The sequence below is a fragment of the Hymenobacter citatus genome (assembly GCF_014333615.1).
In the GTDB taxonomy this organism is placed as follows: Bacteria; Bacteroidota; Bacteroidia; order Cytophagales; family Hymenobacteraceae; genus Hymenobacter; species Hymenobacter citatus.
On record NZ_JACSCY010000022.1, the window covers coordinates 1 to 57,304 of the forward strand.

The window sequence follows — 57,304 nt, forward strand, 5'->3', positions numbered from 1 at the left end:
CAAAGGTCCATAAAACAGAGGGCCCGCTGCATATATGCAGCGGGCCCTCTGTTTTATGGACCTTTGCAGTCTCAAGCGTAGTTATGCAATAGCAACACGCTTAAAGTCAGTTACAGTCATGCCTTTGTTGGTCTTGTCGAGTAACTGAGCGATAGTAACGGAGTTGTCTTTCACGAACTCCTGGTTGAGCAGAGTATTCTCCTTATAAAACTTATTGAGCTTGCCTTGGGCAATTTTTTCCAGCATAGCTTCAGGCTTACCTTCAGCACGAGCTTGCTCCTTGCCAATCTCAATTTCGCGCTCTACAGTAGCCGAGTCTACACCGTCTTTGTCGACAGCAACAGGCTTCATGGCTACAATTTGCATCGCTACATCGCGGCCTACTTCGTTGGTGTTAGCGTCACCTACGTTCTTAAGGCCTACTAGTACACCCTTTTTGTTATCAGAGTGGATGTAAGAAGCAACTTTCTCAGCCGTCAGCGTTTCGTAGGCTACTACATCTAGCTTCTCGCCAATCTTGCCCATCAGGTCGGTGATGTGCTCTTGCAGCGAGCGACCATCTTCCTGCTTAGCAGCCAGCAGATCTTCTTTAGTACCAGCGTCCGACTTCACAGCTGAGTCCAGCACTTGTTGCGCCAGCTTACGGAAGTCTTCTACCTTAGCTACCGGCTCGGTTTCGCAAGCCAAAGCTACCAACTTACCAGTGGTGCCGTCTTCGCTTACGCTTACCAGTACTACGCCTTCAGCGGTAGCATTCTCGGCACGCTTATCAGCAATTTTCTGACCCTGCTTGCGCAAAATGTCGCGGGCGGCTTCAAAATCGCCGTCTGCTTCGGTCAGTGCTTTCTTGCAATCCATCATGCCCGCGCCGGTCATAGCGCGCAGCTTGTTCACGTCTTGGGCGGTAATTGCTGCCATTCTTCGTGTATGTTTAGGAGTTGGGTGATACTATTGTAAATGAATTGCACTCTATATGCGTGTTCTGAGCAGGTAGTGCAAAAGTCTTGCAAAGCCCCCCGAGTCTGCCATATCGGCACATGCCCTGGGTTGCCTACCTAAAAGAAAGAGGGAACACCGGAGCCGAGTGCTTCGCATGTTCCCTCTCACTCAATCAATGGGCTTGAGCCTATTCGTCGGCAGCTTGTTTTTCCTGGATGCCTTCGTCTTCCGACTGCTTCCGGTCAGACTCTTCTTTGTCTACCTTCCGCTCCGACAAGCCATCTTCGATAGCTTTGCCAATCACACCGATAATCAGCGATACCGATTTCGAGGCGTCATCGTTAGCCGGAATCGGGAAGTCTACCAGCTCGGGGTTGGAGTTGGTGTCCACGATAGCGAATACCGGAATGTTCAGCTTTTGGGCTTCCTTCACGGCAATGTGCTCGCGCTTCACGTCTACTACGAACAGCGCAGCGGGTAGGCGGCTCAGGTCGGCGATGCCGCCCAGTACACGCTCCAGCTTCTCACGCTCGCGTGACATCATCAGCTTCTCGCGCTTAGCAAGTGCTGCGTAGGCCGTGTTTTCCTTCACCATCTTGTCGATGGTGCTCATTTTCTTCAGCGACTTGCGTACGGTAGCGAAGTTGGTGAGCATACCACCCAGCCAACGGTCGGTTACGTACGGCATTTTGAGGCGCTTGGCCTCTTCCGTTACGATTTCCTGCGCTTGCTTTTTGGTAGCTACGAACAACACTTTCCGGCCCGATTTAGCAATCTGACGGATAGCAGCCGCAGCCTGATCCAGCGAAACGAGGGTCTTGTTCAGGTCGATGATATGGATGCCGTTCTTCTCCATGAAGATGTACGGCGCCATTTTCGGATCCCACTTGCGCGTAAGGTGACCAAAGTGGGCACCTGCATCAAGCAGTTCTTTATATGTGGTGGTCTGAGCCATGATAAGGATTCCTCTGGAAGATTAGCGTTTCGAGAACTGGAACGAACGACGAGCTTTGCGCTTACCGAATTTCTTGCGTTCCACCATGCGCGGGTCGCGGGTCAAGAAGCCTTCTTTCTTCAACGCCGGACGAACCTCTGCGTTGTCGCCTACGAGGGCTTTCGAGATGGCCAGACGGATAGCCTCAGCCTGAGCCGAGATGCCGCCGCCGCGCACGTTTACCTTGATGTCGTACTGACCGACTTGCTCGATCGTCGCCAAAGGCTGGTTCACGATGTTTTCCAGGAGCTCGTTACCGAAGTACGATTTCATGTCCCGGCCATTGATAGTGATATTCCCTTGCCCGGCTTGCATGTAGATGCGCGCCACCGAGGTTTTTCTTCTACCAGAGGTGTTGGAAATTTCCATTAATAGAATACGATTAGAGAAAAAGGAAAGCCTTGTATGGCTTACAGGTGCTTAAGATCAACAGCTTTGGGCTGCTGGGCTGCGTGAGGATGCTCGGCGCCGGCATACACGAACAGGTTGCGGAATTGCTCCGAACCCAAACGGTTGCCTTGCAGCATGCCTTTCACAGCGTGCTCGATTACGCGAGTCGAGTCTTTGGCTTTCTTGTCGCGCAGGTTGATGCGTTTCTGGCCGCCGGGGTAGCCCGAGTGCGTGAGGTAGATTTTGTCGGTCAGCTTCTTGCCCGTAACGCGCAGCTTGTCAGCGTTAACAACAATAACGTTGTCGCCGCAGTCCGAGTTGGGCGTGAACGAGGGCTTGTGCTTGCCGCGCAGGATGTTGGCAACTTGGCTGGCCAAACGGCCCAGCGTAGCGTCACCAGCATCAATCACGACCCAGCCCTTATTGGCGTTGGCTTTGTTGACGGAAATCGTCTTGAAGCTCAGATGATCCATTGATGAGTTGAGTAAACGTTTGAAAATGGGGCATGAACCGAATACGGTTCGGGAAAAACGGACACAAAGTTACCGTTTTTCGGGCAGGAAGCAAACGATGCTATAAAGTTTTGTGTGTGAAAGCCATAGCGTTGCATCCAAGGCCACTTTTTAGGAAGTGCGCTTAAGCTGCTAGTGGCTACTGATACTGCCGTAGTGTATCCACCAGCACCCGGAAATCTTTGGGGTAGGAAGCCTCAATGGTGACTGGCTCACCGTCCATTTTAGCAAAGGTGAGCTGGCGGGCATGCAGGGCAAAGCGCTTGATAAAGGGCTGCTCTTCCTCACCTTCCTTCACATTGAACTTGCGCTTTAGTGAGGACAGGTAGAATTCTTCGCCGCCGTACAGTCTGTCGGCCACAATGGGAGCCTGCAAAAACATTAGGTGCAGGCGAATCTGGTGCATGCGGCCGGTAACGGGTACGCACTGCACCAGTGTGTGACGGGCAAAGGCTTCGAGGGTAGTAAAATAGGTTTCGGCAGGCTTACCCTTGAATGCCAGGCGCGCTTTGCCTTTCGAGGTAGTTTCGATTTTGCGGTCTACCAACAGATTGTCGAAGTGGTGCGCGCCCCAGGCTACGGCGTGGTAGAGCTTGTTTACCTCCCGATTTTCAAATTGCATGGAGAGGTGACGGTAGGCCGCCGGGTTTTTGGCCAGCGCTAGCGCGCCCGATGTTTCTTTATCTAGACGGTGGCAGGCCTGTACATCGTCGGCGTACTCGCGGGCCATGCGCAGGATATTATTGGCGCCACCAAAACGCTCGTCGAGGGTAGCTAAGAACGGCGGCTTGTTGATGACGATGTAGTCCTCGTCTTCAAACAGAATCAGGTCTTGAAAATCAATATGCTTCATTACACTACGAAGGTAGCGGGAAGCGCGCATATCCTGTTAGTCTACCCCTGCTCCGACGGTTGTGCGGCGCGCCTCAACTTAGGCTTTGGTAGCTTAAACTCGAAAGTGGTGCCTTGGCCTGGCTCACTGTGCAAGCGCAACGCCGACTTATGGCCTTCAACAATATGCTTGCTAATAGCCAGCCCCAGGCCCGTACCGCCCGAGTTGCGCGAACGACTTTTCTCGATGCGGTAGAATCGTTCGAACACCCGGTGATGGTGTTGCTTGGCAATGCCTTCTCCATCGTTGTGCACGGCAATGCGTACTGCTTTCGTGGTTTCGGCAAGGTGCACAGCTACGTGACCATTCTCCTGTCCGTATTTGATGCCGTTGTCGATGAGGTTGATCAGCACTTGACGAATGCGGTTGCGGTCGGCCAGTACTAATAGCTCTGCGTCGGTAAGGGTAGGAGGAATTAACTCCAGCGTTACGCCCCGTTGGGCGGCCGTTAGCTCCAGCTGCTCAAAGATATCGAGCACCAACTGCACTACGTTGAAGCGCTGGCGGCGCATCTGCACCACGCCTTTCTCCAACTGCGAAATCGTGACAAGGTCCTGTACTAAATCGTTGAGAGCATCGAGGCTGCTGGCTGCTTTGGCCAGAAACTTTCGCTGGGTCACTTCGTCTATATCCTCGTCGTCTAAGATGGTGTGCACGAAGCCCTGAGCCGCAAAAATGGGCGTTTTCAACTCGTGCGATACGTCGGCCAGAAACTCGCGGCGCAGCACTTGCAGGCGTTTCAGCTCGTCTATTTCCTGCTGCTTGCGGGCTGCCATCTGCAAAATCTCGTCGCGGAGGCGCTTGAGGGGTTCGGGGCGAAACAGAAATTTGTTGGAGAGCTTGCGCAACTCCTTGCGCTTAATCATTTCCAACCCGGAGTAAATCGTGTTGATTTCCCGAAAAATGAGGGCTTCAAAGGATAAGTAAACCAGCAGAAAACACGCCGCCACCGTAATGCCCGCTGTCAAGAATGCATCCTGAAACTCTAGCTGTGGCGCATAAACGGCCAAAGCCGTAAGCACGCCAGCTACGAGCAGAGAAATGAGGATGGCAATAGTGCGCGAGGACAAATGAATTCTCAAGGGAAAAAGAAAAGGGAGCTATGGGGTGAAAACGAGGCATGCTGAACGCTGCGTTAGCGAGTAAAGCGGCTCTAGGTCAAGATAATAATTCCTGTAATTTGAATTACTACCAATAGAGATGCTTTGGCTCCGCTACGCTGCGCTCAGCATGAAATTCTAAAAACTGGGCTAGGATAGGGCTAGTCGGCGTTGAACTTGTAGCCTACCCCTTTGATGGTTTGGATGTGGTGGTCGCCTACCTTCTCGCGCACTTTGCGCACGTGCACGTCTACGGTGCGAGCCAGCACAAACACATCGTTGCCCCAGATATTCTGAAGCAGCTCGTCGCGGTTGAACACTTTATGGGGCGAAGCAGCCAGAAAAGCCAGTAGCTCGAATTCCTTCTTGGGCAGGATGATTTTACGGCCATCTTGGTACACGGCAAAGCCTGTGCGGTCAATAGTCAGGCCATTGATTTCGATGGTGGCGCTGGCCTGCTGCGGGTCTTGGTCGCGGCGCACGAAGGCAGCCAGACGGCTCATGAGAGCACGTGGTTTGATGGGCTTATTGATGAAATCATCGGCGCCGGCCTCAAACGCAGCTACTTCCGAAAACTCCTCGGCGCGGGCCGTCAGGAAAATAATATAAGCGTCCTTGAAGCGCGGTTGCTCGCGTAGCTGGCGGCATGCGGCGATGCCATCTAAGTGCGGCATCATTACGTCGAGCAGGATGATATCGGGACCAAAATCGGTGGCGATTTCCAGCGCTTGGCGGCCATCGGCGGCCGAGGCCACTTCGTACCCCTCTTTGCGAAGGTTGTACTCCAGTAGCTCAACAATGTCTGGGTCGTCATCGACAACGAGAATGCGATAGGCGTTGGAAGCAGAAGTAGCGTGCACAGGGCGAGGCGGTTTGGGGTAGAATAGAACGCGGGCCGACAGGCCAACGCGGCGGTGGGAGGTAGGAGGAGAAAGGACGTTTTTGCGGGCTGGCAGTGTCTTAACCGTTGATGCCAAGGGAGGGGAGCATTAAAAGTGAAACGGACTCGACGGGCCGTTTGCGCCGCCGAACTACAAAAAAAGCGGCCCCAACGGAGTCGCTTTTCCTTACAATCAATTAGAGGCTACCAAGTTCAATCGATTTTTAAGACCTTGATATTTATACATATCCACTTTCACGGAGCCAACAAACATTTCGGCCTGGATCAGGACCGGGATTTTGTTGCGGTCATCAGAGAGGTACACCGAAATGGCGTTTTCGCCACGAAAGAGCTTGTTGCTGGGCATCTTGGGCACTAGCCGAAGTGCACGCACAGTGCCAGCTTTGGTTTCCACCGTTTCGCGCCCTTTGTAGATAACGTCCATGCTAAACACTTCGTCGTCGAAAAAGCCCTGTACCCGGATAACCTCACCGGGTCGGTGCTGGTCAAAATTAATAGTTCGCAGGAAATAAACCCCGCTCACAATATCCTGTACATTGCTTGGTACCTTAAAGGTACCGCGTTTTACATCATTCTTATCTTTTTTATACGACTCGACAGAGGCCACGGCACGGGTGTGGTCGAAGTCCACGGTTTCGCGTTTGCGGTAGTGGTTTTCTTCAATGTTGCGGAAAAAACGCTGTGGCCGGATGGTAGCCGTATCAATGTAGGAGCGCCAGGTGTCCCGGATGCGCAGAAAAAAATCGAAGGAGCCCAGCGTACGGCCCGTAACGGTAGCCTGGTAACACGGCCGGTTGTTCACGCGGTGAATATTATCGGCTACCTCAATGGTGGCTTCGGCAGCATTAATCAGACCATAGTGTACCTTATAACTGAGCACTTCACCACTGGTGAAGCTGCTATTGGATACGGTACGGGTAGCCTCCGTTAGTTGAAAAGCAGAAAGGCCCAAACCAGCGAAAAGCAGCAGACAAACGTAGTAAAACCATCGACGGGACATACGGAACGGCGGGGTTGTTTTCAGCTGGTACGTATTCAAAAGCGGTGCCAGCAAAGCTACATAACATACGAACGCGCCGCTAGCTTAGTGCGCGAGTACTTAATAGGTGCAATAGGAAAACGCAGCGGAATACGAAAAAGCCCCATAACCACTGGTTATGGGGCTTTGTGCTCTAAATGAGGTTGGGAGTAACGCCTACTCGGCCAGCACTTCGTCGTCCTCGTCTACCGTGCGGTCTTCGGGGATGGCAGCTAGAGCGGCTTCGGGCTCACCCTTCACCATCTGACGGATCTTGGCTTCGATTTCGTTGGCCAGCTCCTCGTTGTCGTGCAGGATGGTTTTCACGCCTTCGCGGCCCTGACCGAGCCGGTCGCCGTTGTAGGAGAACCACGAGCCCGACTTGGCAATAATGCCCATATCTACGCCCAGGTCCAGAATCTCACCGATTTTGGAGATACCTTCGCCATAGATAATATCGAATTCAATCACCTTGAAGGGTGGTGCTACCTTGTTTTTCACCACTTTTACCTTGGTGCGGTTGCCGGTGATGTTGTCCTTGTCCTCCTTGATCTGGCCAATACGACGAATATCGAGGCGCACAGAAGCATAGAATTTCAGGGCGTTACCACCAGTGGTGGTTTCGGGGTTACCGAACATTACGCCGATTTTCTCGCGCAGCTGGTTGATAAAAATGCAGCAGCAGCCGGTTTTGTTGATGGTACCGGTGAGCTTACGCAAAGCCTGCGACATCAGACGCGCGTGCAGACCCATTTTTGAGTCGCCCATGTCGCCTTCCAGTTCGCCTTTCGGCACCAGGGCAGCTACGGAGTCAATTACGCAAATGTCGATGGCACCGGAGGAAATCAGCTGATCGGCAATTTCCAGGGCTTGCTCGCCATTGTCGGGCTGGGCGATGAGCAGGTTTTCGGTGTCGATACCCAGCTTCTCGGCGTAGCTCTTATCAAAGGCGTGCTCAGCGTCGATAAAGGCCGCGATGCCGCCTTTCTTCTGTGCCTCCGCAATGCAGTGCATAGTGAGGGTAGTCTTACCCGACGATTCAGGGCCGTAAATCTCGACAATACGACCTTTGGGCAAGCCGCCAATACCGAGGGCAATATCCAGGCCTAGGGAGCCGGTGCTGATGGCCGGAATGTCGACAACTTTGTTGTCGCTGAGCTTCATCACGGTGCCTTTGCCGAACGACTTGTCCAGCTTTTCCATCGTGAGTTGCAGGGCCTTTCTTTTTTCAACGGCCGGATCGGCGACGACTTTCTCTGTGGTTGCAGCCATGTGAGGGTAGGTTATAAAAAGTACTTACGTTTGGTGAAAATTACGCTTTTTCTGGCTGCCCGTCAAGCTCAGACCTGCCCGGCAAAATCCGTGGCAGCGCTCATCTGGGGCAGCTTTTTCTAACACCCGACCCTGGCTTTTCGTGCCACCGCGCCGATAAATATATGAGAAATTATTTACTAAATATATTAGCCGTTGGCGGTCTGCTAGTTAGCACGCATACAGCGCAGGCACAGCTAGACAATCGGGCATTCACAAATACTGAACCAGGCAAAAAAGACGAGTTTACTTTCAATCAGCAGGCTCCTTCTAGCAGAGAAGAAAACACCACCGGCGACCTGCGCCTGTCTGTGAGGTCCTTTACGTTTTTTAAAGACAATGAGTATTTCAACCGCATTATCGAGGGATATACGCTATTCGGCACGCAATTGAACCCGCAGTTGGTGTACTATCCCACGGCCAACCTGCGACTAGAGGGCGGCGTGTTTTTGTGGAAAGATTTCGGCAACGCCCGCATGCGGCAGGTGCGCCCTACTTTTCGGGCTACGTACACCAAGGGCAATAGTGAATTCATCTTTGGAAATATCCGGCCGCATTTGAACCACGGCTACATTGAGCCGCTGTTCAATTTTGAGCGTGTAATCCTAAAACCGTTGGAGGAAGGATTGCAGTATCGCTATGTTTCTGATAGGGTAGGGCTGGACGTGTGGGTAGACTGGCAGCGACAGCAGTATCGGTACAGCAATTACCAAGAAGAAATTGCGGGTGGCCTCAGCGGTTCCATGCGCCTCACCGGCGCCAATAGTCCTGTGACAGTGTCCCTACCCATCCAGTTTACCGCCACCCACCGGGGCGGGCAGATCGACACCATCGATCTGCCGTTGCAGACGCTGTTCAACGGAGCTACTGGCTTGGAGGCGCGCTACCCTCTGCCTACCCATCCTGGCACGGCATTTCGGGTGCAGGCCTACGGTACAGGCTACTATGATAAGTCGTTTGCATACCAACTGCCCTACCGGCGCGGCAGCGGCCTCTACCTCAACGCTACCGCCGAGACACGCTACCTCAACGTGATGCTGAGCTACTGGCAGGGCCAGCGGTTTCTATCGCCGCTAGGCGGCGATTTGTACCAGTCGGCCTCCCGCTCGGTGGGTAACCCAATGTACACGGAGCCGCACCGTCGCCTTCTGATTTTACGCCTCATGCGGGATTTTTCGCTGGGCGAAGCGGCGGCTATTACCGTGCGGGTAGAGCCGGTGCATGATTTTCAGGAGAAAAAAACAGACTTCGCGGCAGGTGTTTACCTGAACTTCCGGCAGGAATGGCTGCTGGGCAATATCAGCCGCCGCGTGCGGGTAGGAAAGTAGAGAGGCTACCTGGTGGAAACCTGCGACAAGCTGTAGTATAAAATCTCTCCTTCCGCATCCTGCCTGCGCAAGGGCCACAACCGCGTGCGTGCGGGTACCTGCTGAAACCCGACTGCTTCGGCCACGGCGCAGCTACGCGGGTTGTTAGCCCGGCAGCGAATCGAAAACTTCGCTACCTGAAGCGCCTCAAGACCAAACTGCACGGCGGCCGATAAGGCTTCGCGAGCATAGCCGTGGCCCTCGGCCGACCGGGCAAGGTAGTAACCAATTTCGGCGGTACGGGTGCGGCCCTGTTGCGGGCGCAAGCTAATGTCGCCGAGGTAGGTAGCGGTAGCCGTGTGCCAGATGCCCAGCACATAGAGCCGGTCGGAGCGCCAGTCGGTCAGGAATGTGGCGAGTACCCGGGCCGCGTCGGTGAGGGTAGTAGTAGCCGCTACGCGGGCCGGAAAGGCCGGCCGCAAGCGGTTGCGCTCCTGGTCGAGCAGTGCAAAAAAGGCCGTTTCGTCGGCAGGAGCGTAGGGGCGCAGCGTGAGGCGCGCAGTGGTGAGGGTAGCAAGAGGAGGTGCAACAAACAGCGTGGCGGCAGGCATACAGTAGGGTAGAACGCTGATGAGCTTACGTGCAACCGGACAGCTTTGATGACAAAATGTTTTGCCAGAGCAAACTAACCCCGCGTGCAGCAAGTCGTTTTAGAAAGAGAAACGCACTACATATACACTTGCTGGCAGTACTACCCGCCAGCTTTATTTTACGGAAATGACAGGAAGACTTGCAGGCAAAGTAGCCATCATAACGGGCGGAGGTGCCGGTATTGGTGAAGCCATAGCCAAAAAATTTGCGAAAGAAGGCGCCGCGCTGGTCGTAGCGGGCTTTGCCGAAGACCCCGTGCGCGAGGTAGTCGAGGAAATTATCCGTACCGGTGGCCGCGCCATTGCCTTCAATGGCGACTTATCGCACCCTCAGACGGCGGAAGCCTGCGTGCAAGCCGCACTGGCAGAATACCAGGAACTGCATATTCTGGTGAACAATGCCGGAGCATTTCCGGCTACGTCTACCATCGATAAGTATCCGACGGATGCCTTTGAGTACATGATCAAAAATAACATTTACTCAAACTTCATGATGACCCGCGCGGCTATTCCTCATCTACAGAAAACGCGGGGTAATATCGTGTCGGCAGGTTCGGAAGCGGGGCACATGGGTGAGCCGCAGAATACGCCCTACGGCGGTACCAAGGGGTTTATACATGCTTTCCAAAAGGGCGTAGCCGTAGAGCAGGCCAAGTTTGGGGTGCGCTCTAATATTGTAGGTCCCGGCCCCATCGATACCGCCTGGACGCATAAGGAAACCGGCCCGATGGATTCTAAAATGGAAAAGCTCACTGTGCAGGGCGTGCCATTGGGCCGGCGCGGTACCACCGAGGAGGTAGCCAATGTGTATGCTTTCCTGGCATCTGATGAGGCCAGCTACGTTACCGGTGCTATTTATTACGTAGATGGTGGCGTTACCATCTCCAAAGGGCCCCACGGCGACGAAGTCCCCAGCGATATAGCAAAGGAACCCATTGGCGTCCTACCCATTGAGCACGCTAAGGATGGCAATACCAGTATGCGCCCGCAAGATGCAGGTAGTATGAACCTATAGTTGCAGATTAGTGGAATTTCCCTGATTCTTTACTTGAAAACAAAAGCCTCTGCACATGCAGAGGCTTTTGCTTTTAGAAGCCATTTGGCTTGCTACGAAATCCTTGGAAGTCGTGCTAATTCGCAATTTTATATTGCGCCGGGCTACCCAGGGCTTGCTGTGTGCGCATGATGTTTACTTGACGGGCGGCTTCATTGAAGTATTCCAGCCGGCGAATCAGCATTTCTTTGAGCAATACACGGCCTTCGGGCGTGGCCATGTAGGCTTTTTTGTCTTCCAGAAGACGGCGCATCGTGGCTTCCGTTTGGTCTTCGTGCTGCATATACTGCTGCTGAAACTCGGCTAAGCGGCCTACCCCATCGGTGGTGAGGCGGTACTGCGTGCCGCCCTGGTTCAGGACTTCGCACAGCACATATACTTCCAGCGGAAGCGAGGTAGCCAGCGCCGTGGTGCGCAAATCGAGGCCTGCGGCCAAAGCATCCAGAATAATGTTGACGTTGCGCTCGAACTGCTGGTAGTACGCAGAAACCTCCATGGTAGAAGTGTTGAATGGTAAGTGTTGGCTGTTGAGAGTTGGCCCATAGTCAGAGCCTGCCTGACCATTGATGCTTAAGCTTCAACAATGCTACAGAATTTCCTTGATGATTTGCTCGATGCTGATGCCTTCAGCCTCAGCCTTGAAGTTGCGCACCAAACGGTGACGCAAGATGGGTAGGGCCACCGTCTTCACATCCTCAATGTCAGGCGAGTATTTCCCGTTGAGTAAGGCGTTGCATTTAGCGCCCACAATCAGGTGCTGCGAGGCCCGCGGCCCGGCGCCCCACTCCAGCAGTTGATTTACGCGAGCGGCGGCGCGACTGGTATTTGGGCGGGTTTTGTGCACCAGACTCACCGCATATTCCACCACGTTATCAGCCACGGGCACACGGCGCACGAGCTGCTGGTAGGCCTGAATTTCGCTGGCGTGCAGCACTTTGCTTACCACGGCTTTCCGGTCGCTGGTGGTGTTTTTCACTACCTGCAACTCCTCCTCGTAGCTGGGGTAGCCCAGCTCAATGTTGAACATGAAACGGTCGAGCTGGGCTTCGGGTAGGGGGTAGGTACCCTCCTGCTCAATGGGGTTCTGGGTAGCCAGCACGAAGAACGGGCGGTCCAAAGCATAGCGCTTGCCGGCCACCGTTACGGCATACTCCTGCATACTCTCCAAAAGCGCCGCCTGGGTTTTGGGCGGTGTCCGGTTGATTTCGTCAGCCAGCACAATATTGGCGAAAATCGGTCCCTGCACGAAGTGGAAGTCCCGCTGCTGATTCATCGTTTCAGAGCCCACAATGTCAGACGGCATCAGGTCAGGCGTGAACTGGATGCGGTTGAACGACAGGTCCAACGACTCGGCAATGGTATGGATGAGCAACGTTTTGGCGAGGCCCGGCACGCCCACCAAGAGGCAATGGCCCTGGGCAAACACAGCAGTCAGCACCAACCGCACCACCTCGTCCTGCCCAATAATTACCTTACCGATTTCCTGCCGCAGCTTGTGGTATGATTGCGCCAGCGCATCGGCGGCTTCTTTATCGGAGGCGAAAGGCATAGGTTGATTTTGCTGATGAGTTGATTTTGCTGATGAGTTGATTTGCTAATTGTTAATTATGAATGGGTTGGATGAATTACATATGTATTATATCAACCGTCAGCTTATTCATAATCAGCACATCAGCAAATCAACTCATCAGCACATTACTATAACGTTCTTTGTAGCAATCTGCACTCGTCGTATTGCGGGTCCACGTCGACGAAAACAGTGGTGCGGTTTTTCTCGAACCACTCGTCCAGCGCCTTGTTTTTCTTCTCATTAAGAGCTGCCTGCGCAATTTTCTGGTAGTCGTCGCGGAGGTTGGCTTGGTGAGGTGGCGTATTCGACTTCAACCAGATCAGGCGCATGGCATCCTTGCCATCCTCGGTGCGGTAGGGTAGGGGCTGCGAGATGCTACCTACCTTCATCGTATCAATAGTAAAGAAGATGGCAGGGTCAATCTTATCCAAGGGAATATAGGTGCTGGCATTCTGCTGGTTCTGAATCAGGCCGCCGCTAGTGCTAGTGGCTTTATCGTCTGATTCGTCTTTGGCAGCTTTGGCAAAAGTAAGACTGTCGGCCAGAATGCGGGTGCGTAGTTTGCTTAACTGCACCGCCGCCACGCTCACGTCTTTCGAGCCGGTTTCGGGCTTTAGCAGGATGTGGCGCGTGCTGTAACTGTCGCCCTTGCGCTCAATCAACTGAATAAGGTGAAAGCCAAACTGCGACTCCACCACCGGCGACAACTGCCCCGGCTCCATGCGCAAAGCGGCTGCTTCATACTCCGGCACCAGCTCCTTACGCTTGAAAAAGCCCAGATAACCTCCTTGCACTGCCGAGCCAGGATCCTGCGAATACTGCTTGGCCAACTCCTCGAAACTCTCGCCGCCCTGAATACGAGCGCGCAAATCGTTAAGCTTGGCCATGGCCTCCTGCTTGGCCTTGTCGTTCACCTGCGCCAGCTTCACGATCTGCCCTACCTCTACCTCCGTAGAAAAATAGGGTAGGCTGTCTTTGGGAATGCGGTTGAAATACTGCTTCACCTCGCGCGGTGTCACGGTTACTTTGCCTGCAATCTGCTCCTGCATTTTCTGCTGCGTCAGCTGGTCCTTCACCTGCTGGCGCAAATCGTCTTTCAATGCTTTCAGAGGCTTGTTGTAGTACTCTTCCAGCTTTTTCTCCGAGCCGATTTGTTGCACGAAGTAGGCCATGCGGCGGTTCAGTTCGCCGTTTACCTGGTTTTCTTCTACCACCACTGAGTCGGTTTCGGCCTTGGCCAACATCAGCTTATTCATCACAAGCTGTTGTAGAATTTTGCAGCGTAAGTCAAGGGGTAGGGCTTTTCCTTCAGCGCGGGCTTCCTCCTGTGCATACACCAAATCCAGATCCGATTTCAGAATAATCTGGTTGTCTACTTTCACAATAATGCCATCCACCACTGTGCGACCCACCGGCCGGCCTATGCCCAATTGAGCCGAAGCAGAGGTGACAAGGCCCGTCAGCAAACCGAGGCTAAGCAGCGCCACGCGCATCGGCAAACGAAAAAAATAAGTCATGCAGCAAGAAAATAAGTCCGGTATCGGCACCTGCCGATTAGACAGCACTACCCAGCAACGCAAAAAGCAGCGCGTAAATTTCAACATAAATCACGGATTTTTCGGATGAAAACGGATTACACGGATTTTGTAGACGGAGCAGGGTAGCACCCCACATTACGTCAGCTGATTTGGGCTATCCTACTTGCTGCGGATACCGCAGAGCCCCTCGTTCGTTGCATGCGCTGACGCCAGAGTCAGCTACAAAATCCGTGTAATCCGTTTTCATCCGAAAAATCCGTGATTTATTTGGTCACCAGCTTATCAATTTCTGATTGGTTGAGCTGCACCGGATACTGTGCGCGCAACTGCTCAATCCATTGTTGCTCCAGGTAATTCTGGTAGTCGGAAGTGGCCTGGCCGCGGGCTTCGCTCAGCTTTTTGGGGCCGGCTGGTAGTTGTTCTTTGATGATAACGGAGTAGTAGCGGCCGTCCAGCTGCACGGGGTAGGTGCCGGGGCCACGCTGCGCTACCTGATCCACGGCTTTGCTGTCGCCCTGCTGGAACGTGCGCTGCTGGATTTTGACGGCCAGCGGGCTCTTTTCATTGAAGCGTTGCTCAATGGTAGCCAGGTCGCGGGTTGCGCCCTTTAAATAAACTGCGTTCGGGTCCAAGTTCTGGGCTTTCTTTCCTTCGACTTTCGTGCTGGTCAAAATTCGTTCAGCCGGAATGCCCTTCGCTTCTAATGAGCTTCTAACTTGTTGAATACGCTTTCTGGCAAGTGCACCTTCCGCAGAAGTTCGCAAACGGCCGTTTACCGATACAATAAGCGTGGTATCTGTGACCATCTGGTCTGCCAACGCCTCCAGAGTTGGTTGGCTGGCCGGTAGCAAAGTGGTCGTGCGCGGCTGAAATCCAATGGTAGCTGGAATACCTTTGGTAGTAGGCAGTAGGCTGAGTGCTACCCCACTACCACCATTCTTAGTGATGGGCTTCGAATTGTCTACCACCAGCGGCAGTACCTCCTGCAGCACCTCCGGCGAAGCGGCGTTGATAACCGTGGCCTGCACGCGTGGGGCCCACTGGTAGTCCTGCTGGTGTTCGGTGAAGAACTTTTGCAGCCCTACCGAGTCATCAATGGCCTTGGACCATACTTTCTCGTCCATTAGCTGAAACAGCAGGATGCCGTCGCGGTATTCTTTCACCAGCATGCGGTAGTCCTCGTACTTGCTTTCCAGGTTGTCGCGCTCGTAGTTGGTCAGGCTCTGGTCCACGTACTGGTCGTAGAGCACCTGCATGGCGTGCTGAGGCTCGTCGCCAGGGCGGGGGCGCTGGCTTTGCTCCACGTAGGCCAGGAAGTCGGTGGCGGGGTAGGCTTTGCCGTTGATGGTGAACAGGGTAGGGTTAGCCGCTGGCTTGCCTTTGCCTTTCGTTACGGGCATGGCCACGTTCTTGAAGCGGCCGTTCACCAAGGCTGTATCGGCCTTCGCAAACGTATACTCTTTCCCGGCTTTATTTTCCTCAAACTTGTTCTCGGCTTTCACACGCTTCAGGAAAGCGGCGTGGTTCAGCTCAGAGCGTGAGTCTTTGGCTACCTTGCTCTTGAGAGTAGGTTGCATGGCCTCAAACGAAGGCACCGGCATTTTCTCAATCAGCTTGATAACGTGCCAGCCGTAGGGCGTTTGCACGGGCCGCGACAAGTCGCCGGGCTTTTGCAGCTTGAACGCAGCCTCCTCGAAGCTTGGAATCATGCGGCCCGCGCCAAAGGCGGGAATCTCGCCACCATTAGGTGCCGAGCCGGCGTCTTCCGAAAACTGCGCTACCAGCTTGTCCCAGTTCTCGCCGCGCTGCAGGCGGCTATACAGCTCGTCGATTTTCTTTTTGGCGGTGGCCGAATCGGCAGCCGGCATGTTGGGCGTGGCCCTGATCATGAGGTGGGCTACCTTGATTTCGCCCTGCGCCATCCGGGTGTCGTTCACCTTGATGAGGTGGTAGCCAAAGCGCGTGCGCACCGGCTCCGATACCTGCCCTACCGGCGTTTTGTAGGCCGCCGACTCAAACGGGTACACCATCTGCATAGACGTGAAATAGCCCAGACGGCCACCGTTTTCGCGGGCCGAGGGGTCTTCCGAAGTCTGGCGGGCCACTGTTTCAAAGTCCTCGCCGCCGCTGGTTACACGCTGGCGCAGGGCCTGCGTTTTCTGGTAGGCAGCCAGCGTATCCTTGGGCGAGGCGTCAGGCGCTACCCTGATGAGGATGTGCGAAGCGTTGATCTCCTTGCTCAGGCGGTCGTAAGCCTCGCGCACGAGCTGGTCGGTCACGCTTTTCTCGGTGAGGTAGGGCTGAGCCAGCTGCTGCCGGTAGCCATCCAACTCGCGCTTGAAGGCTTGGGTGGTATCTAGGCCGCGCTGCTCGGCATCCAGCACCTTCAGCTTGAAGTTGGTGTAGAGCTTCAGATATTCATCCACGCCGGCACGGGTGCCAAAATCGGGGGCTGTGCTATTGTTTTTGCGGTATACATAGGCAAACTCCGAGGCGGGTACCGGGTGCGTTCCCAACGTTTCGACAACGGGTTGTTTGGTTGCCGACGTGGTTTTGGTAGACTGGCAGCCAGCCAGTAGTGCCAAGGCAGCGCCGGCGTACAGAATGCGTTTAGGCATAAAAGCAATAAATCTAAAACAGACACCCTACGCCATTGCGCAGGAAAGGACCGATGCAATTTTACGGATTTTTTCCCGCCCAGCCCGTGGAGGGCAGCACCCGCGGGCGCAAAACAAAAGGCACCCCGCGAAAGGTGCCTTCTTATGCTAAACTCAACCGTTTTTCTTCAGGAAACGCGCTTGTGCAGCCTGCAAACGTTGTATGTACCAGAGGTAGTGAACTCCACACTGTCCATAATCCGGTTGACTAGGGCCATGCCTACCCCGCCTTTTTTGCCTAAGCGCACGTGCTCGTTCATGTCTGGCTCACGGAACGTAGAAGGCCGGTAGGAAATCGGGCTACTATCCTCAATATCAATATCTACAGCGTGATTTACGAAGTTGATACTCAGGCACAACGAGCGGGACTCATCTTCCCCGTTGGCGTGAATAATAAGATTGGCAACTACCTCATCAACAGCCAGTATAATCTGGTTGAGCTGCAATTCCGACAGGTTGTAGGTAGCCAAATAGTCGTTCACGAAGTCGCGCACAACCTTCAGGTTTTCTCTACTACAACTAATGCGGATATCCTTTTTCATGAAAGCAGCGTCCGTCGACAAAACGAGTTAAATAGCAACGGCTTCTGCCTGAGTGGGTACAATCGTCATCAGCGAGTCGAGGCCTAGAATCTCAAATACGTTATGCACTTTTTCCTGCATGTTGTAGAAGATGAGCTTCACGTTGGCATCCTGCAGCCGTTGCAAGTGGGAGATGAAAACGCCCAGCCCCGCCGAAGAGATATAATTGAGTCGTTGGCAGTCGATTAATATTTTTTGATAGTCCAGAACTTCTGGTTTCGACAGCTCCGTATCCAGAATCACAGACGAGCTGGCGTCCAACTCCCCATCTAGGTTCAGGGTGAGCGATGTATCAGTGGCTTGTTGCGTTATTTTCATGCCTCGGCTCTACGTTAGGAGTGCGAATCAGGTTGAACGGCTTTGAATTTAATCACCAGCAACGTCTGATCGTCGTGCACGGGCTGACCATGGCTGAACTCTGCCAAGTCGCTCAAAATATGTTGTTTAATTTCCTCTGCTTCTAGGTAATATGTGCGCTCCAACACGCGCTGCAACCGCTCCTCGCCATATTCCTCCTGCTTCGCCCCACGTGCCTCCACTATACCATCGGTATATACTACCATTACGTCGCCGGGGTTGTAATCGTAGAATTGATTTTTGATGTGTTTCTCGTAGGAATCGTTACGAATAATACCCAGGCCCAAGCCCGCCGTACGGAAGTAGGAAACCTCCTCTTTAATGGAGTGATAGTAGAGCGTATGGCAGTGGCCAGCACGCGCGAATACAAAGCCACCGTGCTCGTAATCTATGATATAGAGGGAGGCAGTGATAAAGGATGACTTTTCCAGGCAGTGAATTAAGGCCGTATTGGCCTGCGACATAAAACGGCTTGGCACCGGGAATTTCTCCCGGTCGTTGCGGGCCAGGGGGTTTTCCTGCATTAGGGCGTGGAAAATGCCCTTCATCTGCGCCACGTGGAAAGCCGCCGTCACGCCCTTACCCGATACGTCGCCTACCAGAATGGCCAGGCGCCGGCCCGGCAGGTGCAAAAAGTCGTAGAAGTCGCCGCCTACCTCCTTGGCTGCCAGCGCAAAAGAGCTGATTTCAAACCAGTTATCAGTGGGAAGCGTCTTCGGAATCAGGCTATCCTGTACGGCGGAGGCAATTTTTAGCTCCTCCTGCACCCGCTCGTTTTCGATAGAGGCTTGCAACAATTGCAAGTTCTCGATGCTGAGAACGGTCTGACTTGTAAAGGTTTGCAGAATGCCCAGGTTCTCGCGGTCGAAGCCGTGGCGCTGGTCCTTCAGCATGTACAAGGAGCCGTAGCGCCGCTTGGTGGAGCGCAGCGGCATCACAATCATCGACGAAAACGGCAGCTTCAGACTCCGGAAACCGCTGCTATTATCCAAGTCGTTGTTGAGGTACTCGATGTGACCCAGATTGTAATCGGTGAGCAGGCTATGGATGGCCGCGCTCTGCTCAGGCTCGATATTGAAATACTGGCCCGAGTAGCCATCCACGGGAGCATCTAGGGTCAGCCAGGCCGCATCGGCCCCCACCGTCTGCACCGCCGAATCGAACAGCGTGCTGTAGATTTCCTTTTCGGTCTGGCCTTTCTGAATCAGCTGCGTCAGGCGCTGCAGGCTCAGGATTTCCTCGCGCTTCTGCTCAAACACGCCCGCCGTGGGCAGGTTGAAAAACGTGACCAGCAGCCCCACCAGCGAGTAGAAAGTAGCAAAGAACACGGTGAGCAACAAGAAGGCGTGCTGGGGCGCAGGAGCTACTAGCTTGGGGTCGTGCTCGATGCGTAGAAAATACACCACAAACACACCCATGCACAGCAATAAGCCCGATTGTAACAGCACCACCTCCCATTTTTGGCGGCGGTTGAGGTAGGCCACCCACTTCTGGTTGCCGCTGAGGTAGATGCCGAAAAGGGCTAGACCACCCATCACGGGGTAGGCGAGCAGGCCCGTAGGCGCCCAGTTCAGCAAACGAAACAGCAGCGTAGCCCCCAGCAGCAGCTCAAACCACAGCCACTCGCGCCGCAGGTGGGTAGGCGCCCGAAACAGCACCAACGACCGCCACGTGTAGTTGGTGCCGGCCAGAAAGATGATGAACAGCGCCAGGTTGATGGTATAGATGACCGCGAAGAAAACCCGGTCGTTGCTCGGCGCTTCCGCCTGAATAAAGCGCTCCAGCAAGTGTAGTCCCACGCACACGCTGGCCAACACACCCGGCCCCAGCAGTAGCCGCCGCAGTAAGCCCGTGAAATCGGTGCCGCGGAGTGGGTCGGGGAGGTTGCGCTGGTACAGGAATACACCCGCCGCAAAGCCTGCTTGGGCAACCAGAGCTACCCAGGCAGCGGGCTTACCCAACTGTTCGGCAAGGGTAGGGCTGGCCGCCGACAGCGTACAATACAGCAGCACCAACCAACTCAGAATCGTGAGAGGTAGGACGGCAGTTTGTAGCTTCTGGCGAAGGGACATACGAGAGTAGTACGAGGAGAAAAATCAGCGACCAGCCCGTGGTGTGCACAGGGCAGCGTGGCCGAAAGGACGGGCAAGATACGGAGCTGGCCGAAAACTGCTAACTACTCTCGCGACATTGACTAACATCGTTAGTGATTTGCAGACGCAAGTATAGAAGCTCTGTTTGAAAAGAGAAACTTCGACTGAGATGGGCGGCTGAGCACCGTTAGCAATGCGTTAGGCTCTTTTGAGAAGATAGTAAGAGTTCATTATGAGTGAGTTGTGTGCAGGGTAGGCACCCGGTATAGGGGGCTGATACAACCACCCAAAAGCCGAAGCCCGCCGGGCCATGCGGCACAGCGGGCTTCGGTAAGTGCCAGCGTAGTGCGTTAGCGGCTGCTGTAGTTAGGCGCTTCGCGCGTGATCTGCACGTCGTGGGGGTGCGACTCGCGCAGACCGGCACCCGTGATGCGCGTGAAGCGGGCCTGTTGCAGGGTAGCAATATCGGGAGCACCGCAGTAGCCCATGCCGGCCCGCAAGCCACCGGCCAGTTGGTAGAGCACCTCGGCGGCCAGGCCTTTGTAGGGCACGCGGCCTACAATGCCCTCGGGCACTAGCTTTTTCACGTCGGCCTCGGCATCCTGGAAGTAGCGGTCTTTTGAGCCGTCTTCCATCGCCTCCACCGAGCCCATGCCGCGGTAGCTCTTGTACTTGCGACCCTCGAACAGCGTTACCTCGCCGGGCGCTTCCTCGGTGCCGGCCAGCAAGGAGCCTACCATGATGGTAGAAGCGCCGGCAGCCAAAGCCTTCACCACATCACCCGAAAACTTGATACCACCGTCGGCAATCAGCGGGACACCAGTGCCCTCCAGACCGCGAGCCGCTTCCAGCACCGCCGAAAGCTGCGGCACGCCAATGCCGGCAATGATGCGGGTGGTGCAGATAGAGCCAGGACCTACGCCTACCTTCACGGCGTCGGCACCAGCGTCGGCCAGGGCGCGGGCTCCCTCAGCGGTAGCCACGTTGCCGGCAATAACTTCGAGGGTGGGGAATTGCTGCTTGATGTTGCGCACAGCATCCAGCACGCCTTTACTGTGGCCGTGGGCGGTGTCTACGCTCACCACGTCTACGCCGGCCTCTACCAGGGCGGCAATGCGGTCCAGCAAATCGGCCGTGACGCCTACGGCAGCGCCTACCCGCAGGCGGCCGAACTCGTCTTTGCAGGCGTTGGGCGAGCGGCGGCGCTTGCGGATGTCGCGGTAGGTAATCAGGCCCACCAGCTTGCCGTCCTTATCCACTACGGGCAGCTTCTCCACTTTCGAGTCTTGCAGAATTTCCTCGGCAATGCTGAGGGCAGTGCCGGCGGCGGCCGTCACCAGCTTCTCGCTGGTCATCACCTCCGAAACGGAGCGGCTCATGTCCTTCTCGAAGCGCAGGTCGCGGTTGGTGAGGATGCCCTTGAGGCGGCGCTGGTCGTCCACAATCGGAATGCCACCAATCTTGTTGTCGCGCATCAGCTGCTTGGCGTCGCCGAGGGTAGCGGTGTCTTCCAGCGTGAAGGGGTCGAGGATGATGCCGCTTTCTGAGCGTTTCACGCGGCGCACCAGCTCGGCCTGCGCCTTGATGCTCATGTTTTTGTGCACCATACCAATGCCGCCTTCCTGAGCCATGGCAATAGCCATTTCGGCTTCGGTGACAGTATCCATAGCTGCCGACACGAAGGGCAGGTTCAAGCGGATATTGCGGGTGAGCTGGGAGCTGGTATCGGCGTCGCGGGGCAATACTTCGGAGTAGGCCGGAAGTAGCAGGACGTCGTCGTAGGTGAGGGCCTCAAAGGCAATTTTGGCAGCGTGGTCGGCCATGGCAACAAGAAGGTTAGGTGCTACTTATTGCCGGACAAAGCTACGGCGAAAAATTGGCTTCCGTGTTATCAAACCATGAAAGATGCGCTGCAAATCCATTCTAGCGAGAGGCATTGGTGCAAACGGACCGCCCGATTTCCCCTACCTTGCGCTACGCAAACGTTTGTCTAAACCGACTTAGTCCCTATGTCCCGTTTTCCTTACCCCGCTTTCGCAGCGGGTTTTCTGTTGCTGTTTGCTTCTGCATCCGTCCCTGGCTTCGCCCAAAACCACCACGACTACCTTCTGACCGATAACTGGAAGTTCACGAAAGGCGACGTTGCCGGAGCCGCTACCCCGTCTTTCCGCGATGCAAAGTGGCAGACCGTCAGCGTGCCCCACGACTGGGCCATCTACGGCCCGTTTGGTGCCGATAACGACAAGCAACAGGTCAAGATTGAGCAGAATAAGGAGGAACAGGCTACGGTAAAAACCGGCCGCACGGGCGGCCTGCCCTTTGTGGGGGTAGGGTGGTATCGGCGGCAGCTGGAGGTGCCGGGCTTTGGGGCGGGCAAGCGGGCGGTGCTGGTCTTTGATGGCGCTATGAGCAACGCCCAGTTGTTCATCAATGGCAAGGAGGTAGGCCGCTGGCCCTACGGCTACAACTCGTTCTACTTCGACATTACCGACTACCTGCAAGCCGGCGGCAACAACACGCTGGCGGTGCGCCTGGAAAACCAGCCGGAGTCGTCGCGCTGGTACCCGGGGGCGGGGCTGTACCGCAACGTGCACCTCATCGTGAGCAACGACGTGCACATTCCGGTGTGGGGCACCTACCTCACCACCCCCGAAATCAACGCGGAGTTTGCCAAAGTCAAGCTGAAAACTAAGGTAGAAACGCCCGGCAACGCCTTCCAGCCGCTGCGCCTGGAAACTGAAGTGCGGGACGCCACCGGGCAAGTGGTGGCTACTACCTCCTCTACCCTCGCCGCCACTGACCAGCAGGAGTTCGAGCAGAATCTAGTGGTAAAAGCCCCCAAGCTCTGGTCGCCCGAAACGCCTACCCTCTACACGGCTACTTCCAAGCTGTATGCCGGCAATGTGCTAAAAGACGAGTACCAGACGCCATTCGGCATCCGGTCGTTTAAGTTTGAGGCCGGCAAAGGCTTCTCCCTGAACGGGCAGCCGCGCAAGTTCAAGGGCGTGTGCAACCACCACGACCTCGGCCCGCTGGGCGCAGCCGTGAATACGGCCGCCCTGCGCCGGCAGCTGGTGCTGCTCAAAGACCTGGGCTGCGACGCCATCCGGACCACGCACAACATGCCTGCTCCAGAGCTGGTGCAGCTCTGCGACGAAATGGGCTTTATGCTGATGGTGGAGTCGTTTGATGAGTGGAAAACGCCCAAGGTGAAGAACGGCTATAGCCAGTACTTCGATGAGTGGGCCGAGAAGGACCTCGTGAACATGGTGCACCAGTACCGCAGCCACCCCTCGGTGATTATGTGGAGCATCGGCAACGAGGTGCCCGACCAGAGCGCGCCCGGCGGCAACAAGCTCGCCAAGCGCCTGCAAGACATTGTGCACCGCGAGGACCCTACCCGCCCTGTGACGGCCGGCATGGACCGCATCGGCGATGCTATCAAGAACAACTTCGCCTCGGTGCTCGATGTGCCGGGCTTCAACTACAAACCGCAGCTCTACCCCGATGCTGATAGCAAGCTGCCCCAGGGCTTTTTGCTGGGCTCCGAAACGGCTTCTACCGTTAGCTCGCGCGGGGTGTACAAGTTTCCGGTGGAGCTGGCCAAGCAGAAGAAATACCCCGACAACCAGTCGTCGTCCTACGATGTGGAATACTGCGTGTGGTCGCAGATTCCTGACATCGAGTTTGCCGCCCAGGACACGCTACCCTATGTGGCCGGCGAGTTTGTGTGGACGGGCTTCGACTACTTGGGCGAGCCTACCCCCTATGATGAATCGTGGCCCTCGCACAGCTCCTATTTCGGCATTCTGGACCTGGCGGGCATGCCCAAAGACCGATACTACCTCTACCGTGCCCGCTGGAACACCCAGCAGCCTACCCTGCACGTGCTGCCGCACTGGACCTGGCCCGGCCGCGAAGGCCAGACCACGCCTGTGTATTGCTACACCAACTCGCCCTCGGCCGAGCTGTTTGTGAACGGCAAAAGCATGGGCCGCCAGACTAAAGCCACCACCGCTGACGTGCGCACCCGCAACCGCCTGATGTGGAACGACGTGCAGTACCAGCCCGGTACTATTAAGGTAGTGGCCTACGATGCCCAGGGCAAAGCCGTAGCCGAAGAAACCGTGCGCACTGCCGGCAAACCGCACCACATCCGCCTGGTAGCCGACCGCACCAAGCTCACCGCCGACGGCCAGGACCAAGCCTACATCACCGCCCGGGTAGAAGACGCCCAGGGCAACCTCTGCCCCGATGCCACCGAGCAGCTCCGCTTTAAGGTAAGCGGCGCGGGCAGCTTCCGGGCCATCGGCAACGGCGACCCTACCTCCCTGGAGTCGTTTCAGGCGCCGCAGATGCACGCGTTTCATGGGCAGCTGGTGGCCATTGTGCAAACCACAGGTAAGCCCGGCGCCGTGCGCGTGCAGGCTACTGGCAAAGGGTTGAAAAGCGGGGAAGTGACGTTGCAGACGGCTGTGGGGAAAGCGCGGTAGTTGGATAGTGTTTTAATGGCAGAAGCCTTTCACACAGACGCTTGTTGCGTTGGTGTGAAAGGCTTCAGTGTGTTGGTGGCTACACATTTTTTGCCGATGAGTTCGTTATGTTTTGATAACGATGGGTCCAACCGGTAACGACTCGTTGGCTAAATACTCGTGAACTTTTGAGGAAAGTTGAGTTAGCTCTCGGTACGTATTATTAGCAGCAGATAATACAAAAACCGTAATTGTATATTTATGAAAGTTTTGCTGGTATTGCAGATTTTTATCAAAAGTCAATAACGCTTGAAAATTATTCTCCAACATCAATCGCATGAGTTGGCCGTTTTTGATGCCGTTCCATCCTTTGTCTCTAACAGTATAAATTTCGTGATCTAAAAAATCCGTTTTTAATCGTTTAGGTAAGTTCTCGTCAAGCAGCAATTTCATATAGTTTTGCTACGTTTTGAGATGTCAATAATTTGTTGGCAACTTCTAGTGTAGCTACGGCCTGCTCCTTAGTTACAGTTGGAAAGTCGTCCAAGAACTCTTCGAGGGAAATGCCAGCTTCTAAATGGTCAAAAAGAGTTTCAATAGGCACGCGTGTCCCTTTGAAAACAGGTTGACCACCTAATACTTCTGGGTCAGTACTGATGAGGTCTTTTAATTCCATATTGTCGAAGGTGTAAAATCGCCTGATTGTGTTTGAAAATGATCTGAAAAGGCCTATTTTCAATGGATACGGCTTGGCGATGTGGCGGCATTTGAAAATCGTCAGCCCGTAACTGCTGTTGAGTAAAGTTACAAATGTTGATGATAAGAACTACAGCTTTGTGTTATTCGTCGGCTGGAACTAAAGCCGATTAGCGAACAAAAAGTTGAGCATATATTCGTCGCCCCGCCATATTGCCAAACCGCCTGTTGTATGCAGGCTTTCAGTCTATTCGCTTTAAATAATATCGTCGCTTATACCAATGTTTGCCAAAAAATAAATATTGTCTACGCTTTGAATAGCCGAACTGTTTTCTAACTACAGTGCCCGTACTGTCACACACGAATAGCTTGTTGTGTCCAATAACATATTTTTCTGCACTATTTAAGTGTTTGTTTGTCGACAACGCATAACTCAATAATACAGCCTCATTTCCATATTTTTCGTATTCTGAAGTGTCTGGCTGAAAAGGTTGATGAGAAAGAACTACATATTTATTGTCTACTCTGTAATAACCATTGGATGTGTCAAACGTCATGTCGCCACTCATTCTGTACCCAAATGTTGAGTCTATATTCAAGTTAATTCTTGTTACAAAAAAACCATGAACAGCAAAATTTGAACGGTACTTTCCGGAAATATTATGTGTCGAACCACAAGAGCTAGAGAAAAAAGAAATGCTAAGTCCGAATATAAAAAAGATTGTTTTTGTCACGTTAGTTTATTGTCTTGATGCAGCTTTGGGAAAGTTTACATATTCTCGTGCCTGAAATTATAGGCTAGTCGAACTGCTTGCATACAACATTCCTATTGCCGAAACCCATAATAGCGGCAATATGCTATTAATATGCTAATCAGTTTCGGCAATACAGCTACCGTTGGTCTTATTGCCGAAACTACCAACCCCCACAAGATACACGCTTACCTACATCACTCCATCACCTGCCGCATCCACGCCAAGCCATTCGGCGAGTGAATCTCCTCCATCGACTCGATAGAAATGGCGGCTACCTCGGAGCCGCGGCGGCGCATGGCGGTTTCGTAGTGGCTGATAGCAGCGAGAAGGGTAGGAAATTGGCCGTTGGTGAGGCAGTGGCTTAGCTCCAAAGCGTCGAGCATGGCCATGTTCACGCCTTCGCCGGCGTAGGGCGGCATCAAGTGGGCAGCGTCGCCAAGGAGGGTGAGGGTAGGCTGCGCGGGCCAGTCCTGGTCGAGGGGCATGCAGTACTGCGGGCGAGGCACATAGTAGGCGTGGTTGGTGGCGAACAGCTCGCGCCAGAGGGGGCTCCACGCGGCAAAGTCGCGGGCAAACCAGGCGGCTACCTGGGGTGGACTCTGGAAATCGATACCGCTGGCCTGCACCCAGTTTTCGGTGGTGCGCTGGCAGGTGTAAAACGACAGGCTACCGTCGCCTTTGGCACTTACGATGATGGATTTCTCACCGCCGAGGGCGAAGAGCTTGCCGCTTTTTGTCAGCTTCCACAGGCCGGGCGCGTGCCGGGCCGCGTCGTACACGTTGCCTTCTACCACGGTATAGCCCGTGAAGAACGGCCGAAGCGACGTTACCAGCGGCCGCACCTGTGAGTTAGCGCCATCGGCCCCAATTACCAGATGAACGTGGTTGGTGCAGCCATCAGCAAAATACAGCTGCCAGCCGTTGGGGGTAGGGGTTAGCTCCTGTAGCTGGCTATTCCAGACAATGGTGCCAGGCGCGAGCGAGTCGATGAGCAGGTCGCGCAGCGGGCCGCGGTCTATTTCGGGACGAAAATGCGCGTCGCCAAAGGTAAGCGCGTCGGGTTGTTGGTGCTGGTCGTAGACAATGGTAGCCTGACCATCGAGTAAGCGTATTTTATCGGCGCCGGGCCGGTAATGTGCCCGAAAAGCGTTGAGCAGACCAGCTGCGCTGAGGGCACGCAGCCCTGATTCTTCGTGCAAATCGAGCGTAGCCCCTTGCTGACGAGCGTCGCGAGTAGAGTCGCGCTCATAAACGGTTACCTCGGCACCTTGTTGCTGGAGCAAGCGGGCTAACGTGAGGCCACCGGGGCCACCACCGATAATAGCAATTTTCTTGTTGGTTACAAGCATGGTCTTCATTCCTTTTGTAAGGTAGGAAGACAAAACTATGGCGCGGGCCAAGCGGAAAATTGAATAAATCGGCCATCCCGATTGCGAGCCAGCTCGCTGGGTCGCACGCCCGCAAATTTGCGCACCTCCCGAATAAAATGGGCCTGATCGGCAAAGTGCTGATCGGGAAACAACCGTCCGGCTTTCAACTGCGGAAAAGCTGCCCGAAACCGCAGCATGGCACAATACGCTTTTAGCGACAAGCCAAAATATTCCTGAAAATAGCGGTTGATCTGCCGGCTGCTCCAACCGGACTGCGCAGCCAGCGTGTGCACCGGTAGTGCCCCATCCGAAGCATAAATCTGCACAAATAGCCGCTGCTTGCGCAGATCAATGGCCGGTGGAAGCAGGCCACGCAGGGTAGCAGTCAGCTTGGCACAGAACTGCTCGAAATCAGTCAGGTCGGTCGGTGCAATACCCCAGAAATCAGAGGCTAATAGGCGCATACCGTTCAGCAGGTCGGCCATGCGGGTCTGAAGCAGGTATTCGGCGGCTGGCAGCCGTAGGCTTACGGCCCCGATAACCGTTCCGGCCGCCAAAATAGTCTGTTCGGCTACGGTGCTCAGCCCCATCAGCGACACATGAAACGGCTGCGTCCGGGAATACGAAAATAACACGTCGATGCGGCCATCGGGCAGGAGCAGGATGGGGTGGTCGGTTTCGGCGGTGGTTGTCAGCAGCCAGAAGCTTTCTACCAGAAAGGCCAGCGTTACATCGGGCTGCGCTACCTGGTAAGCGAGGCCAAGGGTCATCGCTGCGTCATTCGTTGGCATTCTTGGTTGAAATTATGGCAGTGATGTACATGTACACACTGTTGTTTTTCACTTTATCCAAAAACCTGACCCTATTGAAGCAGTTGCTTTCTCAAAAGTTAAACTGCCTATGAAGACCTGGGTAACGTTACTCATCGCTATTGTAGCGGAAACTGTCGCCACTTCAGCGCTTAAAGCCTCCAATGGATTTACGAAACTACTGCCTAGCGTATTAGTTGTTGTCGGGTATGGTACAGCATTTTATTGTCTCAGCATTGCCCTGCGTACTATCCAAGTGGGTACCGCCTATGCTATTTGGTCGGGTATTGGTATTATCCTAGTGACGTTGGTTGGAGTAGTACTCTATAAGCAAGTGCCAGACGTAGCAACTCTAATAGGGATGGGCTTAATCGTTGCGGGAGTTATTGTTATCAATCTGTTTGGAAAGCCGGTTGGGCATTAATCTATGTGTACACGTACATCATTGCCCAAAGTATACGCTTATGCTATCCGCTCTACCCATGTGCTACGTGGTGGCTGAATAGAACTTTGGCTTGTACCTAACCTTCTGCTGCCCTCACAGGTTAAAAATGGACGTGTGCTATTGCATAGTGCCCGCCTGATTTTCAATCTAGAACATACTCTCTCATGGCAACTCCTAAAAACTGGTTTATAACTGGCGTCAGCACCGGCTTCGGTGCGTCGTTGGCCGATTTGCTCCTCGAAAAAGGGGATAAAGTAGCCGCTACCTTCCGCAAGCAGGAGCAAGTAGACGAATTCACCCAAAAGGCCGGCGAGCAAGGCATTGGCGTACTCTGCAACGTGTCGGACGAGGCACAAGTAAAGCAGGCTATCCAGCAGGCTATCGACGCGCTCGGTCACCTCGATGTGGTAGTGAACAACGCGGGCTACGGCTCGCTGGGCAGCATCGAAGAGATTGACGACAAAGAAGTGCAGCGCCAATTCGATGTGAACGTGTTTGGCCCTCTGCGCGTGCTGCGTGCCGTGCTGCCCCACCTGCGCGAGCGGAAAAGCGGCCACGTGATTAACATCACCAGCATTGGCGGCCTGAAAACCTTCCCTGGGGTAGGCGTCTACAACGCTTCCAAATTTGCGCTCGAAGCCATCGGCGAAAGCCTGGCCCAGCAGGTGAAGCCGCTCGGCATCAAAGTAACCAACATCGAGCCCAGCGGCTTTCGCACGGAGTGGGCCGGCAGCTCGGCTACCTACGTGGATACCGCCATTGAGGACTATCGCTCCACGGTAGGCGAAAACCTGAAGGGCATCCAGAGCTACAGCGGCAAGCAGCCCGGCGACCCAGAGCGCGCCGCGCAAATCATGTACGATGTTGTGCGCGAGGAAAACCCGCCCCTGCACCTGCCCATCGGCAAAGCTGCCGTGAAAGGCGCCCGCGACAAATTTACGGAGCTGGTGAAAGAGCTGGAGAAGGTGGCCGACTTAGGCAACTCTGCTGACTTTCCGGAGGAGAAGTAAAAGAATGGATGTTAACTGAAAAGGTCCCGCAGTGCGCAACTGCGGGACCTTTTTGCTTTTCAACGGAAGTGCTTGCCCCTAAAATTTGGCGCCAATACTGAGCTGGAATTCCCGGATGCGATACTCCGCATTGTAGGTGTAAAAGCCATCGAGTTCACCTTCGAAGCGCGAGGCGCCTGGAATGAGTACGTTGTAGGGCGTGTCGGAAACTGTGGCGGACAGCAGCAGCCGGTTGTTGGTGAAGTAGAGACCGGGCTGGATGAAAGTGTAGCTGTAGCCATCGTGGCTGAGGTTGACCATTTGCCCTACTGCTACGCCGGGCATCAGATGAGCGTTGGGGCCCAGGTTGAACCGGTAGTAGATGCCCCAATCGGCGCGGGCGCGGGTGAGCAGGCGGCTGATGTGCTGATTTCCGTAGCTCGTTATAAAGTCGTTGACTACCGTCTGGGTGTAGCCGGTTTTGTAGTTCAGGTGCTGCATATCCAGCCCCAGCGTACCTGCCAGCACTACACGCTCCGATAGCGGCTTAAAGGCCTTCACCTGCATAAAGCCCGAAAACGTGTTTCGCACCGTTATCCTGCGGTCTTCTTCTGAAAAGACAGGCGAGGCCGACCGCGGAGCATACGTGCCACCGGACGACATGACGCGGAAGTCGCTGATTTTGGGACCGGCCTCAAAGTAGAAGGCCCATTTGGTGGGGGTGTACTGCGCCACGCTCTGGTGGCTCAGCATGGCCCCGGCTGCTGTCAGCAGAAAGGCAGGCACGTAAGATTTGAACATGTAGGAAAACAGTGGAAAGTGGGTGGGTTGAGTAAAACCCGCTTGTTCAACTGTAATGCCAAAATATCTAGTTTTAGTAATATTTATTACTATCACCTCCACTCCACTCCACATAAAAGACCATGTGCAAGCTCAATGTAAGCGTAAAGCTCTGCAAAATAGAATGCACTGAGCTATAGTCCGTTCTGCTTCTTGGTGCCACGGATAGCTTGGGCGTCTAAAGGGTTTTCGGGCCAGTAGTGTTTGGGGTAGCGGCCGCGTAGCTCCTTGCGCACCTCAAAATAGCTGCTGTTCCAGAAGCTGCGCAGATCGCGCGTCACCTGGGCCGGGCGGTAGCCAGGGGAAAGCAGATGCAGCGTGAGTGGCACCGCACCGCCGCCTACCATGGGCGTGTCGAGAAGCCCGAATACCTCCTGCAACCGCACGGCTAGCACAGGCGCGGCGGGGTCTTGGTAGTCGAGGCGAATGCGCGAGCCGGTGGGTACCTCCAGGTGGGTAGGGGCGAGGCGGTCCAGCTCCTGGCGCTGGGTCCAGCCGTCGGGTAGCCAGTTCAGTAGCGCTTCGCCCAAATCTAGTTTGTTGATATCAGCCGCGGAGCGCACGCCATCCAGAAACGGCCCCAGCCACTCGGGCAGCGTTTCTAGCAACGCCGCATCCGATACATCGGGCCACTGCTGCGGCCGCAGATAGTGCAGAAACGCCAGCCGCTCCCGCACCTGCGTAGCTGCCTCCGACCATGGTAGCCGGTTGATACCTTCAGTACGCAGATGGTCGAGTACCACGGCGGCTACTGTTTCGGGGCTAGGCTGGGGTAGGGTGGCTTCGGCTAGAACCAGCGCGCCCAACCGTTGCGTGCGGCGGGCCACGACGCGGCCAGCGGTATCGTCCCAACGCACTTGCTCCTGTGCTTCGATAAGGTAGGCGAAGTGCTGTTCCAACTCGGCACGACTAACTGGCGCGGCCAGCCCAGCTCGCGGCTGTGCCGCCACGCCATCCAGCGTAGCTACGGCAAAAAACGTGTCGCTGGCGCTGTAAAACTCCGCAGGCAACGTGGCCCGCTGACCCGATACCAAGCGTACGCGCTCGGGTGTTTCGCGCTGGGCGAGGCGGTCGGGGTAGGCGAGGGCTGTGAGCAGACCGGCCACGTCAGGTACAAGTGGGGCGGCTTCCACGCCGGCCCGGCGGCGCAAGACAGCAGCCGCTTCGCGTACGCGGCGCAGCGTGGCGTGGTCGGGGTGCAGGCCGGGTAGGGGCGCCCGCCCGTTTTCCAGCGCTTCCAGGCGCAGGCGCACATCGGGTGGGCCGAACGAGCCGTCGGCGGGGCGCAGCAGGTCACGCTCGGTGAGCAGCGCGGCCAGGGCACAGGCTGTGGTGCCTTGCCCTACCTCCTTGCCCCGCACCACCAGGTGGGCCAGGCGGGGCGCCAGTCCGAGGCCCGCCAATGCCCGGCCGTGGGGGGTAGGGCGGCCATCGGGTTGCAGCGCATGGAGGCGTATGAGTAGGTCGCGGGCCAAAGCCAGCGCAGCGGCGGGCGGCGCATCCAGCCAGCGTAGGGCAGCGGCATCGTGAGCGCCCCATAGGGCCAGCTCTAGGGCCAGGGCGCTCAGGTCGGCCGTTAGGATTTCGGGCGCGAGGTAAGCGGGTAGCTGCGGCTGGTCGGCAGCGGTCCAGAGGCGGTAGCAGGTGCCGGGACCGAGGCGGCCGGCCCGGCCCCGGCGCTGGTCGGCGGCGGCTTGGCTTACGGGCTGGGTGGTGAGAGTAGAAAGTCCGGTGCGCGGCTCAAACTGCGGTACGCGGGCATAGCCACCGTCTACCACAATCGTCACGCCTTCAATGGTTAAGCTGGTTTCGGCAATGCTGGTAGCCAATACCACTTTGCGCCGGCCGGCCGGCGCTGGCCGTAGCGCGGCATCCTGCTGCTCCAGGGGTAGCTCGCCGTGCAGCACGTGCAGGTCTACGGTAGGCGCGAGGGTAGGGGCCAGGCGCTCGGCCACGCGGCGCTGGTCGGCCAGGCCGGGCAGAAAGGCCAGCACGTCGCCGGTAGGGTGCGCGGCCAGGGCTTCGCGGATAATGGTGGGCATCAAATCCTGCAACCGCTCGTGGGGGCGGCGGCTAGCGCTGCCCGCCCGCGCCGGCGTGAGGTAGTGCGTCTCGATGGGGTAGCTTAGGCCCGCGCTGCGCACCACGGGGGCGTTCAGCCACTTCCCTAGCCGCTCGGCCTCCAACGTAGCCGACATCACCAGCAACCGTAAATCGGGGCGCAGTACGGCCTGCGCATCCAGGGCCAGGGCTAGGCCGAGGTCAGCCTGCAAGCTCCGCTCGTGAAATTCGTCGAACAGCACTGCCGCCACGCCTTCCAGCGCGGGGTCGTCCTGGAGCTGGCGCGTCAGAATGACCTCTGTTACTACTTCGATTCGCGTTTTTGCAGAAATCTTGCTTTCCAGACGCATCCTGTAGCCCACGGTTTGGCCAACTGGCTCGCCTAGTAGCTGGGCCATGCGCGTAGCCGCCGCCCGCGCCGCCAGCCGCCGCGGCTCCAGCACAATAATGCGCCCGGTGGGCGGCATCCAATCGGCTTCGAGCAAGGCCAGCGGCACCAGCGTGGTTTTGCCCGCGCCGGGCGGCGCTTGAAGCACCGCACACGGGTTTTGACCGAGGGTCGTCAGCAGCTCGGGTAGGGCAGCGCGGATGGGGAGGTCGGGAAGGAGCAAGCAGGAAGTATATTTAATACAAGGGCTTAGCAAGACGGACTACTTACTATGAAGTAGTTTTCTATACCGGAGAACAATCATTTATCAATTGTCTTGACAATTGATAAACAGTGTATATTTGTACACGTATTATTCACCAATTATACTGGTGAAAAAATAACGGAGCCAGCCGAAAGGCCAACCCCGTTATCTACTACCTCAAGTAATGCGAAATCAGCAGGTCCGCTGCGTATTTCAACACTACTCCAACAGGCGGCATCCATAGAAGCCGACTGTCCCACAAGCGAGCCAGTAGTCTAGCTATTTTGTGTTTCGCACGTTTACCCATTTGACTCGGGAGTAAGGGTGCTCAATCCACCCACTTCCTGAAGCCCCTCGGCCGGCCAGCCTTGGGGCTTCGTCTTTTCAGACAAAGCCGGCTGGGTGACTTACCGTGCAATAGATCAAAGATACTATACTGCGAAGCTGCCTTTCGGAAATATTAAATTTTGTTTTTTGTAAGTTTTTAGTAGATGAAGCTACTGAAAGTAGTACGTGACAGTCCTCTCGGCCCTGTCCAGAAAAGGGCCCCCATTTTTACTTTACTCAGTATGAATGAGAGTTTGTAGCTCAACATTCAACACGTAGAATACCCTTAATACATCGGCACCCCAGGATCAACCTCGCGACTCCAGGCGTCGATACCGCCCTTTAGGTTGAGCAGATTGCTGAGGCCGTGGCGGTGCTGCAAAAACGCTAGGGCCTGCATAGAGCGCACGCCGTGGTGGCAGATAAGCACCACGGGGCGGTCGGTGGCAATTTCGGCGGTGCGGCGCGGTAGCTCGCCCAGCGGAATCAGGTGGCTGCCCTCGATGCGGCAGTAGTCGTACTCCATCTGCTCGCGCACGTCGATGAGCTGGAGGTTTTCGCCGCGTTGCTGGCGGGCGTGCAAGTCGCGGGGCGTGAGGTCGGGAAGCATGGGCAGCAAGGGAAGGTAGGCGGCAAAAATACGGCGCAGCTCGGTAGGTTTGGGTAGCTTTGGCCGCGCCCGGTTGGGCGCTTCCTCAAACACGCGTTGTTTTGCTGCATTCTCTGTACGAAGTCTGGACGGCTGCCGTGGGCAACACGCCGGTGGAGTGGGTGGCCGTCGTCACGGGTTTTCTGTGCGTGTGGCTGGCCGCCCGCGAGTCGCTGTGGAATTTCCCGGTGGCCATTGTGAGCTGCGGGCTGTACATCATCGTGTACTACCAAAGCGCCCTGTATTCAGATTGCCTGCTGCAAGGCTTCTTCATTGCCCTGAGCCTGTACGGCTGGTACGAGTGGCTCTATGGCGGCGCCCGGCGCACCGAGCTAACGGTATCGCGCACGCGGCCGCAGGAGTGGCTATGGCTCACGGTAGGCGCGGCCGTTTTCACGGGTGGCTTCGGCTACTACCTGCAACACTACACCAACGATACCATTCCTTACCTCGACAGCCTGACCACCGCCATCAGCCTGGCTGCGCAATATCTGATGATGCGCAAACGGCTGGAAAACTGGTGGTTGTGGATTGGGGTCGATGCCCTATACGTGCCCATCCTGTGGCACAAACAGCTTTACCCTACCAGCGGCCTTTATGCACTCTACCTCGGACTGGCCGTGTACGGCTACGTGGAGTGGAAGCGCGCCGCCCAGGTAGCGCAGACTACGGGCTCCACTAATCCCGCCATCTGATGCTACGCGTTGCCCTCACCGGCCCCGAATCGACGGGCAAAAGTACGCTGAGCCGCTTGCTGGCCGCGCACTACGGCACCAGCCACGCGCCCGAGTACGCCCGCGCCTACCTCGACCAGCACGGCCCTACCTACACGCTGCCCGACCTGGAGGCCATTGCCCGCGGTCAGCTCGCCGCTGAAGCACAGGCCACGACCGAAGCCGCGGCAGCCGGCAAAGCAGTGGTGTTTTTCGATACCGATTTGCTGGTGATAAAAGTCTGGGCCGAACACGCTTTTGGCCACTGCCCTACCTGGATTACCGACCACCTGCACCAACACCCGCACGACCTAACCCTGCTGCTCGACGTGGACCTGCCCTGGGAGCCCGACCCCCTGCGCGAACACCCAGACCCCGCGCAACGCCAGTATTTCCATGCGTGGTACCAGCGGGAATTGCGCGCCCTACCCGGCCGGTTTGCGCAAATCAGCGGGCCGCCGGCCGAGCGGCTGGCGCAAGCCGTGGCGGCGGTGGATGCGCTGCTGCAAGGCACCAGTTCAAATTAGCAAGAATATCCCACTGCGAAACACTGCGTAAACACCGCGAAACACTGCGAGAAAACCATGCAACACACACTCTCCAACACTCACTGCCGCGTCACCATCAATACCAAAGGCGCCGAGCTAGCCAGCTTCGTCCGCACCGATAAATCACCGGAACTGGAGTACATCTGGCAGGCCGACCCAAGCGTGTGGGGCCGCCACGCGCCGGTGCTGTTTCCGATAGTGGGCAAGCTCCCGCAGGACACGTATTTGCACAAGGGGCAAGAATATAAGCTACCCCAGCACGGCTTCGCCCGCGACCGGGAGTTTGCGTTGGTGCAGGAAACCGAAACCGAGCTGGTATTTGAGCTGCGCGCCGACGAGCAGAGCCGGCAAGTGTACCCCTTCGATTTTGTGCTGCGTATTTCCTACCACCTGCACGAGCTGACCCTGGACATACGCTGGCAGGTGCTAAACCCCGCTACCGACCAGGATTTGCTGTTCAGCATCGGAGCGCACCCCGCGTTCCGGTGCCCGTTGCTACCCGACGAAACGTTTGAAGACTACGCGTTTCACTTCGACCACCCCGTCACGTTTGAGCGGTACTTGCTGCAAGGCGGCCTGCTCTCCGGTGAAACAGAACCGGTACTGAACGAGCAAACCGAGCTGCCGCTTACCTACGACCTGTTCAAAGACGACGCCCTGGTGCTCAAGCACTTCGACTTCTCAACCATCACGGTCCGCAGCAACCGCTCCGACCGCGCCGTGCGCCTGCGCTTCGACGGCTTCCCCTACCTCGGCCTCTGGACCAAAGGCCCCGGCGCCGAGTTTGTGTGCGTGGAGCCCTGGCAGGGCATTGCCGGCTCGGTAGGCGAACCTGTGGAGCTGACCGATAAGGAAGGCATCCTGACGCTAGCACCAGGCCAGGAGTTCAATGCGGCGTATTCTATTGCGGTAGAGTAGATTTATTGCTCTGCTATCTTTTGTTTCGTGTCATCCTGAGCACAGCGAAGGACCTTATCACGTTTGAACGAGTCGTTGGTACGCTCGTCGTGCTTGCGTGAGAAGGTCCTTCGCTGCGCTCAGGATGACACGAAACAATAGTTACTCGCTCTTCCCCATGCACATCCAACCCATCACCTCCGCGCAAACCTACCCCCTACGCCACCAGGTGCTGTGGCCCGACAAACCGCTAGAATACGTGCAGCTGCCGGAAGACGCCGAAGGGCACCATTTCGGGGCATATATAAACGAGGAGCTGGTATCGGTGATTTCGTTGTTTGTGGAGGCGCGGGGGGAGGCAAGGTTTCGCAAGTTTGCTACCCATCCCGATTTTCAGGGCCAGGGTATTGGTACGGCCCTGCTGACGCGGGTACTAGACGAAGCTACCCGCCTGGGTGCCCACTCCCTCTGGTGCGACTCTCGCCAGTCGGCCGCCGATTTTTACCGGCGTTTCGGGATGCAGCCCGAAGGCGAGGTGTTTTATAAAGGCCCCATTCCGTACGTGCGGATGCAGCGTCGCCTGCTGTAGCCTTCCCAAAGGGACTTACACGCAAAGAACCCCTTCGGATGGTAGGCTCTCTCTTTCAGCCACGAATTGAGAGAAAGCCTACCCGCTAGAAGGGGTTCTTGCTTTTTACAAGGAAAGCCCAGCGGCTACACCAGTGGCGCAGCCGGGCGCGTGGGTACGCCCCGGTTGTAGTCGGGCTCCCAGTCGTTGATGGGGCGGGTGATGCCGGGGGGCAGGTCCAGGTCGGGTAGGCCGTCGTCGAGTGGTTCGCCGCCCTCGTCGTCGTTATCGGGGTAGGGGGGGCGTAGGAAACGCCGTTTGGGCATCACCAAGAAATACGCCAGTACGGCAAAGACCAGAAGGGTATAGATCAGACTGATCATAGCGGAAGTAAGTGGTAAATCGACGGGGAAAGGACGACGAAAGACTACTGTCAGTCAGTTAACTAACGGCAGTCGGGGTCGAGTTGTTTTCGGAAAAAGCCACTTTTTCAACCCCTCCGCCCATACCTACCCAAGATACGAAGTTCTGGCGCGAAAGAAAAATAGCCGCGTGCTTCTGCTTGTAACTGGCCGGTGCAGCGCCTACTTTTGCCGCATAGTTTAGGGGTGCTACCCCGCCATGTGGCGGCCAGTGGCTGAGATCATACCCATTGAACCTGATCCGGGTAATGCCGGCGAAGGGAACAGACGATCCGCGAACGTGAAAACCCGAGTGGTGCCGACCCCTGGCACCGGGCCCGTTCCACTTTTCTGCTTTTGCATTTCTTGAAAAATGTACTGGTTTTGGGCACCGCGCTGCTGGCGCTGCCCGTAGCGGCGTGGGCGCAAGGCCCCGTGTCCGGTATCATCACCGATGCCCGCACGGGTACGCCGCTACCCGGCGCCACGGTGCTGCTCGACGGCGCTACCGGCGTGGTAACCGACGCGGCCGGCGGCTTCTCCCTACCCGCGGTGCCGGCTGGCGCGCACACGCTCCGCATCACGTTTGTGGGCTACGACCCCATCACGCGCACCGTGCAAGGCCAGGCCACCGCGCAGCGCCTCACGGTGCCGTTGCAGGCCGGCGGCGTGCTCACCGGCGAGGCCCTCGTGACGGCCCAGCGCGCCAACGAGCGCACGGCCACCGCCTACACCAACCTAGGCAAAGAAGACCTGGCCAAGCGCAACTTCGGCCAGGACCTGCCCTACCTGCTCGACCAAACGCCCTCCGTAGTGGTCAATTCCGATGCTGGCGCGGGCGTGGGCTACACCGATATCCGCATTCGGGGCACCAGCAACACGGGCATCAACATGACCATCAACGGAGTGCCGCTGAACGACGCGGAATCGCACGGGTCATTTCTGGTAAACCTGCCGGATTTGGCCTCGTCCATCAACTCCTTGCAGGTGCAGCGGGGGGTAGGCACCAGCCAGAACGGCGGCGCGGCGTTTGGGGCCAGCATCAACATCTCTACCCTGGATGTGCGTCGCGAGGCCTACGCCGAAACGCAGAATACGTACGGCTCCTTCAACACCTGGAAAAACAACGTGCAGTTTGGTACGGGGCTGATCAACGGCCACTTCACGGTGGACGGCCGCTTGTCGCGCATCGCCACCGATGGCTATATGAACCGGGCGTCGTCGGATTTGAAGTCGTACTACTTTGCGGCGGGCTACCAGGGCAAGAACACGCTGCTGAAGTTCATTACCTTCTCGGGCCGCGAAAAAACCTACCAGGCTTGGAACGGCGTGCCCGAGCCGGCCATCACCGGCAACGAGGCGCTGCTGCAAAACTACATCGACAACGGCGAGCTGAGTGAGGCCGATGCCGAGCGCGTGCGCCGCGAGGGTAGGCGCTACAGCTACTACACCTACGACAACCAAACCGATAACTACCAGCAAAACCACTACCAGCTGCACCTTTCCCAGCAGCTGGGCCCCGATTGGAACGTGGGTGCGGCCCTGCACCTCACGCGCGGCTTTGGCTACTACGAGAGCTACCGCACCCGCCGCCGTTTCACCGATTACGGCTTGCAAAACGTAGTTATCGGTGGCGACACCATCACGCGTACCAACCTGGTAGACCGCAAGTGGCTGGATAATTACTTCTACGGCGGCACCTTCGCGCTCAACTACCAGCCCCGAGACGGCAAGCTGCAAGCCACGGTAGGCGGCGCCTGGAACCGGTTCGACAACGACCACTACGGCGAGGTGATCTGGGCACAATACGCGTCCAACAGCACCATTCGGCAGCGCTACTACTTCAACGACGCCCACAAAATCGACTACAACGCTTACGCCCGCGCCACCTGGCAGGTGCTGCCCAAGCTGGGTGTGTATGGTGATGTGCAGGTGCGCCACATTCGGTATACCATTGATGGGGTAGAGGACGACCAGAACGACGTGACGACCCGCGCCCGTTACACCTTCTTCAACCCCAAAGCCGGCGCTACCTTCACTTTGGCCAAGGGCCAGCAGCTCTACGCCAGCTTTGCCGTGGGCCAGCGCGAGCCCGTGCGCTCCGATTTCACCGACCGCCCCGCCGGCGACGTGGGCGCCAAAGCCGAGCGCCTCAACGACTGGGAAGGCGGCTACCGCTTCACCCTACCCAACGGCCGCTTACTAGGCTTTCCGGCTGCCGTGCGCGTAGAGGTGAATGGGTTCTACATGAACTACCGCAACCAGTTGGTGGCTACCGGCCAACTCAACAATGTGGGCACGCCCCTGCGCACCAACGTGGCCCGCAGCTACCGGCGCGGAATAGAGCTAACGGAGTTTTCCTCAATCAATGATAAGATCAGCCTGAGCAGCACAGTCACAGTCAGCCAAAACCGCATCCTGGGCTACCAGGGCGTGACGTACGACGAAAACTACGAGCCTGTAACGGAAGCGCCGCGTACCAGCACTATTTCCTACTCGCCCAACGTGGTGTCGGCGCACACCTTGGAGGGGCAGCCGTTGCCGGGCCTGCGCCTGGCGCTGCTCTATAAAACTGTGAGCCGTCAGTACCTCGACAATACCACCAGCGAAGACCGGCGCATCAAGCCCTACCAGGTGCTCGACTTCCGGGTGCGCTACACCATCCGGCCGCGGTTCGTGAAAGAAATCGAGCTGGGCCTGTTGGTAAACAACGTGCTCAACCGCCGCTATGTAGCTAATGGCTACACCTACAGCTACCTCGGCGCCAGCGGCGGCCTTGACACGTTCAACTGGTACTTCCCGCAGGCCACGCGCAACTTCCTGGCGTCGGTAGGCGTCAATTTCTGAATCACGGATTCGCTCGGATTTTTCGGATTGATCGGATTTTGTGGACGATTACTAAACGACACAGTTGCCAATAAAAATAAAAGGAGCTTGCTACTGGCAAGCTCCTTTTATTTTGAAATCAACGACGAAGAATCGTCCACAAAATCCGTGTAATCCGAAAAATCCGAGCGAATCCGTGGTTCAGATAATCAAGCGCACGCCACCCAGCTCGGAAATCTGATAGGGGAACCTATCCCCCGGCGAGCCGATGAACATGAAGTTTTTGGGGATGTTCCACTCGTGGGAGAGTTGGTCGATGAGGGCCGGGCCGAACTGACCTTTCAGCGGCACAAAGTCGATGACAATTTCCTCGTAGGCGCGGTCCAGCACCTTAATATCGCGAAGCAAATCCTCGGAAAATGCTTCGCCTTCACGTAGTAGCGTTACAATTTTAAGGCGATTCGTAAACTCATTTTCGGACACATAGGCCATTACTTTATTAAGGTTCGATACATTATCACCCTTCGTGAAGAACACGAATTCCTGCCGGTTCAGCTCATGTAGCTGCCGCTTAATGGTAACCTGCGTGAGGCGCGACACCCGCGGCGAGTGTTTAGCAAACGACTCCGCTGCGGCTAGAATCAGGTTCAAAATGGCCGTGCGGTTCAGCATGGCCGCTACCACCAGCATGGCCGGCACGAAGTATTGCAGGAACACCACCAGATAATCAGGTCGGATGCGGATGTTGCCGTACAGCGCCGTGATGACGCCCACCAGTGCCAGCGCTACAGTCACCACACCCGCATATACCGGTCGGGGCAGGTTGGGCCGCTTGCGCTTGAGCAGGAAGTTGCCCAACGCGAAAAAGGCCATTACCGACAGAAACGAAATGGTATACACGCCCGCCAGCGGCCCCAGCTCCCCGTTCGTAATCAGCAGCACCGATATACAGAGCAGGAAGAAGGTGATGAGGATGATGTAGTTGCTTTGGCGCTTGTTCTCTTTTAGAAAAAACTGGGGGAGGATACGGTCTAGGGCCATGCGCTTCATCAGGCCGCTCACGCCCACAAACGAGGTGAGCACGGCCCCACTGAGCACCGCCACAGCATCCACCGAAATAAGGGTGGCCAGCCAGGGGCCGCCGGTGGTAGTGCCCAGGTAGGAGAGTAGAGTTTCGGTGTGCTCGCCTACGTCGCCCAGCGGCAGCGCGGCTACCGCCAGCAACGCCAGCAGTGGGTTAAATACCGTGACGACCACCCACATATTGCGCAGCGTTTTCTGAAACACGCCCTCGGCCTGTTCTTCCACGAAGTTAGCCGAGCTTTCGAAGCCTGAAATGCCTAGCATCGCTGCGCTAAAGCCCAGGAAAAGCGCCGACGAAAGACTACCCTGCAACGGCATGTGCCAGTTGGCAATCAGCGTATCCAGCCCGTTCTGAAACAAATACCACCCCGTGACGCCTACCAGCAGCGTGAGCGAAAACAAGTGCAGCACAAAAATACCCACGGCCACCACCGCCGACTCCGAAATGCCCAGAATGGTGAGCAGCAGAAAGAAGCCCAGTAGTAGCACTGTAGCCGTAATAATGGGCAAGCCATGCCACAGCGTGTGCAAGTAGTGCATAGCCTCGGAGGCCGAAATAACGGCCGTAGCCATATAAGACAGGATAGTGAGGCAGGCCGCCACGGCCGCGTTGCGTTTGCTGGTGGTATTCAGCAACACGTTGTAGGCACCCCCATTGAGGGGTAGGGCCCCCACCACTTCGCCGTAAATCCGCCGGAACAAGAACAGCACCCCGCCTACCATCAGTAGAGCCACCCAGGCGTATTGGCCCGCGTAGGCAATGGCCAACGCCGACACGTAGAGGCAAGAAGAAGAGATGTCGTTGCCACAGATAGCGGTGGCTTCCAGTTCGTTTAGTTTTTTCTCGTGGCTCATCAGGTATAGCGTAGGAGGGATAGAAGGTGTACGGGGGTAGGCGGAGAAAAGGTAGGAAAAGCTCGACGGATGGTGGCGGTTTGTCTGGGTTGGGGGAACAATCTGCCCCTTTTCAATTGCTTATATTTGACAACCAAACCCCACCCCGCTAGTCTATGTCTTCCCAAGCCGATATCCTCTCGTCCCAACAGAAAGCCACTCGCGCCCACGGCTCCACCAACGCCGCCGGCTTCACCGACTACTTTGACCTCGACGGCTTACTCACGGAGGAACACAAGCTCATCCGCCAGACCATCCGCGACTTTGTGAAGCGGGAGATTTCGCCCAACATCGAGCGCTGGGCGCAGGAGGCGCATTTTCCTTCTGAAATCGTGCGCAAGTTTGGTGAGGTAGGCGCCTTTGGGCCCACTATCCCCACCGAGTACGGCGGCGGTGGCCTCGACTACATCAGCTACGGTCTGATTATGCAGGAAATCGAGCGCGGCGACTCGGGTATGCGTTCTACGGCCTCGGTGCAGGGCTCGTTGGTGATGTTCCCGATCTACCAGTACGGCTCGGAGGAACAGAAGCAGAAGTTCCTACCCAAGCTAGCCTCGGGCGAGTGGCTGGGCTGCTTTGGCCTCACAGAGCCCGACCACGGCTCTAACCCCGGCGGCATGGTGACCCGGCTGGAAGACAAAGGCGACTACTACCTGCTAAACGGCGCCAAGCTCTGGATTTCCAACTCGCCCGAGTGCCAAGTGGCCGTGGTGTGGGCCAAAAACGAAGAAGGCCGCATCAAAGGCGTCATCGTAGAGCGTAGCATGGAGGGGTTTACTACCCCCGAAATCCACAACAAATGGAGCCTGCGCGCCTCCTGCACCGGCGAGTTGGTGTTCGACAACGTGCGCATTCCCAAAGAAAACGTGCTGCCGAACGTGGAAGGGCTCAAAGGCCCGCTCTCCTGCCTCGACTCGGCGCGTTTCGGTATTGCCTGGGGCGCCATTGGCGCGGCTATTGACTGCTACGAGTCGGCCCTGAAATACTCGCTGGAGCGTGAGCAGTTTGGTAAGCCCATCGGCGGCTTCCAACTCCAGCAACGCAAGCTGGCCGAAATGCTCACTGAGATTACCAAAGCCCAGCTCATGGCTTGGCGCCTGGGCGTGCTCAAAAACGAAGGCAAAGCCACCTCAGCCCAAATCAGCATGGCCAAGCGCAACAGCGTGCACATGGCCCTGGAGGTAGCCCGCGAAGCTCGCCAGATCCACGGCGGCATGGGTATCACGGGCGAGTACCCCATTATGCGCCACATGATGAACCTGGAATCGGTGATTACTTATGAAGGTACGCATGATATTCACCTGCTGATAACGGGGGCGGATATTACGGGGATTCAGGCGTTTAAATAACGCTTGAATCGGGTTTGGGGAAGTTGGCGTGGCTGTACTTCCCAGCATCCGCCTATATTAGCCCATCCATTTATTTGACCTGCTCTCTTATGGCCGCCGCACCTGCTCCTTCTGCTTCGCCCTTGGTTTTGCTTGAATGCCTGATTGCCGGCACCTCCCACCGCGAGGGTCTGAAAGCCTATGAGCCGAAGCTACAGCTAGGCCAGGCCCTCACGCTGGAGCGCGAAGCCGATAGCTCCTACGACGATTGGGCCGTGCGCGTGTACACGGCCGGCCCCGAGCCGATGTGGCTGGGCTACCTGCCCGAAGGCCGCAACGAAACCGTAGCCCGCCTCCTCGACGCCGACTTTCCGCTGGCCGGCCGTCTTACCCACAAAGCCTGGGAAGACGAGTGGCTGTACCTGGAAATGGAAGTCGTCCTACCTATTCAGGAGGTATAATGCTTTCAGCGCAGCTCGTCGAAGGCATATTGCGCAGTGCTCCAGAACTCGTCTAAGGCAATTAGGCGCGGTTTGAAGAAGGAAATCAGCCGGGGCCAGTCGTCGCGGTTGAACAGGTTGACGGGCGCCAGCTCCTGATAGATGCGCGCTATGGGCTGGCCATTAGCGTCTTGCGTGGCGGGTTCCCAGATCCAGGCTTCGCCTGTAGCTTCCTCCAGCCACCGGCGCACCTCCTGGAACTGCTCGTAGAACAGCTCCCGGATGCCGGCATCCGGGTGTGTCAGCTCAATGCCAATGCTGGCCCGCCGCCCGTCGGCGTGCATGCGGAAGTAGACGTGCTTCAGGCCGGTTTTGTAATTGATCCAGTTGGTGGGCAATCCTTCGGCCGAAGGAACCGGGGTCATGTATTGCCCAAAGGTGGTCCAGAAAGCTTGTCGGAGCTGCGTAACTTCAGTTTTGCTGTACATGCGGGATAGGGCGGCGACGGGGTAGGCCAAACAGGTTTGCGTGGGTGGTGCGCATCCGGTAGGAGGCTTGTCGCGGCCGGTGAGTGGTCGTCATAATACGGCGGTTGAGCCGTTGAAAGAGTACGGTGTCGCTTTCCAGGTAGTACCACGCGGGTTTGCCATCGTAGTCGCCAATAGTGCCCTTATACAACTCATCGTACACCAGCCAGCCCCGGTGGCCCTGGGTGGCAGTGGCAAACTCATCAGCCGTTTTATCGATGTAGGTAGGGATATTGTGCGAAGCCGGCCGGTAATCGTGGCCTAGTATGGCGTTGTATTTCAAAGGGTAGGCGAGCTTGTAGTAGCGGTAGGGCGGCACGTGGTTCCAGTTCAGGTATACCACGTCGCCGGGCTGATACCGGTCGTTTATGAACTGGAAAGCTTCCCGAAAATACGATTTCTTGTAGCCGCCAAACAACCCTGGGTCGGCTAGCTGACGGGCCGAGGCAGCCAACGGCGGCAACAGCAGCAGCAGGGGTAGCACCCACTGCCACCCCGCTCTCACACGATTCCCAATAGCCGCGCAGCCACTGGCAATAAATAGAATGAACACCGGCGCCAGAAACACAACTAGGCGCTCATATACCGGATACTTGCGCAGTGCCGAGGCCACCACCGTGAGCAGAATAGCAAATAGCAGTACCAAAAACAGCTGCCGCTGCCGCCGAAATAGCACGAAGGCACCCACCGCCAAACATCCTAGCGGCACGATGCGCAACACGAGGCGCGGCAGCGTGCTGCCAAGGATGCGCAGGTCCAGCAGCAGGCCAAGAGGGTAGTCCAACGCCATGTAGAGCTGGTAGAAAGGCCACCGTACGGCGGCTCGCGTAGCGGCTACGGGCATAAAGGCATCCAGTGTTTCAAACCAGTACACCAGCCAGCCCGATTCAGTATACCGGCCCGTGAAGAGCAAGTAGTTGAGCGCAAAGCTGAGCAGCCAGAACGCAAACGGCACCAGCTGCCGCCAGAAGCGCGGCCAGTCGCGGCGCCACAAGTGCCACAGGCTTAGGGCACCGGCAATGGCCATCAGTACGAAGATGCTGGCGTAGGAAAACCACACCAGCGCCGCCCCGCCCACGGCCCACAGCAGCAATGGCCGCCATTGCTGCGCCGTATGAAAACGGAGGTAGAGATACAAGGCTACCACCGTAGCCAGCAGCTCGGCGCTGTACTGCTTGATTTCGACGCTGTGATACACCAGCGGGGGCGCCAGCGCCAGCATGCCCATGGCCACGGCCGCACCCAGCGGCGACAATACCCGGCGGCTGACTGGTACAAACAGCGCCAAGGCGCCCAGTGAGCATAGCAGCGGGACCAGCCGCAAGGCCATTTCCTGCTTGCCAAACAGCAGAACCGACAGCCGGCAAAGCCATAGAAACAGGATAGGCGCCTTCTGTTCGTACTCCAGCGCAGGTTGCGCCAGTTGCCCAAAATTCATCCGAATCAGGCTATTGGCCACGTACACTTCATCAATCCATAGGGAGCGGTTGTCGAAGAAGTGAAACAGCCGGATTGCCACGCCACAACTCAACAGCAGCCAGAAAACAACCTGCCAGTTAAGTATGCGCTGGGTAGGTCGTTGCCGAGAAGAATAAATGCTGGTAGTAGAAGAAAGAGTAGTGCTTATAGCCATGAAGCGATGCTCAAAGGATACGGGTATAAATATTTTTGCTTGAAACGAGTAATATTTTGTATGGGTTATATACAATAAAGAAGGTAGATGGAGGAGTAAGTTGTTATCTATTATAAGGTGAAGGAATGACTGCTTGCAGGTAGTAGAACCAGAATGTATGCTCAAATGCTCGTTGGTTCAGCTCAGCAACAGGGGCTTCGGAATATACAAAACGAGCATAATTGTTGCTATTTTTATATAGAACTGTATTATGACAATAATCGTAAATTATCCGCAATTCATACAAGATAGCATATCCATTGGCTGCACTTCTACCCTCTAGACTATCCACAGTGAAGGCCGTTATTTTTGATGTCGACGGGACTCTCTATGAGCAGTCCCGGTTGCGCCGCAAGATGCTGTATGCGCTGCTAGGCCACTATGCGCTGCGCCCCTGGCGTGCGCAGGAGCTGCTCATTCTGAGTAAGTTTCGGGCAGAACGGGAAAAGCGGTCTGGTGCTATTGGCCCCGATCTGGAAAACGCCCAGTATGCGTGGTGCGCCGAAAAAGGAGGGTATTCCATCCCCAAAGTCAAGCGTACGGTAGAGCAGTGGATATTTCAAAATCCCAATCGGTATTTGGCGCAGTGCGTGTATCCGGGCACACAGGCGTTTTTTGAAGACCTGCGGCAGCGCGGGATTAAAATAGGTATCTACTCCGATTACGCCGCGCACGACAAGCTGGCGGCAATGGGCTTGCAGGCCGACATCATCGTGAGCTCCACCGACCCCTTCATCGACCGCATGAAGCCAAACCCGGAAGGCCTGCTCTACATTGTTCAGCAACTAGGAGTAGCACCAGGAGAATGCCTGTTCATCGGCGACCGGCAGGAATTAGACGGTGTGTGTGCAGAGCGCGCCAACATGCCCTACCTCATTGTAGACAAGCAGCCGTTTGCCCAATTCGATTTCTATCACACCCTGAAAAATCAGTTGTTTCCTTCCACCAACTAGACTTATGGAAAACACGTTTATCCTTTCTGACGCTGATAGTCAGGAGACAACTACGTTGCAGCCGGCGGGCCTACGCGACTACATCGCCATTGCGCGGCCCGATAACTGGGCCAAGAATGTCTTTATGATGCCGGGTGTGCTGTTTGCCCTGCTCATCTACCGGCCAGGTCTTGACTCACTTTTTGTGATGAAGCTGGTGCTAGGCATCGTAAGCACCTGCCTGATAGCATCGGCCAACTACGTCATCAACGAATACCTGGACGCCGAATTCGACAAATTTCACCCCCTCAAGAAAAAGCGCACGTCGGTGGTGCGCGTGGTGAGTGCCAAGCTGGTGTACCTGGAATGGGTTGGGCTGGCGGCTGTGGGCCTCACATTGGCTTACCAGATTTCCATGCAGTTTTTGCTGGTAGCAGCTTTTCTGCTGTTTATGGGCGTGATGTACAACGTGCGCCCCTTCCGCACCAAGGAGCGTGTGTTCTTGGATGTACTGTCCGAATCCATCAACAACCCCATTCGCTTTGCGCTGGGCTGGTTTATTGTGGCGCCGGCTCTCACCATCGGCACCATCAACTGGGCCGACCTGTTCCAGAGCCTACCCCCCTCCAGCATCCTAATTGCCTATTGGATGGGCGGCGCTTTCCTGATGGCCACCAAGCGCTTCGCGGAGTATCGCCTGATTGACAACCCCGAGCTGGCCGGCCTGTACCGCCGCTCCTTTAAGTTCTACACCGAGCACAGCCTGCTGATTTCGATGTTCTTCTATGCGCTTACCTCGGCTTTCTTCCTGGGCATTTTTTTGATTAAAAACCGGGTAGAGCTGCTGATTAGCTTCCCGTTCTTTGCCTTGCTGTTTGCCTGGTACCTCCGCCTTGGGCTGCTACAAAACTCACCGGTGCAAGGCTCAGAGAAGCTGTACACTCGGAAGTGGTTTATGCTATACGTTGCCCTGTTCTGCCTCCTACTTACAGCCCTTATGTTCGTTGATATTCCGTGGCTGCACTTGTTTTTGCAGGAAACATACTCGCTCAACTAACTCTAAAAAAACACAAGAAGCAGGTTGTGAGACAAGCAGCCTGCATAGGTTGATTTTCCGGAAACCCTGGCGGCCCGTTGTTTGTAACGGGCTGCCAGGGTTTTTTTATTCCAGCAACTCAGCCAGCGCTGCTATTTCCTGCCGGGCTTGCTGCACAGTGGGCTCCTGGCCAAATTCTCTGTCAACCCAACCAATAAAACCCGTTGCCAGCGCCGCCACGGCCTGGCGGCTGCTGCCGGGGGTAGCCGCTACGGGGTGGTCGGCAAGGGGTAGGGCATCCTCCAGGCCCAGCGTGCCCAGCACATCCGACACAAAAGCCAGCGCGCACACGTGCAGCACCTGGTAGAGCAGCACTAGCTCTGGCAGACTCAGCGGGAGTCGCTCGCCGGCTGCCACTGCGCTCAGCCGTGTAGTAATGGCCTCTAGGGCCGAGTCGGATAACGTAGTAAGTGAGGGTAGGGCTTTTAGAAAGGGGTGCGCCGACGCTGCTGTGGTATGCCGCAATTCCTGCGTGAGCAGCAGCGCCAGGCGCAACAGCTGCAAACGCCCCTCATCGAAACCCAGGGTAGCGGCCGGCGGCAACGCCGGGCGCAAGCTGGCCTCGTGCTGCTCCAAAATCGCCTGTATCTGCTGCTGGCGTCGGCGGAGCGGTGCCAGGGCCGCCGCACCGCTTGGGCCGGCCAGAAACTGCTCTAATGCATTTTCCAGCTCAGCGCTTAGCTGTAGACAATACGCGAAAAGATTCTCCAATTCCTCATCGGCAAGCTGCATGTGCTGACGTAGGTAGGCGCGCACTGCCGCGCTCAGCGGGCTGCCCAAAGCGGCCCTACCCAGCAGCACATAGTCGTAGAGACGAAGCGGCCGGGTAGCTATCATTTCTTCCAGCTCGGCAGTGGAGGCCAGTGCCGCTAGTTGGGCTACGGCAGGGGCATCAAGACGAGTGAGTGCGGTAATAGCTTCCTGCGCCTGTGCTGCTGCCGGGAGCTGAAAGAAGTGCTGGGTAGCCATGCCCAGCGCCGATAAGGCCGGTGCCAGTTGGGTGTAGGTAGTAGGCGGCAAAGGCCGCAAAGAGTGGTCAGGCGAGTGCGTAAAGGAAAGCATGTGCAAAGGTGGCGAAGAAGAGGGAATTACTGCTTCAGTAGATTTATTTTATATAAAGTGATTATTTGTTTTATATATTATTTGCAGTGACGCATTTTAAATAAAAAAACATGGTTAATAAAATTATTATGGTTCTTATTTTGTGTATAAAGTGCTATTATAAAGAATACTACAATGAAATGAAGGGTATAAATCGTATTTATAAATCAATGATTATGGTTGTAATAATTGCATTTATATATTATTTTTTGTATCTTTGTATTATCAATTTAAATAAATCAATCACCTAATTCATACACATGCACTATCAAATCAATTCTATCAAAAGTATTTCTGCTAAACAAGCTGCTACCCTCGAGCAGGAAGGCATCATGACATCGGACGCGCTGTTGCGTGCGGCCCGTACACCCGCCGACCGCCGCGAGCTGGCCCGCAACACGGGTATCGAGGAAATGAAGATTTTTAAGTGGGTAAACTATGCTGACCTGTCGCGTATTGATGGGCTGGAGCCTGGCCTGACGGCGCTTCTGGAGCAAGCCGGCATCACGACGATGCTCGATTTGCGGGGCCGTTCACCCTTCAGCCTGCACAGCAAGCTGGTAGCCCTTAACAAGGAGCACCAGGTAGTAAACGCTGTGCCCGATATGTTGCAAATGGCTGATATTGTGAATCATGCCAAGAGCCTGGAGCCAGAAGTCTCGTACCAGTAAGTAATACGGGCACTCCTGCTGCCCTAGATCCCACCCAGCAGAAAACCGCGCTGACGCTTTGTTTAACAAGCGTCGGCGCGGTTTTTTGTTTGGGTATGGCTATCTATATTAGTAATATCTGTACTGGTTGAAAAAATGCTAATAATATGGGACAAATTGCGGGATGACGCTGTTCTATAGCCAACCACAATCCGCTTACCTTTGCATATGCGTGAACCCTTCCTCACTGGCGGCGACGAGCACTACGACGCCACGGACAAAGACATTGATAAGGCCCTACGCCCGCTTAGTTTCGACGACTTTGCCGGACAGGACAAGGTAGTCGAGAACCTGAAAATCTTTGTGGCCGCCGCTAAGAGACGCGGCGACGCCCTCGACCATGTGCTGTTGCACGGCCCTCCCGGCCTGGGCAAAACCACGCTGTCGCACATCATTGCCAACGAGCTGGGCGCGGGCATCAAAATGACCAGTGGCCCGGTGCTCGACAAGCCCAGCGACCTGGCCGGCCTGCTCACCAACCTCGACCCGCACGATGTGCTCTTCATCGACGAGATTCACCGCCTCAACCCGGTGGTAGAAGAATACCTTTACTCGGCCATGGAGGATTACCGTATCGACATCATGCTCGATTCGGGTCCGAATGCGCGCTCGGTGCAGATTTCGCTGTCGCCCTTCACGCTCATTGGCGCTACTACCCGGTCGGGCTTGCTCACGTCGCCGTTGCGGGCACGTTTCGGTATCAACTCACGCCTGGAGTACTACGATGCTAAGTTGCTGACCAGCATTGTGCAACGCTCGTCTGAGATTCTGGGCACACCCATTTACGAGGATGCAGCCTACGAAATTGCGCGTCGCTCGCGTGGTACGCCCCGCATTGCCAACAACCTGCTGCGCCGCACCCGCGACTTCGCCCAGATCAAGGGAACAGGCACTATCACTGTTGATATTGCCCAATTCGCCCTCAACGCCCTCGACGTAGACGCCCGCGGCCTCGACGATATGGACAAGCGCATCCTGAGCACCATCATCGACAAGTTCAAAGGTGGCCCCGTGGGCATCAGCACCATCGCTACGGCCTGCGGCGAAGAAGGCGAAACCATCGAGGAAGTGTACGAGCCGTTCCTGATTCAGGAAGGGTACATCAAGCGCACCAGCCGCGGCCGCGAGGCTACCGAAGCTGCCTACCTGCACCTGGGCCGTACGATGCCCCAGCACCTGCGCGGCAACGCCAGCACGGGGGAGTTGTTTTCCTGATTGTGAATCAAACTCACTATAAAATGCTCAAGCAGATGCTATTATTAGCGGTTTGCTTGGGCATATTGCTTTCATGCCAGAGCCAAGAAGTAAAAGGGAATATGTCTGATCATAAAGAAAAATTGGATGCTAGAATAGAGCGGCTAAGCAAGAAATACGATTTACGGGTTCATTATTTTGATGCAGAGTGTCTATATGATGAAGGCGATTTGGCTTTGACCTTGTCGGAGTTCTTGACTAAGCTGCTGCCGGAACAACAATTCCGCGTTACGGAGTCGTTGACCCCAAATAAACAGCAAGTTATTGCGCAGGTTTTTTACCAAGACACAATTGTTGGTGAAGTAACTTCCGAAGTTGGTGGGGATTACTTGCCAGATTCATTTTATACAGCGTTGGACTCAATACCAGCAAGGGCGAAGAGTAAGCGTGAAATGTGGATGGTGAATCCACGGCTCTATGGTCAGGATGGTTGCTACATATCCGGTACCACACGAAACTTGATGGCCGCTCGGCAGGAAGGGCTTCCTTTACTGCTGCCAACTGAAACTACGGATGATATGATGAAAGCAGATATCAGTGACTTTGAGTAGCTGCATGCTCAGCTTAGTAACTTGTGGCATAGGAGAGGAAGGAATGCCGTATTTTTGTAGTTAGCCATTCCCAAACTCATGCTACCTATCGCCCGTTATACTGCCTTCATTAAGCGCCGCGCCGCTGAGCTGGGCTTTATGTATTGTGGTATTTCGAAGGCGGAGTTTCTGGAAGAAGAAGCGCCGCGGCTGGAAAACTGGCTGAACCGCAACGCCCACGGTAAAATGGCCTATATGGCCAATCACTTCGACAAGCGCCTCGATCCGCGCCTGTTGGTGGAGGGCGCCAAATCAGTCGTTTCGCTGCTGCTGAATTATTACCCTGCCGAGGAAGACCAGCAGCCCGACGAGCCGGACACGCTCAAAATCAGCAAGTATGCCTACGGTCGCGACTATCATTTTGTCATCAAAGACAAGCTGAAAACCCTGCTGGCGGATATTCAGCAGGAGGTAGGGGAGGTAGGCGGGCGCGTGTTCGTGGATTCGGCGCCGGTGATGGACAAGGTGTGGGCCAAGAAAAGCGGCCTGGGGTGGGTAGGGAAAAGCTCAAACCTGATCCGGCCGGGCACCGGCAGCTTCTTCTTTATTGCCGAGCTGATTCTAGACCTGGAGCTGGACTACGATGGCCCCATTAAGGACTACTGTGGCACCTGCACCAAATGCGTGGATGCCTGCCCCACGGGTGCCATTACAGAGCCCTACGTGGTAGATGGCAGCAAGTGCATCAGCTACTTCACCATCGAGCTGAAAGACCAGATACCGCAGGAAGTAGCCGGTAAATTTGGCAACTGGGTATTTGGTTGCGACATCTGCCAGGATGTGTGCCCCTGGAACCGCTTTGCCCAGGCGCACAACGAGCCGCAGTTTCAGGCGCACCCGCAGTTCAAGCACCTCCGCGCCACCGACTGGCAGGAAATCACGCACGAGCTGTTCTCAGAATTGTTTCGGCAGTCGGCGGTGAAGCGCACGGGGTATGCGGGCTTGCAGCGCAACATCCTGTTTGTAACGCAAACCGCCGATGCGGAAGCATCGGCGGGTAGGGCGGCAGAATCAGATGGCTAATTGGCCAAAGACGCGGTTTAGGATGGCGCGGTAGACTTTGGCAAACTGGGCGTAGCACCATTCCTTGAACTGGGCTACTTCTTCGGGTAGTATCGTGCGGAGTGCCTTGCGCAGCTCCTTCTCAAATAAAAACTTGTCGAAACTAACCTTAGATAGGATGGTTTTGGTGTACTCTAGCATGGTGGGTGGTTTTCAATAGCGGGTGGAGTATTGGGTGGGGAGAGCGAACCGTTATACGAACAAGCGTTAGCTATAGTGGTACTTTACGAAAGGCTAATTGCTAACCATCAGACAATCCGGAAATTAAATTTTAAAGCCACAAAAAAAGGACGCATAAAGCGTCCTTTTTTTGTGGCTTTACCTTAGAAAAACGTGCTTTTTCTATATTCTAGTATATAAACAGGCCTGCCAAATTGCTGGCAGTAGTAGCTGTCATGGGCTCATCGAAAGCGGCCTGCACTTTTTGCAAGGCCGTCTGGCCTACGCCAGCTGCATCAATAGGTAGTAGGTCGAAGGGAATGGTTTGTCCGGCTACGCGTTGCGTGGTGTTTTCTTCGCCCGCATACACGGCATCGGTCAGGCCCGCTGTTGTAATGGACTGGTCCGTGGGGCTGATCCACGGTTTCACGGTAGCATTGCGGTTGCGGCGCAAGGTACGGATGTGGGCCGCATGCCGAGCCTCCACCGAGTGAATACGAGCAGCAGCTGTCAGAAACACCCGGTCGCTCTGCACGGTGGCAAGCTGGCCCTTGTAGGCCCGCACCCCCGTGTCTTCCAGCAGTTGGGCTACCTGCAAAAAGGTGTCGAAATTGCTGAATACGTCGGCAAACGGTGCGCTTTGCGTGCCGTTTTTGCTACCGGTAAAATCGAAGTTAAGATTGGTGGGTATATCAGCGCCGGATGCCTGGAGTACCCGCGTGAGAAAGGCAACGTGCTGCTGCTCATGCTGCTGCACCGTCACAATGCCCGGCCGCAGATCGGAAGGAATAAACCCAGCGGGTACGGCGGGCGTATTGGGCACTAAACCTAGCGCCCGCGAATAAAAGTTGTTTTCGAGCAGCTCCAGGGTAAGCGCCAGCGAAAGTGAGTCGGTGATGGTTTGTGCTCCACGCCCGTAGGCTTGGCGCAGCGCCGAGCCCAGCACCAAGGGCGCGGTAGCCACGGCAGCCTTGCCAGTGAGGGAACCCAGGCGGGTAAGCGCCTCGCGGCGCGAGCCCAACCGGGCAAGCAGTTCCGGGTCGGCTTCGGTCAGATTGACCAGGAGTTTCAAAATATTCATACGCGAGAAGGCAAGCGAAGCTAGGCTAAAGCAGCAGTATTAGAAGTCACAACGGTTACCGTGAAGTAGGGGGCTAGCTCCGTAATCACCGCCGACGGCGTCAGTACAGCACCAAGTCCGGCCAGGTCGCCGGTGCTGGTCACTACATCGGTACCAGCAAAAGAGCCGGCTACCTCCAGGTCGCGCACGTAGGCCGCATGACGCGCCTTCACGGAAGCAATCTTACCAGCAAACAGCAGGTAGTCTTTGCCGGTGCTGTCGGTGCTGAAGCGCATTACCACATCATTGTAGGCCGCCACCGTCAGGTCTTCAAACTTTTTAGCCGCAGCCACTACACCAGCGCGAGTAGTAAGGGTAAGGGTAGCAAACGTGAAGGTCAGCGGGGCAATGGCATTGGCGCCCAGCAGGTATTTGTACGACTCTGTATAAATCAACTCGTGGTCGCGCAGATCGGTGAAGCCCGCCTGCTCCGCAGTAGTCATCCCTGTGGGGAAAGCCGCTACCACTGCTTGGTAGAAGGCCAGCGTTAGTTGGTGTAGGCTATATAAATAGTTGAATACGACGTTGTTGGCGGTGATGCCCTGGACGCCATTGGTATACGACAGCAGTGGGGTAGAGGGCGTAGTAGGTGTATTTTCACCATCATCATCACTGCAACCCGCTAGTACCAGCGTAGAGGTAGCAACTGTTGCACCTGCCGCCCGCAAAAACGTACGACGTGGCAGGGGAGTAGATGTGAAAAAAGGAGTAAGCTTATCGGACATACACAAAGGCGAAACAGGCTTTCAACGCAGATTTACTATAAATCTGATATAGGCGCTGGTAAAGTTACTTAGTTCCGGCTGAATAGCGGATGGAACCCACGAAAAGCACAAAAGGGTACACCACGCGGCGTACCCTTTTGCTGAATTGCTAGTGTATAGCGAGCCTAGTTCTTGATGAAAGGCCCTACTACTGTGCGTACAGAGGTGTCATCCAGTGCTTCATCGAAGGCCTCACTGGCCAACGCTCTTGTGTAGCTTGAGTCGAGGCTAGTGAGGTCTATGCCAGCCTGCATAAAGTTTTCTTCGGATGGGAAGGTAGTAGTAGGATTACCTGGGCCATAAATGGCTGCCACAGCGTTATTCGCTTCAGCATTGGTAATCCAAGGGGCGTTGTTGGCAGTGCCGTTGGCTTTGCGCATCGAGCGGATGTGCGCCGCGTGACGGGCTTCTACCGAGTGAATTTGTAGGGCAACGGTTAGGACGTCGTTGGGATTTCCTGCGCTTTTAATCACGCCTGCCTGACCTTTGTAGGCACGTACGCCGCCATCTTCCAACGACTGAGCATATGCCAGGAAATTGGCGTAGTTATCGAATGCCGGGCCGAAATCGAAGCTCTTGGGCTTCGGGTTGGCGTTCGAAGACAGAGCACCTTTCAATAGATTTACGTGCGCCGTTTCGTGCTTCATGATCTGCTGAATGGCTGCAGTAGCTGCCCCGCTTGGAATCAGGCCGGTTTTGGCCAAGGCTTGCTTGTAAAAGTCTTCCTCCAGGTATTCCAACAGCAAAGCGTAGTTCAATACAGCATTTGCGCTGTTCAGCGTCTGCTGACCTACTGCTTTGTTGAACACAGAGCCCAGCGCGATAGGAGCAGCCGCCAAAGCAGCTTTTTTGCTCATGTTGCCAAGTGCAGCGAAAACATCGCGACGTGAGTTGAGCTTGTCCAGGATTTCTGGATCAGCCTTCTCGATTTCTGAAATGATATTAAACAAGTTCATGATGAAGTCTGCTATCTGTGAATTATTTACCTACGTTGGCACCGCTGATGGTTTCCTTGATGAACGGCTGGGCAGCCGTCAGGACAGTAGCCACATCGTTTGCCTTGTCCAAGCCGTTTGCATCTACGATATCATCGGCTGCGAAAGAACCATTGCTAATCAAATCGCGGATGTAGGCTGCGTGGCGCGCTTCTACCGATACAATCTTGCCGGCAATGAGCAGGTAGTTAGTATCCTTGATAAGCTTACCAGCGCCGTTGTAGGCTGATACACCAAGGTCTTCGAACGTCCGAGCCGTTGTCAGTACCGAGTTGCGGTCCGTGAAGTTGATCTTGGAAAAGTCTGGCGTCAGGCCCGGAATGGTTTTGCCAGCGGCAGCCGTGTCAATAGCTTTCTTGAAGAAATCACGGTGAATGGCTTCGTGCTTCGCAATAGCTGTCAGATAGGTTTTCTCATCGGCCGTCATGTTAGCATACGGAGTGGCAATCACTTGTGCATAGAAAGCCGCTTCCAGTTGCTCTAAAGCATATGCGTAGTTCAGTACACCCACGTCACCCGAACCCAGGTCTACCATGCCAGGGGTAGAGGGTGAGTTATTGTCGCTGTCGTCGTTGCAGCCGGCCAGGGCCAGGGCTGTTACGCCGGCCGTAGCCCCAGCATACATAAAGAAAGAGCGGCGCTTAATGGGAGCGTACAGCGGCTTGGTGAAGCCCGCTTCGTCTTCGCCTGGTTTGATGATGTTGGACATAAAAAAAGGAAGTTTGGGTGAAACAGGGGAACTAGGGCAATAACAGAGCCACGACAGCTACTTTCTGCCTTTACTCAAGTATTAAATATCCTAGAAGCTTGTTGTTTGATGTGATTTACGGCTGAGTAAGCAGAATGGATTGGGTAGTAGTATTTTTTTTCGTTCAGCTTTCTGTAATCAGATGGTAGGCTGAATAAAACAGGCAACAAAAAAGCTGCTCTTAGAGCGGCTTTTTTGTTGCCTGTTAGGTGGTTACGCAATCGTCTAGTTGAACAATCCAGCGGTAGCGCCAACTGCCGAGCGGAAGTTGCGGGCAATGGCTTTTACTGCGGCGGCATCCAAGGGCTCATCAAATGCTTCGGAAGCTGCGGCGGCCGTGATGGTAAGGCCAGTGGGGGCCGTAGAACTCGTCTGCACGTTGATGTTTGCCTGCGTTACGTTGCTTTCAGCGGGATGATTCGCATCGGAGCCGGCGCCGTACACGGGTGCTGTCACGGCTGGCACTGGCCCACCGTTGTCGGTGCCCGAAATCCAGCTTTTGGGCTTAGCATTCAGGTTAGTGACGTCGGCGGTAGCTGATACGCCACCGCGGCGCAACAGGCGCAGGTGCGAGGAGTGGCGAGCCTCCACGGAGTGGATGTTGAGAGCGGCCGTAAGAATAGCCTTATTGCTCATCAAGCTAGGAGCACCACCCTTGTAGGCACGTACACCTGTGTCTACAAAGGCTTGGCCGGTGCCATAGAAATTGGCCGAGTTGGCAAACGGATCAGGAAGCTTGCCACCTGCCGTGTAATCAAACGCCGCGCGGGTGGGGTCGTTGGGGCTGAACGCCTGGCTACCCAACACGGCTCGCAGGGCATTGATGTGGCCCAGCTCATCGTCCCGGATGATAGTTATAGCAGGGATATCAGCGCTCGGAATCAAACCACTGGTTTTTAAACCGGTATCGTAATAGTGGTATTCCAGGTACTCCAGCTGCAATGCCAGATTCAGCGTTTGCACAATC

Annotated in this window: 54 protein-coding genes and 1 riboswitch (1 of these 55 cut by a window edge); of the genes, 18 read left to right on the forward strand and 36 right to left on the reverse strand. The window is 55.7% G+C overall.

From position 1 onward, the window contains the following. Positions 1-81 precede the first annotated feature (81 nt). The 9 genes from tsf to recA all read right to left on the reverse strand — a co-directional run bounded on the left by tsf (position 82) and on the right by recA (position 8,018). Entirely contained in the window at positions 82-918 is an 837-nt protein-coding gene (gene tsf, locus H8B15_RS19190) for a translation elongation factor Ts (RefSeq protein ID WP_187321274.1), read from the reverse strand. Positions 919-1,126: 208 nt separating this feature from the next. Continuing rightward, positions 1,127-1,894: a 30S ribosomal protein S2 gene (rpsB, locus tag H8B15_RS19195; protein ID WP_187321275.1), complete on the reverse strand. Its 768-nt coding sequence runs from the start codon at positions 1,892-1,894 to the stop codon at positions 1,127-1,129. A 21-nt stretch (positions 1,895-1,915) separates the two neighbouring features. Further along, positions 1,916-2,302, reverse strand: a complete 387-nt coding sequence (gene rpsI, locus H8B15_RS19200; protein ID WP_187321276.1) for a 30S ribosomal protein S9 — start codon at positions 2,300-2,302, stop codon at positions 1,916-1,918. A 41-nt stretch (positions 2,303-2,343) separates the two neighbouring features. Next, on the reverse strand, positions 2,344-2,796 hold the full coding sequence (rplM, locus tag H8B15_RS19205; protein WP_187321277.1) for a 50S ribosomal protein L13: 453 nt from the start codon (positions 2,794-2,796) through the stop codon (positions 2,344-2,346). A gap of 178 nt (positions 2,797-2,974) precedes the next feature. Then, the gene (locus H8B15_RS19210) at positions 2,975-3,688 is read right to left on the reverse strand and encodes an RluA family pseudouridine synthase (RefSeq protein WP_187321278.1); all 714 of its coding nucleotides are present in this window, start codon (positions 3,686-3,688) and stop codon (positions 2,975-2,977) included. 41 nt (positions 3,689-3,729) lie between these two features. Next, complete coding sequence (locus tag H8B15_RS19215; protein ID WP_187321279.1) at positions 3,730-4,809, reverse strand: sensor histidine kinase; 1,080 nt, start codon at positions 4,807-4,809, stop codon at positions 3,730-3,732. A gap of 179 nt (positions 4,810-4,988) precedes the next feature. Continuing rightward, positions 4,989-5,687, reverse strand: coding sequence for a response regulator (locus H8B15_RS19220; protein WP_187321325.1), 699 nt, complete (start codon positions 5,685-5,687; stop codon positions 4,989-4,991). A 213-nt stretch (positions 5,688-5,900) separates the two neighbouring features. Then, positions 5,901-6,728 carry a DUF3108 domain-containing protein gene (locus H8B15_RS19225; protein WP_187321280.1) on the reverse strand — a complete coding sequence of 276 codons (828 nt, stop codon included), beginning with the start codon at positions 6,726-6,728 and terminating at the stop codon, positions 5,901-5,903. Between the two features lie 195 nt (positions 6,729-6,923). Next, positions 6,924-8,018, reverse strand: a complete 1,095-nt coding sequence (recA, locus tag H8B15_RS19230) for a recombinase RecA (protein ID WP_187321281.1) — start codon at positions 8,016-8,018, stop codon at positions 6,924-6,926. Positions 8,019-8,368: 350 nt separating this feature from the next. Here recA and H8B15_RS19235 point away from each other — a divergent pair, with 350 nt between their 5' ends. Next, a complete protein-coding gene (locus H8B15_RS19235; RefSeq protein ID WP_187321282.1) occupies positions 8,369-9,385 on the forward strand; it encodes a hypothetical protein in 1,017 nt (338 codons plus the stop codon). Positions 9,386-9,390: 5 nt separating this feature from the next. On the opposite strand, the gene H8B15_RS19240 is transcribed toward H8B15_RS19235, so the two are convergent. Then, positions 9,391-9,975, reverse strand: a complete 585-nt coding sequence (locus H8B15_RS19240) for a GNAT family N-acetyltransferase (RefSeq protein ID WP_187321283.1) — start codon at positions 9,973-9,975, stop codon at positions 9,391-9,393. A gap of 166 nt (positions 9,976-10,141) precedes the next feature. On the opposite strand from H8B15_RS19240, the gene H8B15_RS19245 reads away from it, so the two are divergent. Continuing rightward, positions 10,142-11,029, forward strand: coding sequence for an SDR family NAD(P)-dependent oxidoreductase (locus H8B15_RS19245; RefSeq protein ID WP_187321284.1), 888 nt, complete (start codon positions 10,142-10,144; stop codon positions 11,027-11,029). 115 nt (positions 11,030-11,144) lie between these two features. Here the strand turns inward: H8B15_RS19245 and H8B15_RS19250 are convergent, their stop codons facing one another. The 8 genes from H8B15_RS19250 to guaB form a co-directional block, all read right to left on the reverse strand. Then, positions 11,145-11,564, reverse strand: a complete 420-nt coding sequence (locus tag H8B15_RS19250) for a hypothetical protein (RefSeq protein ID WP_187321285.1) — start codon at positions 11,562-11,564, stop codon at positions 11,145-11,147. A 90-nt stretch (positions 11,565-11,654) separates the two neighbouring features. Then, a complete protein-coding gene (locus H8B15_RS19255) occupies positions 11,655-12,617 on the reverse strand; it encodes an AAA family ATPase (protein ID WP_187321286.1) in 963 nt (320 codons plus the stop codon). A 149-nt stretch (positions 12,618-12,766) separates the two neighbouring features. After that, positions 12,767-14,155 carry a peptidylprolyl isomerase gene (locus tag H8B15_RS19260; protein WP_246455739.1) on the reverse strand — a complete coding sequence of 463 codons (1,389 nt, stop codon included), beginning with the start codon at positions 14,153-14,155 and terminating at the stop codon, positions 12,767-12,769. Between the two features lie 284 nt (positions 14,156-14,439). Next, a complete protein-coding gene (locus H8B15_RS19265; RefSeq protein ID WP_187321287.1) occupies positions 14,440-16,794 on the reverse strand; it encodes a peptidylprolyl isomerase in 2,355 nt (784 codons plus the stop codon). A 167-nt stretch (positions 16,795-16,961) separates the two neighbouring features. Further along, a complete protein-coding gene (locus tag H8B15_RS19270; protein ID WP_187321288.1) occupies positions 16,962-17,375 on the reverse strand; it encodes an ATP-binding protein in 414 nt (137 codons plus the stop codon). A 27-nt stretch (positions 17,376-17,402) separates the two neighbouring features. Next, the gene (locus H8B15_RS19275; protein ID WP_187321289.1) at positions 17,403-17,732 is read right to left on the reverse strand and encodes an STAS domain-containing protein; all 330 of its coding nucleotides are present in this window, start codon (positions 17,730-17,732) and stop codon (positions 17,403-17,405) included. Positions 17,733-17,746: 14 nt separating this feature from the next. After that, positions 17,747-19,843 (reverse strand): SpoIIE family protein phosphatase, encoded by a 2,097-nt coding sequence (locus H8B15_RS19280; RefSeq protein WP_187321290.1) that lies wholly within the window; start codon positions 19,841-19,843, stop codon positions 17,747-17,749. Between the two features lie 371 nt (positions 19,844-20,214). After that, complete coding sequence (gene guaB, locus H8B15_RS19285; RefSeq protein WP_187321291.1) at positions 20,215-21,687, reverse strand: IMP dehydrogenase; 1,473 nt, start codon at positions 21,685-21,687, stop codon at positions 20,215-20,217. Positions 21,688-21,873: 186 nt separating this feature from the next. On the opposite strand from guaB, the gene galB reads away from it, so the two are divergent. Beyond that, positions 21,874-24,357, forward strand: a complete 2,484-nt coding sequence (gene galB / locus H8B15_RS19290; RefSeq protein ID WP_187321292.1) for a beta-galactosidase GalB — start codon at positions 21,874-21,876, stop codon at positions 24,355-24,357. Between the two features lie 105 nt (positions 24,358-24,462). On the opposite strand, the gene H8B15_RS19295 is transcribed toward galB, so the two are convergent. The 4 genes from H8B15_RS19295 to H8B15_RS19310 all read right to left on the reverse strand — a co-directional run bounded on the left by H8B15_RS19295 (position 24,463) and on the right by H8B15_RS19310 (position 27,948). After that, positions 24,463-24,789: a DUF5615 family PIN-like protein gene (locus H8B15_RS19295; protein WP_187321293.1), complete on the reverse strand. Its 327-nt coding sequence runs from the start codon at positions 24,787-24,789 to the stop codon at positions 24,463-24,465. Then, a complete protein-coding gene (locus H8B15_RS19300; protein ID WP_187321294.1) occupies positions 24,773-25,012 on the reverse strand; it encodes a DUF433 domain-containing protein in 240 nt (79 codons plus the stop codon). Before H8B15_RS19300 ends, H8B15_RS19295 begins: the two co-directional genes overlap by 17 nt. 969 nt (positions 25,013-25,981) lie before the next feature. Beyond that, entirely contained in the window at positions 25,982-27,145 is a 1,164-nt protein-coding gene (locus H8B15_RS19305; RefSeq protein WP_246455741.1) for an FAD-dependent oxidoreductase, read from the reverse strand. Positions 27,146-27,171: 26 nt separating this feature from the next. After that, positions 27,172-27,948, reverse strand: a complete 777-nt coding sequence (locus tag H8B15_RS19310; protein WP_187321295.1) for a helix-turn-helix domain-containing protein — start codon at positions 27,946-27,948, stop codon at positions 27,172-27,174. A 109-nt stretch (positions 27,949-28,057) separates the two neighbouring features. Between H8B15_RS19310 and H8B15_RS19315 the strand changes: the two genes are divergently transcribed. Together H8B15_RS19315 and H8B15_RS19320 are read left to right on the forward strand one after the other, a co-directional pair. Then, positions 28,058-28,390 carry a DMT family transporter gene (locus H8B15_RS19315; RefSeq protein WP_187321296.1) on the forward strand — a complete coding sequence of 111 codons (333 nt, stop codon included), beginning with the start codon at positions 28,058-28,060 and terminating at the stop codon, positions 28,388-28,390. A gap of 185 nt (positions 28,391-28,575) precedes the next feature. Beyond that, positions 28,576-29,421, forward strand: coding sequence for an oxidoreductase (locus H8B15_RS19320; protein ID WP_187321297.1), 846 nt, complete (start codon positions 28,576-28,578; stop codon positions 29,419-29,421). 78 nt (positions 29,422-29,499) lie between these two features. Here H8B15_RS19320 and H8B15_RS19325 read toward each other — a convergent pair whose 3' ends face one another. The 3 genes from H8B15_RS19325 to H8B15_RS19335 all read right to left on the reverse strand — a co-directional run bounded on the left by H8B15_RS19325 (position 29,500) and on the right by H8B15_RS19335 (position 33,963). Further along, positions 29,500-30,201, reverse strand: coding sequence for a hypothetical protein (locus tag H8B15_RS19325; protein WP_187321298.1), 702 nt, complete (start codon positions 30,199-30,201; stop codon positions 29,500-29,502). A 173-nt stretch (positions 30,202-30,374) separates the two neighbouring features. Then, the gene (gene hrpB, locus H8B15_RS19330) at positions 30,375-32,912 is read right to left on the reverse strand and encodes an ATP-dependent helicase HrpB (protein ID WP_187321299.1); all 2,538 of its coding nucleotides are present in this window, start codon (positions 32,910-32,912) and stop codon (positions 30,375-30,377) included. A gap of 634 nt (positions 32,913-33,546) precedes the next feature. Continuing rightward, entirely contained in the window at positions 33,547-33,963 is a 417-nt protein-coding gene (locus H8B15_RS19335) for a rhodanese-like domain-containing protein (protein WP_343069186.1), read from the reverse strand. A gap of 8 nt (positions 33,964-33,971) precedes the next feature. Here H8B15_RS19335 and pnuC point away from each other — a divergent pair, with 8 nt between their 5' ends. The 4 genes from pnuC to H8B15_RS19355 all read left to right on the forward strand — a co-directional run bounded on the left by pnuC (position 33,972) and on the right by H8B15_RS19355 (position 36,656). After that, positions 33,972-34,604 (forward strand): nicotinamide riboside transporter PnuC, encoded by a 633-nt coding sequence (gene pnuC / locus H8B15_RS19340; protein ID WP_187321300.1) that lies wholly within the window; start codon positions 33,972-33,974, stop codon positions 34,602-34,604. Beyond that, positions 34,604-35,149, forward strand: coding sequence for an AAA family ATPase (locus tag H8B15_RS19345; RefSeq protein WP_187321301.1), 546 nt, complete (start codon positions 34,604-34,606; stop codon positions 35,147-35,149). Before pnuC ends, H8B15_RS19345 begins: the two co-directional genes overlap by 1 nt. A gap of 57 nt (positions 35,150-35,206) precedes the next feature. Further along, entirely contained in the window at positions 35,207-36,088 is an 882-nt protein-coding gene (locus H8B15_RS19350) for an aldose 1-epimerase family protein (protein ID WP_187321302.1), read from the forward strand. Between the two features lie 157 nt (positions 36,089-36,245). Next, positions 36,246-36,656, forward strand: coding sequence for a GNAT family N-acetyltransferase (locus H8B15_RS19355; protein ID WP_187321303.1), 411 nt, complete (start codon positions 36,246-36,248; stop codon positions 36,654-36,656). Positions 36,657-36,781: 125 nt separating this feature from the next. Here H8B15_RS19355 and H8B15_RS19360 read toward each other — a convergent pair whose 3' ends face one another. Continuing rightward, positions 36,782-37,018 carry a hypothetical protein gene (locus tag H8B15_RS19360; protein WP_185281264.1) on the reverse strand — a complete coding sequence of 79 codons (237 nt, stop codon included), beginning with the start codon at positions 37,016-37,018 and terminating at the stop codon, positions 36,782-36,784. Positions 37,019-37,229: 211 nt separating this feature from the next. After that, positions 37,230-37,339: riboswitch (TPP riboswitch) on the forward strand. Positions 37,340-37,402: 63 nt separating this feature from the next. On the opposite strand from H8B15_RS19360, the gene H8B15_RS19365 reads away from it, so the two are divergent. After that, a complete protein-coding gene (locus H8B15_RS19365) occupies positions 37,403-39,883 on the forward strand; it encodes a TonB-dependent receptor (protein WP_187321304.1) in 2,481 nt (826 codons plus the stop codon). Between the two features lie 180 nt (positions 39,884-40,063). Here the strand turns inward: H8B15_RS19365 and H8B15_RS19370 are convergent, their stop codons facing one another. Continuing rightward, positions 40,064-41,800: an APC family permease gene (locus H8B15_RS19370; RefSeq protein ID WP_187321305.1), complete on the reverse strand. Its 1,737-nt coding sequence runs from the start codon at positions 41,798-41,800 to the stop codon at positions 40,064-40,066. A gap of 155 nt (positions 41,801-41,955) precedes the next feature. Here H8B15_RS19370 and H8B15_RS19375 point away from each other — a divergent pair, with 155 nt between their 5' ends. Next, the gene (locus tag H8B15_RS19375; RefSeq protein WP_187321306.1) at positions 41,956-43,188 is read left to right on the forward strand and encodes an acyl-CoA dehydrogenase family protein; all 1,233 of its coding nucleotides are present in this window, start codon (positions 41,956-41,958) and stop codon (positions 43,186-43,188) included. A gap of 74 nt (positions 43,189-43,262) precedes the next feature. Continuing rightward, positions 43,263-43,628: an HIRAN domain-containing protein gene (locus H8B15_RS19380; protein WP_187321307.1), complete on the forward strand. Its 366-nt coding sequence runs from the start codon at positions 43,263-43,265 to the stop codon at positions 43,626-43,628. 5 nt (positions 43,629-43,633) lie between these two features. Here the strand turns inward: H8B15_RS19380 and H8B15_RS19385 are convergent, their stop codons facing one another. Continuing rightward, complete coding sequence (locus H8B15_RS19385; RefSeq protein ID WP_187321308.1) at positions 43,634-44,095, reverse strand: DUF4268 domain-containing protein; 462 nt, start codon at positions 44,093-44,095, stop codon at positions 43,634-43,636. Beyond that, positions 44,079-45,767, reverse strand: a complete 1,689-nt coding sequence (locus tag H8B15_RS19390) for a glycosyltransferase family 39 protein (protein WP_187321309.1) — start codon at positions 45,765-45,767, stop codon at positions 44,079-44,081. Before H8B15_RS19390 ends, H8B15_RS19385 begins: the two co-directional genes overlap by 17 nt. A gap of 332 nt (positions 45,768-46,099) precedes the next feature. Here H8B15_RS19390 and H8B15_RS19395 point away from each other — a divergent pair, with 332 nt between their 5' ends. Both H8B15_RS19395 and H8B15_RS19400 read left to right on the forward strand, forming a co-directional pair. Continuing rightward, a complete protein-coding gene (locus tag H8B15_RS19395; RefSeq protein WP_187321310.1) occupies positions 46,100-46,759 on the forward strand; it encodes an HAD-IA family hydrolase in 660 nt (219 codons plus the stop codon). Positions 46,760-46,763: 4 nt separating this feature from the next. Next, complete coding sequence (locus H8B15_RS19400; RefSeq protein WP_187321311.1) at positions 46,764-47,795, forward strand: UbiA family prenyltransferase; 1,032 nt, start codon at positions 46,764-46,766, stop codon at positions 47,793-47,795. A 105-nt stretch (positions 47,796-47,900) separates the two neighbouring features. On the opposite strand, the gene H8B15_RS19405 is transcribed toward H8B15_RS19400, so the two are convergent. After that, on the reverse strand, positions 47,901-48,896 hold the full coding sequence (locus tag H8B15_RS19405; protein ID WP_187321312.1) for a hypothetical protein: 996 nt from the start codon (positions 48,894-48,896) through the stop codon (positions 47,901-47,903). Between the two features lie 299 nt (positions 48,897-49,195). Here H8B15_RS19405 and H8B15_RS19410 point away from each other — a divergent pair, with 299 nt between their 5' ends. From H8B15_RS19410 to queG, 4 genes are all read left to right on the forward strand, one after another. Next, a complete protein-coding gene (locus H8B15_RS19410; RefSeq protein WP_185281255.1) occupies positions 49,196-49,606 on the forward strand; it encodes a DUF4332 domain-containing protein in 411 nt (136 codons plus the stop codon). 207 nt (positions 49,607-49,813) lie between these two features. Then, a complete protein-coding gene (ruvB, locus tag H8B15_RS19415) occupies positions 49,814-50,860 on the forward strand; it encodes a Holliday junction branch migration DNA helicase RuvB (RefSeq protein ID WP_187321313.1) in 1,047 nt (348 codons plus the stop codon). A 2-nt stretch (positions 50,861-50,862) separates the two neighbouring features. Continuing rightward, positions 50,863-51,450, forward strand: a complete 588-nt coding sequence (locus H8B15_RS19420; RefSeq protein ID WP_187321314.1) for a hypothetical protein — start codon at positions 50,863-50,865, stop codon at positions 51,448-51,450. A gap of 78 nt (positions 51,451-51,528) precedes the next feature. Beyond that, a complete protein-coding gene (gene queG, locus H8B15_RS19425) occupies positions 51,529-52,512 on the forward strand; it encodes a tRNA epoxyqueuosine(34) reductase QueG (protein ID WP_187321315.1) in 984 nt (327 codons plus the stop codon). Here queG and H8B15_RS19430 read toward each other — a convergent pair. The 6 genes from H8B15_RS19430 to H8B15_RS19455 all read right to left on the reverse strand — a co-directional run. Then, on the reverse strand, positions 52,501-52,692 hold the full coding sequence (locus H8B15_RS19430; protein WP_187321316.1) for a hypothetical protein: 192 nt from the start codon (positions 52,690-52,692) through the stop codon (positions 52,501-52,503). The genes queG and H8B15_RS19430 overlap by 12 nt on opposite strands. A 208-nt stretch (positions 52,693-52,900) precedes the next feature. Next, positions 52,901-53,791: a ferritin-like domain-containing protein gene (locus H8B15_RS19435; protein WP_187321317.1), complete on the reverse strand. Its 891-nt coding sequence runs from the start codon at positions 53,789-53,791 to the stop codon at positions 52,901-52,903. Between the two features lie 20 nt (positions 53,792-53,811). After that, on the reverse strand, positions 53,812-54,555 hold the full coding sequence (locus tag H8B15_RS19440) for a ferritin-like domain-containing protein (protein WP_187321318.1): 744 nt from the start codon (positions 54,553-54,555) through the stop codon (positions 53,812-53,814). 164 nt (positions 54,556-54,719) lie between these two features. Further along, positions 54,720-55,550: a ferritin-like domain-containing protein gene (locus H8B15_RS19445; RefSeq protein WP_187321319.1), complete on the reverse strand. Its 831-nt coding sequence runs from the start codon at positions 55,548-55,550 to the stop codon at positions 54,720-54,722. Positions 55,551-55,572: 22 nt separating this feature from the next. Then, positions 55,573-56,298, reverse strand: coding sequence for a ferritin-like domain-containing protein (locus H8B15_RS19450; RefSeq protein ID WP_187321320.1), 726 nt, complete (start codon positions 56,296-56,298; stop codon positions 55,573-55,575). 264 nt (positions 56,299-56,562) lie between these two features. Continuing rightward, positions 56,563-57,304: the 3' portion of a ferritin-like domain-containing protein gene (locus tag H8B15_RS19455; RefSeq protein WP_187321321.1), read on the reverse strand. The gene runs 191 nt beyond the window's last position; 742 of the gene's 933 nt are visible here — the last part of the coding sequence; its start codon lies off the right edge, out of view; its stop codon occupies positions 56,563-56,565.

What these genes read in the sequence shown, in the direction of transcription:
- tsf (WP_187321274.1), bottom strand. Translation starts at nt 918, where the DNA reads ATGGCAGCAATTACCGCCCAAGACGTGAACAAGCTGCGCGCTATGACC.
- rpsB (WP_187321275.1), bottom strand. Translation starts at nt 1,894, where the DNA reads ATGGCTCAGACCACCACATATAAAGAACTGCTTGATGCAGGTGCCCAC.
- rpsI (WP_187321276.1), bottom strand. Translation starts at nt 2,302, where the DNA reads ATGGAAATTTCCAACACCTCTGGTAGAAGAAAAACCTCGGTGGCGCGC.
- rplM (WP_187321277.1), bottom strand. Translation starts at nt 2,796, where the DNA reads ATGGATCATCTGAGCTTCAAGACGATTTCCGTCAACAAAGCCAACGCC.
- H8B15_RS19210 (WP_187321278.1), bottom strand. Translation starts at nt 3,688, where the DNA reads ATGAAGCATATTGATTTTCAAGACCTGATTCTGTTTGAAGACGAGGAC.
- H8B15_RS19225 (WP_187321280.1), bottom strand. Translation starts at nt 6,728, where the DNA reads ATGTCCCGTCGATGGTTTTACTACGTTTGTCTGCTGCTTTTCGCTGGT.
- recA (WP_187321281.1), bottom strand. Translation starts at nt 8,018, where the DNA reads ATGGCTGCAACCACAGAGAAAGTCGTCGCCGATCCGGCCGTTGAAAAA.
- H8B15_RS19240 (WP_187321283.1), bottom strand. Translation starts at nt 9,975, where the DNA reads ATGCCTGCCGCCACGCTGTTTGTTGCACCTCCTCTTGCTACCCTCACC.
- H8B15_RS19245 (WP_187321284.1), top strand. Translation starts at nt 10,142, where the DNA reads ATGACAGGAAGACTTGCAGGCAAAGTAGCCATCATAACGGGCGGAGGT.
- H8B15_RS19250 (WP_187321285.1), bottom strand. Translation starts at nt 11,564, where the DNA reads ATGGAGGTTTCTGCGTACTACCAGCAGTTCGAGCGCAACGTCAACATT.
- H8B15_RS19255 (WP_187321286.1), bottom strand. Translation starts at nt 12,617, where the DNA reads ATGCCTTTCGCCTCCGATAAAGAAGCCGCCGATGCGCTGGCGCAATCA.
- H8B15_RS19260 (WP_246455739.1), bottom strand. Translation starts at nt 14,155, where the DNA reads ATGACTTATTTTTTTCGTTTGCCGATGCGCGTGGCGCTGCTTAGCCTC.
- H8B15_RS19265 (WP_187321287.1), bottom strand. Translation starts at nt 16,794, where the DNA reads ATGCCTAAACGCATTCTGTACGCCGGCGCTGCCTTGGCACTACTGGCT.
- H8B15_RS19270 (WP_187321288.1), bottom strand. Translation starts at nt 17,375, where the DNA reads ATGAAAAAGGATATCCGCATTAGTTGTAGTAGAGAAAACCTGAAGGTT.
- H8B15_RS19275 (WP_187321289.1), bottom strand. Translation starts at nt 17,732, where the DNA reads ATGAAAATAACGCAACAAGCCACTGATACATCGCTCACCCTGAACCTA.
- H8B15_RS19280 (WP_187321290.1), bottom strand. Translation starts at nt 19,843, where the DNA reads ATGTCCCTTCGCCAGAAGCTACAAACTGCCGTCCTACCTCTCACGATT.
- guaB (WP_187321291.1), bottom strand. Translation starts at nt 21,687, where the DNA reads ATGGCCGACCACGCTGCCAAAATTGCCTTTGAGGCCCTCACCTACGAC.
- galB (WP_187321292.1), top strand. Translation starts at nt 21,874, where the DNA reads ATGTCCCGTTTTCCTTACCCCGCTTTCGCAGCGGGTTTTCTGTTGCTG.
- H8B15_RS19295 (WP_187321293.1), bottom strand. Translation starts at nt 24,789, where the DNA reads ATGAAATTGCTGCTTGACGAGAACTTACCTAAACGATTAAAAACGGAT.
- H8B15_RS19300 (WP_187321294.1), bottom strand. Translation starts at nt 25,012, where the DNA reads ATGGAATTAAAAGACCTCATCAGTACTGACCCAGAAGTATTAGGTGGT.
- H8B15_RS19305 (WP_246455741.1), bottom strand. Translation starts at nt 27,145, where the DNA reads ATGAAGACCATGCTTGTAACCAACAAGAAAATTGCTATTATCGGTGGT.
- H8B15_RS19310 (WP_187321295.1), bottom strand. Translation starts at nt 27,948, where the DNA reads ATGCCAACGAATGACGCAGCGATGACCCTTGGCCTCGCTTACCAGGTA.
- H8B15_RS19315 (WP_187321296.1), top strand. Translation starts at nt 28,058, where the DNA reads ATGAAGACCTGGGTAACGTTACTCATCGCTATTGTAGCGGAAACTGTC.
- H8B15_RS19320 (WP_187321297.1), top strand. Translation starts at nt 28,576, where the DNA reads ATGGCAACTCCTAAAAACTGGTTTATAACTGGCGTCAGCACCGGCTTC.
- H8B15_RS19325 (WP_187321298.1), bottom strand. Translation starts at nt 30,201, where the DNA reads ATGTTCAAATCTTACGTGCCTGCCTTTCTGCTGACAGCAGCCGGGGCC.
- H8B15_RS19345 (WP_187321301.1), top strand. Translation starts at nt 34,604, where the DNA reads ATGCTACGCGTTGCCCTCACCGGCCCCGAATCGACGGGCAAAAGTACG.
- H8B15_RS19350 (WP_187321302.1), top strand. Translation starts at nt 35,207, where the DNA reads ATGCAACACACACTCTCCAACACTCACTGCCGCGTCACCATCAATACC.
- H8B15_RS19355 (WP_187321303.1), top strand. Translation starts at nt 36,246, where the DNA reads ATGCACATCCAACCCATCACCTCCGCGCAAACCTACCCCCTACGCCAC.
- H8B15_RS19360 (WP_185281264.1), bottom strand. Translation starts at nt 37,018, where the DNA reads ATGATCAGTCTGATCTATACCCTTCTGGTCTTTGCCGTACTGGCGTAT.
- H8B15_RS19370 (WP_187321305.1), bottom strand. Translation starts at nt 41,800, where the DNA reads ATGAGCCACGAGAAAAAACTAAACGAACTGGAAGCCACCGCTATCTGT.
- H8B15_RS19375 (WP_187321306.1), top strand. Translation starts at nt 41,956, where the DNA reads ATGTCTTCCCAAGCCGATATCCTCTCGTCCCAACAGAAAGCCACTCGC.
- H8B15_RS19385 (WP_187321308.1), bottom strand. Translation starts at nt 44,095, where the DNA reads ATGTACAGCAAAACTGAAGTTACGCAGCTCCGACAAGCTTTCTGGACC.
- H8B15_RS19390 (WP_187321309.1), bottom strand. Translation starts at nt 45,767, where the DNA reads ATGGCTATAAGCACTACTCTTTCTTCTACTACCAGCATTTATTCTTCT.
- H8B15_RS19400 (WP_187321311.1), top strand. Translation starts at nt 46,764, where the DNA reads ATGGAAAACACGTTTATCCTTTCTGACGCTGATAGTCAGGAGACAACT.
- H8B15_RS19405 (WP_187321312.1), bottom strand. Translation starts at nt 48,896, where the DNA reads ATGCTTTCCTTTACGCACTCGCCTGACCACTCTTTGCGGCCTTTGCCG.
- H8B15_RS19410 (WP_185281255.1), top strand. Translation starts at nt 49,196, where the DNA reads ATGCACTATCAAATCAATTCTATCAAAAGTATTTCTGCTAAACAAGCT.
- ruvB (WP_187321313.1), top strand. Translation starts at nt 49,814, where the DNA reads ATGCGTGAACCCTTCCTCACTGGCGGCGACGAGCACTACGACGCCACG.
- queG (WP_187321315.1), top strand. Translation starts at nt 51,529, where the DNA reads ATGCTACCTATCGCCCGTTATACTGCCTTCATTAAGCGCCGCGCCGCT.
- H8B15_RS19430 (WP_187321316.1), bottom strand. Translation starts at nt 52,692, where the DNA reads ATGCTAGAGTACACCAAAACCATCCTATCTAAGGTTAGTTTCGACAAG.
- H8B15_RS19435 (WP_187321317.1), bottom strand. Translation starts at nt 53,791, where the DNA reads ATGAATATTTTGAAACTCCTGGTCAATCTGACCGAAGCCGACCCGGAA.
- H8B15_RS19440 (WP_187321318.1), bottom strand. Translation starts at nt 54,555, where the DNA reads ATGTCCGATAAGCTTACTCCTTTTTTCACATCTACTCCCCTGCCACGT.
- H8B15_RS19445 (WP_187321319.1), bottom strand. Translation starts at nt 55,550, where the DNA reads ATGAACTTGTTTAATATCATTTCAGAAATCGAGAAGGCTGATCCAGAA.
- H8B15_RS19450 (WP_187321320.1), bottom strand. Translation starts at nt 56,298, where the DNA reads ATGTCCAACATCATCAAACCAGGCGAAGACGAAGCGGGCTTCACCAAG.